Origin of the sequence: Paenibacillus castaneae, from assembly GCF_002884445.1 — a bacterium.
Lineage (GTDB): Bacteria > Bacillota > Bacilli > Paenibacillales > Paenibacillaceae > Pristimantibacillus > Pristimantibacillus castaneae.
In genome coordinates this window covers 2,615,360-2,673,030 of the sequence record NZ_KZ614144.1, presented here as the reverse complement: position 1 = coordinate 2,673,030, position 57,671 = coordinate 2,615,360, and the positions used below count along the sequence as shown (strand labels likewise).

The window sequence follows — 57,671 nt, the reverse complement described above, 5'->3', positions numbered from 1 at the left end:
TCGAGACCCATGCCCTCAGCCACTTCTTTTATATTAACGCCAAGCGGATCGCATAGTCTAGCTAACTCGTTCATATATGAAATTTTGGTTGCTAGAAATGCGTTGGAAGCGTATTTGATCATTTCTGCAGTCTTCGGTGTGGTTACGATAATAGGACACTTTACCGATTGATACAGAGTTTGGATCATATTCGTTGCTCGATCACTATTAGAACCGATGACAATACGGTCCGGATTCATGGCATCCTGTAAGGCTTTTCCTTCTCGCAAAAACTCAGGGTTGGAAGCTGTGTCGAAAGGATGTGATTTCAGCTGTGCAGCTTGTATCCAAGCGACAACCTGCTCCTGTGTTCCTACAGGAACAGTGCTCTTCGTTATGACTAACTTGTAACCATTCATTATTTGCCCTATATCTTCCGTCACCTGCTTAATATACTTCAAATCCGCGCTGCCATCGGCATGAGATGGTGTACCCACGCATATGAAAATGACGTCATTTTCTTGAATAGCTTTTACTTTGTCCGTCGTGAAACCCATTTGGTGCGATTGTAAATGTTTGTTCAGCAGCTCTTCTAAACCCGGTTCGTAGAAATACAATTTGCCCTGCTTAAGCTGATCAATCTTTTGAGCATCTGTATCAAGACCTGTCACATGCCATCCGAGCTCAGCGAATACGATAGCAGTGGTCGTTCCCACATATCCTGTGCCTATTACTAAAATATTCACTGGTCACTCCCCTCCCCATTTTCTTTAATGCCTGCCAGAACGGAATTAATGCCAATTATCGTATTTTTCAATAAATAAGAAATATGCTTTAAGTGAACGCCGCTCAGAAGGATGCTGTTTTCGATTTTGCAGTGATCAATGTACGAATCCGCGCTAATGGACACGTATGGGCCGATTACGCAATCTTTCAGCACGCATCCTTTGTCGATGGAAATCGGTTCAACAATTGTACAATTGTGCAAAATGGCAGATTCATGAATCATCTCATCGGATTCCAATTCGTCAAGCATCATTTGATTGGCTTCCAGCCATCTTTCCATAGTGCCTACATCCATATTTAATTTCTCAGTTATGTGATACGTGACGGCGCAGTTATGATCAATTAGCCATTGAATAGCATCCGTAATTTCATATTCTCCTCTAGCTGATGGCGCGATTGAGGAAATGGCCTCAAAGACCGTCGGTTTGAACGCATACGCTCCCAGCACTGCGAGATTTGAGATGGGATTCTGAGGCTTTTCTACTAATTCAACAATTCGGCCGTCCGATACCTTCGCTACTCCATAATCGCGAGGATTTGCAACCTCCGCTAGCAGAAGAGATGCGCAGCTCCCCCTCTCTTCAACATCCCTTTTCAATTCCGATAATGACTCAGAAATGAGATTATCACCAAGCAATAATAGAAATGCTTCCTCACCGATATAATCCCGTGCTTGCTTTGCCGCATCTGAAATGCCCTTCGCTTCCGTTTGATAAATATAAGTGAGGGTCGCCCCCCATGATTCTCCCGCTTCAAATTTAGCTTTAATTACGGTTTCTTGAGATGGATGAAGGACAATTCCAATTTCATAGATACCCTGCTCGATTAATTTCTCAATACAGGACTGCAAGATCGGAATGTTGGCTACTGGTATGAGGGTTTTGGGGTGATTGATTGTAATGGGATACAACCGTGTCCCTCTTCCTGCACAAAGAATAAGTCCTTTCAATTCATATCCCCCCTAAAATATCAATATTGTTTAATCTATTAAAATGATTCCATATTGGTGCGGGCTAACCAATCTATTATCTATTCATACAAATAAAAATAGAGCAAAAATGCCGTTCCACTATCCAAATCGTGTTCATATGTTAACAAGGAATTCCAATAGAAAGCTGCTAAAGGAGTGTTTTGCTTTGAGAATTGTACAGATATCTACCAATACGATACCCGTACCTCCACTCGACTATGGCGGTACACAGCGAGAAGTCTATTATTTGACCAAGGAATTAGTGCGACGTGGTCACAAGGTCTTTTTATTTGCGAAGAAAGGCTCCCGATCCGGTGCTACCAAAACGTTTGAATATACTACAAATAACCCTAAACAACAGCTAGCATTTATCCGAAAAAATATGCCTGGCAAAGTCGATATCATACATGATCATTACGGTATCGTGGCGAAGGCTAATCCGCCGATTCCAACCATTAGGAGTTCTCATTCAAAAGGCGTGACCGGCGTGCAAATCCCTGTATATGTAAGCAAATCCATCTTAAGAAAATACGGAAAAAGCAGAGGCTATTATGTGTATAACGGCATACGAGTCGAGGATTATATTTTCAGGAAAAAGAAAGACGGTTATCTTCTATTTCTGGGCAGAATTATCGAGCAAAAAGGCGTACATCTGGCGATAGAAGTTGCAAAAAAAACAGGCAAAAATCTCATTATTGCAGGCAATATTCAAGATATGAACTATTTCAATTCTAAGATTAAGCCTCATTTAAATAAACAGATTCGATATGTAGGACCGGTCGGTGGAAAGAGAAAATTAAATCTGCTTGCTAATGCAAGCTGCGTGCTCTTCACTTCGACTTGGGATGAGCCATTCGGTCTCGTATTGATTGAAGCATTGGCAAGCGGAACGCCTGTTCTTGGCTTCAAGAAAGGAGCTGTACCGGAGGTTTTGAAAGGTATGCCGCAGTTATTATGCAGAAATACGAAGGAAATGATAGCAAAAATTAAAACAAGAAAAAACTTTCCATCTGCCAATAGATGCCGTCAATACGTTAAAGCTAATTTTTCTGATCGTGTCCTGACAAATCGTTTTTTACAGCTGTACCGGAAAATAATAAAGGGAAAAAAATATAAAATCAAAAAAAATTCCAAATGGAATTTGAATAAGTCCTAAACGGACAAAGATGAGGAGGTCATTCGGATGGTAACCATTATCGCTTGTACGATGAGGCAAACTTATATGAATCAGGTATTCAATAATTTTGATAGGCAGACTTGGAAAAATAAAGAGATGATTATTATTTTGAATAAAAATGATATGGATATAAATATATGGAGAAAAAGAGCTAAAAAGTATCCCGGTGGAAAGGTACGAGTTTATAAGGTTCCAGAGTATTATAAACTAGGAAAATGCTTGAACTTTGCTATTGCCAAAGCAAAAGAAGGCATCATTACCAAATTCGATGATGACGACTATTATGGAGCTCATTACTTAAAGGAATCTATCAACGCGCTTAGAAGACGCAAAGCATCTATCGTTGGTAAAACTACTGCTTTCATCTATTTCGAAGAAACGAAGGCTCTCATGATATTTCGAGCAGGAGCTGAAAATAAGTACCGCCGATCCGTGAAAGGTGGAACCCTCCTTTTCAGAAAATCTTTATGGCGACGAGTGAAATTTTCTGAGAATCGGTTTGCAGGCAGCGATTCGGATTGGATTACGAGATGCGTCAGAAAAGGCGCTAAAGTTTATTCCGTTTCCAAAAAAAATTATGTGTGCATACGGAGAAAAAACGTCAACTCCCATACGCAAAAGAAAAGCACAAAAGTATATATGTCCAATTGCAAATTAGTTGCATATACAAAAAAATATAAACCGTATATTTCCTAACGCCTCACTCCTTGGCACACCTATTCTGATCATCATGATGGAGGTTTACATTAGATGTTAAACAATGCTGAAGTTGGCGTAACCATCATAACTTCGACCATTCGACCGAAGCTTGTTGAACAAGTTTTCAACAACTATGCCCGTCAGAAGTGGAAATCGAAGGAACTTATCATTATCATTAACAAGAATGACATTCAGATGAAGCGCTACGAGCAAAAGGCGAAGCAATATCAGAATGTTAGAATTTATCGCATGGATGAACAAAAAAATCTTGGCGAATGCCTAAACTTTGGTGTTTCTCAAGCCAAATACGATTACATTGCCAAATTCGACGATGATGATTATTATTCGCCTAATTATATACTTGAATCCATGCATCTATTTACTCATTCGAAAGCAGACGTCGTCGGCAAACGAACCTGTTATTTCTATTTTCCTCATCGATCCACCCTGCTGCTGCGCAGAACCTCCGTCCCTCCATACAGCCCTTGTGTCCGAATAGCGGGAGGAACAATTATGTTTCACAAAAGGGTATTTCACCACGTTCGGTTCTCGACTCAGGTCTATCAAGGCTCTGATGTCCGATTCGTTAATGCATGCCTCAAAAAAGGTTATCATGTATATACAACATCGTCCTATAATTTCGTTGGCATTAGAAGGGCAAACCGCAAATCGCATACTTGGAAAGTTTCTGATAAAAAATTGCTGTCTACAAAAAATGCGAAAATTATTCACACTACCAACTTCAAGAAGCATTGCAATCGATCACCGAAGCAACTAGCATTACTGAAAGGTTATTCTAAAAGTGGGGTTTAATGAGGAGTTGAACCCAATTTAGATGAGGGCTTGATATAAATAGATTGATGTAACTTATTTGCTGTAAGGCTTGGTGTGAGACTGTTTCATTACCTTAAATCAACGAAATGTTGAAACAGTCTCTTACACAAGCTATATTATCCTCGCAAGAGTGAAACTTCTTTTTTATTCCCGATCATAAATTGAACGAAAATTTGCACCATGACGATGACCGCAAGAACATAGAATGCTTGAGGAAAGCTGCCCGAGATGTCATGAATTCTGCCGAGTAGAAACGGTCCTGCCGCTCCCAGTATATAGCCCCCGGATTGGACCATCGCTGACCACGCGTTAGCCTCGCCCGCGTTTCTTGTCTCATCGATCGGCAGCATGAGTGCTATAGGAAATAATCCACCAGTTCCGATTCCAAGAGGAATGGCTGCAAGCCATGGGCTGACTGACATATTAAGCATAAATATGCCTGCCAATTCCATGATGGAGCATCCTATCAGCCACCATAATCTATTCTTAAAACGATGTACCCCTATCGGGATTAATAAGGTAGCCGGCAAAGAGATGAGTGTCAGCATCGTCTGAATGCTTGCCGCTGTTTCTTTCGAATAACCCAAGCTTACGACAGCAGGCGCGAACCATGTGGTCACGGAATAGAAAATAGCTGACATTAAGCCAAATGAAACCATCAGCACCCATGCTCTCGATTTTTTTAGAGGTATACGCTCAGAGTTAATTGCTGTAGTTACTCCAACATTTTTTTTCTTTAATTTCGAAGTTACGACCCACCATACAGGCAAGGCTGCCACTGCGAATAATGCCCACATGCTTAAGGAGTCATTCCACTTGCCATTCAGAAGCTTCTGCAAAGGTACAGACAGCCAGACGCTCAAGGTTGCTCCAACTACCATCGCAGTGGAATAAATGCCAACCATAGTCGAAGCGTGATTAGGAAAATGACGCTTGATAAAGCCGGACAGCAGCGGACCGACAATAGCTATGCCTGTACCAGCAAGAAAAGAGGTAATTAAAAGAGCGATTGTTGTAACTGCGAACAAACGAAGAGCCGTAGCTGCTCCAATAAGCAGTATTGCTAGCGTTATAGCGCCTTCCGTACCAAATCTTCGATTCAATTTGACTGCAAGCGGCGCAAATATCCCCATACATAAAACCGGTAATGAGGTCAACAAGCTTGCAACAGAACCGCTTATGCCCAAATGATCTTGAATCGTTCCTAGAAGCGGAGGTATTGAAGTTATAGCTGGACGTAAATTCAAGGATGCCAGGATAAGCGCAATCACTAAATAGATTTTTTTCATTGTGTTTCCTTTCTGAAGTCGAGGTACATGCTGAATACTACTTTAGTAGTATATAAGCTGAAGGATAATTGAACAATGCTATTATTTCTATTATAATGATTGAAAATTTCAATGATTGGGAAGTGCTTGCATGGAAATCCGACAATTAGAAAATTTTATAGTTGTATGTAAGGAGCTGCATTTCACAAGAGCGGCTGAAATAATCGGTATCGCACAGCCGACATTAAGCCAGCAAATTAGAGCACTGGAGAATGAATTGGATGTTCCGCTATTCGACAGAGTAGGCAAAAAAATTATGCTGACACAAGCTGGTGCGCTGCTGCTAGAGTACAGCATTAAGATGGTGAATCATCTGGAGAATGCACAAGATGCTATCGCAGAATTTCGCAGCGGACAACGGGGAACATTGGTTGTCAGCCTCTTGCCCTCCGATCTGGATTATCGGATTACGAAGCTTTTGGTCGATTTTCACGCTGAATTTCCAAAAGTTAAATTGAAAATGATCTCTTCCATCGACGTTCTGAAGCAGGTACTGGAGAACGAGGTGGACATTGGTATTGAACTGACTTCTACTCCCGACGAACGGCTCGTTCAAATTCCTTTATCCAGAGAAGAATACGTACTGGTCGTCTCGAAAGACCATATGTGGGCCGATCGTGAATCGATCTCAATTAGCGACTTGCAGCATATTCAAACCGTTATGTATCCAGAAGGCTTTACAGGAAGAAATTTAATCGATAATTGGTGCCGCAAGTACGGATTTACTTTAGACCCCATAATGGAAACCGCTTCAGCGACTTCCATTATCAGATTGGTAAAAGCGAATATCGGAGGAACCATACAGCCTTATGCGCTAATTGAAGCGATGAATGAACCATCCCTTCATTGTATCCGAATTGCAGACGATGCGCCTTTCAGAAGCTTTGAAATCGTTTATCGTGCAGACCGATTTCTTGGACATGCTGCCCAAGCATTCATTCGCCAAACGATTGATTATTTCAGCTGAGGCATCACCATAAAGTAATCATAATGTTGGCTGTTTATTATAACGCAATTCGGACTCTGCTATGCGATGATCGCTCCATATACTTTCATATAATGACCTCAATAGTTTCACCGGATGCCAGCTCAATTCGCTGCCATGTGATGGAGGCACATGATTCAAGCAAAGTAGAAGCTGCTTGCTCTTCATCCTCCGCCAACAGCTTAACCTTCGCTGGAAAAGAAGTTGGATTAGACACTTTCAATATGCGGATGCCTTCTTCCGTTACATTCATGCTGCACATCACTCCATCAATCACGCTTACTTGGTTTTTCGTCTTATTCACATAAATACCTGGGAGCTCCGCGTAAGACAGCATAAGTGAAACCTCGCACCAGCATGAATAGGGAATCACTTCCCCTACATACGCTTTGCCCTCCCAATCGCTCATATTGACACGCTCGCTCATGTATCCTGGCGGCATGTCATGACCGTCCCAGCCTCTAATCGGACGATCCTGTCGGGATAAATATTGCGGCAGATTACCAGCGATTTCCTGCAGGAGATCCATATAAAGTTTATTGCCTGTTGCCCGGTAGAGCTTGAATAACGAATCGCCAGACAATGTGCAAATACCAGGCGCGCTATGCTTATTCTGTACATTTGCGATAACGGACCCCTTCGTGCGGATTCCCAGCCTGTCAAAGGTCGAACCCGCTGGGAACCTAAAGTTATAGGAGACGCACCATGTCATAGCTTGTAGAGCTGCTTCCTCAGCCCTCTTGATCCACAGCCTGTCGCCGGTTGTTTCATAGAGAACAATATAGGACTCAAGCAGCGCGAACGCGGATTCGCTGTCTGGGCACTGTAGAATTTCCCCTGGTCCCCCAGTTGTTACTCCTTTCCGTGTAAATTGTTCATAATATTCGTTAGCGGATAGTTCAGCTGTTTTCTTATATATATCATCTTCGAAATAGCGCCCGCATAGGGCAAGTCCCGCAGGAGCTATGGCTGCACCCGCAGAGCCGCCGATAACAATTTCACCTGTCCTGCTATGAACCCATTGGCCGAATTGTCCATTCATGCGCCACAGCTTGACGAAGGCGTCTGCTAGTCGCTTTGTGCCTTCCAGCCATCGCTCAGGGATAGTAAATGTCGGACGAATGGTAACCAATGCAATTAGATGCTTCATTATAAAATACAAGGCATCCGCGCTTTTGCGTAAAATATGCCATTGCTCTGGATACAAACGGTCCGGATCGTCATTGAACTCGTCGCCGTACCATTTCCCCTTATAGCATACGCCGTGAAAAAAGCCTGATTCCGTTTGACTGCTAAATATGAAATGAAGGGTATCGATTGCTCTTGCAATCGACAATTCGCTTCCCTCAAGCAGCAGTGCATAGCTCGACATGCCGCCTCCCACCCAGCCAATCTGCCAATCCTGATGCTTCATATCTATTGTTCCGACCGCATAATAGCCAAGCTCATCGTTCCAATTCATAGCATTATATTTCATTTCTTGAATATCCCATGCCGCGGAGAAAGGCAAGCTCGATGCTGTACCTTCTTGTTTCTGTCCTTGTTGGCGCACGACTGCGAAGTGATCGTAAAGCTCTTGTATGCTCGCACAAGGAAAACGGTAGATGCGGCTTCTGATCCGTACCGAGTCTCCAGGCAAGAAATCATGTCCGTTGTCAGTACTGGGAACTCTAGTCGTAGCCATCTCATATTTAAAGTGCGGTCTAACTCCCGGTGCTTGGAAGGAAATTTGTGCGGAGCTTCTATCCACACTTTCTGCCATATGCATCGAGCTGTCGCCAAGCTCCGTCGACTGATCCGTGACAAACAGCCAACCCATTGCAGCCTGCTCATCTACGATTCCAATTGCAGGAGTTGACGCATCACCAGTTAATAAGTGAAAAGCGGAATGCAAATTCCGATCTACAGATAAACGCGGAACATCCGTAATAAGCGTTGGCACTTCAGGTACATGATCATTAAGCTTGCTCCAGCATGGAGCATAAGGCAGCTCGCGTACGCCGAATCGATTGCCTGCGTATACTGCGCCTGGTACGAGCACATAATTCCTCTCCGACCAGTTGTCGAGCTCGAATGATAACGCTGCAGTTGATTGCATCGAGCAGCCATCTGATCGGAAATCAACTATTAATTCCATCCCCTCTTCACTGTCTACAACCCCACTGCTAATCGCTTTCACAGTCCATCTAATTTCATTATCCAAGACTACGTGTCCTTCTGAGCTATCCTCATTCCAAATGACCTGACAGCTCTCAATAGGCTCTGCACCTTGGTACTTCTTAACGTAACCTTCAAGCCTGACTCCCGCTTCCTTTAACCATAATATTTGCTTAGACATACCTCCACTCTCTCCTCTCATGCTGAAATGTTTTCCCTTTTATCGCTTAACCGCAGAACTAACTCGACTCGTACAATACTAATCGAAGGTTACGTTAACATGGGAACAGCGGGCAGTCTACTGTGAAAAAAACGATTAAGTGTACTTTATTTGAAAGCACTTGCATCCCTCTAGAGATCAGTTTTATAACTATAATGTACAGTTTTCTGCTCATCGTAATTTAGAGGAGGTTTTCATCATGAATACGGTTTATTATGTTGCATCGAACGGGAGCGACCAAAATCATGGCAGTGAGCAAGCTCCGTTCCGTACACTTCATAGGGCACAACAAGAAGTACGCAAACAAATCGAGGCTGGCATGAGTCAAGATGTAAACGTATTTGTGCGCGGCGGCATTTACGAACTCGATTCCGCTCTGCGTTTCGACTATAGAGATTCTGGAAGAGACGGATTTCAAGTCCACTATAGCAGCTTCCCTGGCGAACATGCAGCTATCATAGGAGGAACGCGAATTACAAATTGGTCTCCATATAAAGGAAAGGTATGGAAAGCGAAGCTGAATGATAAATTGAAATTTCATACACTTTATGCGAATGGAACAAGAATTAAACAAGCTCGAATGCCTGCTACCGGCTACTATGAGACGGATGATCCTCATTCCAATCTGGAAGACAAGACCATGCAGCACGGAATCCACATTCGAGAGGAAAACTTTCCTCAGCATAGCAGCCTAACAGGTACACAGGTATTCGTTTGGCCGGGGAAAGGTGAATGGAATTGGTTCTCGGAGACGAAGCAAGTCGCCGCTGTCGATCCTGAGAAACGGTTTTTGCATTTCGAAAGCCCTTCCACATGGCCAATTGAAGCAGGGTCCCGTTTCTTTATGCAAGGCTCGCTCCACTTTCTCCAGTCTCCTGGTCAGTTCTATTTGGACACATTCGAAAGCATTGTCTATTATTGGCCTGCAGAAGAGTGCGTTAATCCAAATGATCAAATTATTATCGCACCTCAATTAGGTCGATTGCTGGATATTAACGGCTTGAACCCGCAACAGCCCGTACAAAACTTATGTATTTCGAACCTATCGCTTGCTTGTACCGATTTTTCGCGGGAATACCGGATGATGGAGGATAACGTTGAACAGGCCGAGCACCGTGAAGGCCTTATTTATATCAACCATGCAGCCCACATTCGAATAGAATCCTGTATGATTCAGCAATCTGGCAGCTGCGGCATCTACCTCGATCATTATGCCAAACATATTTCAATCGACAGCAATGATATTCGAAATTTCGGCTACATTGGCATCAGCTTGAACGGTTTCGCCCCTGGGGCAGGCCCATTCACAAATCCGGCTGCATCCTACACAAACTGCCATAATCGCATAATAAATAATCGCATCCAGCATGGAGGTGAATTGGTTGGCCACGGCTGCGGCATCTTGCTTTATCAGAGCGGGAACAACGAAATCTCTAACAATTGCATCGCAAATATGCCGCGCTACGGTATATCCTTGAAGGGATTGCGCCATAAGGCAATGCCTGAAGAACTCTATGGCATTCCTGTAACTTGGGATAACCATTGGGATTTCCTGCACAGCAGAAATAATCGGATAGCTTTTAACGATATCTCAGAGGTTATGACGGACAGTCAGGACGGAGGACTGATCGAGGCTTGGGGCGTCGGAAGGGGCAACGTTATTCATGGCAATGATCTACACGACAGCGGCATCCATTTCTCCTTCGGCTTCGGCATTTATTTGGATGATGCAGCCGATGATTTTACCGTTACGAGCAACATCATACGAAATTTATACAGCACGGGAGAAGGCGAGCTGTGGATGCTCATTTTCTCAAAGGGAATTGGCAACCGGATCAAAAACAATCTGCTTGTATCCAATCCCCATGCAATCGCAGCGATTGGCTCGCAGGAAATGGCGGACGAAGAGAATAAACATATCGATATTGCATGTAATATCATTTACAATTCAGGTTATCTATATTATTTTGTTAACTATAGCGATGAACGCTTTAGTGCTGCCGACAGCAATTTATATTGGAGAAACGGTGAGCCCTGCAAGGTTGCGGGACAACTCCCTCTAACTTCCAATGTTGAAGACCCGCTTGATAGACGCGAATACGACTGGGAGCAGTGGCGAATGCTTTTGAATGGCAAATACGATGGGAAAACGCTTCATGCGGACCCGTTATTCTTCCATGCTGAGGATGGAGATTACCGTCTTCAACCGGAATCGCCTGCTTACCGATTAGGCTGGATCGACATCGAATTCTCAAAGATCGGCCCGAAATAAACAGACATAAGAACGGGGGGCTTGGATCGGATGAAAGTATTCGGATTTTATAAATCCAAAAAATATTTGCAGCGAGTCATGTTCTCCATCATGGCTTCAATGGTGATTGTGCTTATCGCTTCTTCGGTATCAAATACTTATATTCTTGAGAGATCTGTTAAGAGCATCCAAGAGGAATCCAACCTTAAGGTACTCTCGCAAATTCAATACAATCTGTCCTATATGAATGATATCATCACAAGATTATCTAATTTCGTCTTTCGCGATCATTTTCTTATCCCTTTAATGTTTAATGATGATTTACCCAAAATGGATTTAATTCGCGGCCATCGGCAAATGTCTAATATTATGGAAAGCTCCTCCTTCCTGCACTCGATGGTTATCTATAATAAATCGCAATCCGAGCTGCATGGAACAAGCAGCAGCCTGCTGCTCGACGGCGGCGTTACGAAGGAGAAGATAAGAAGCGTACTGATGGATCCAAGCCACCCTCAGCCTACCAATCGCCTCATTCCGATGAGTCTTGAGGAGAACGACGGTCGTATCGATACGTTCGCCTTTATCGTAACAGATTCTTTGAAACCGTTTACAGGCAGCCAATCCGCTATTATTTTGTTCATCAAGTCTGATTGGGTATTCGACAGCTTAAGGAAAATGAACGTAGCCAGCAACCGAGATCAGGGCGAGATTTACATTCAAACGCAGAATGGTCAATTATTGTCCTCCAATCCGAACGCTCCTTATATGGCTGATCGTGATCAAGCCCATATTCAACAACTCGTCTCGGCCGATAAATCAGTAGACCAGCATACGTCCGGCTTCGTAATCGATCAACTATCCAGAGAGAAGGAAATGGTTACTTATATGGACGACGGGCTTGGTGCTTGGACCATCCTCTATATTCAGTCCTACGATAAGCTGATGGAAGAGATAACCCAAACGCGCAATCAATCACTGCTGCTCTCTGGTCTATTCCTGCTTCTTGCTGTTGGTGTATCCATTTGGTTGTCCTACAAGCTGTACAATCCGATAGAGATTATGCTTAAGCGGATCAGGCCGCATCTTTCCGATGATCGGCAAAATAATACTGGCTCTGTCGATGAGCTTGGCATCATGAGCGATACTTACATGAAGCTTTCAGAGAAACTTAACGAAATCAGCTCCGAGCAAATCGTAAGCAAATATTATATCCGAAGGTTTCTAACTGACAGCCAGCTTTTCTCGCATCTCGATATGCAGCATCTCATCGAGAAGCATGAACTGAATATATCTGTCAGAGATGAGCTGCTTGTCTGTGTCATGAAGATTGATAACTATGCTGCCTATGATAACAACATTACGGGCTCTTCCAAAAAGCTATACAATTTCGCAATCGTAAATATCTCTCAGGAGATTATGCGCAGACACTACCCTTGCGAGGTTGTGGAGATCAGGGGTGATCATATCGTGCTCATCCTGTCGCGAAATGCGTATGACCAGAACGGGCTGTTCGAGCAGGTTGCTCCGCTGCTTAGCGAGATTCAAGACACGATTGAGCGCTATTACAGCATTTCCCTCTCCTGCGGTATTAGCGATGTGATCTCACAGTACCCTTTCCTATCGACTGCATACACACAAGCGCTTCGCTTAAGCCAGTACATGATCGTGAAAGGACATAAAGCCATCATTAGGTCGGACGATATTAAAGAAAATTTAGCCAGCAAGCAAATGTCGCTGCCTGACTCCATTGAGCGGAAGCTTGTCGAAGCGCTCAAGAAAGGCCAGCTTACCAATGTCGGAACTGAATTGGAAAAGGCTTTCTCTCTTATAGCAGGCTTTAATTATGACGACATGATTCGTACGGTATCCAATTTGGCGTGGATTATTAAGAGTGCTGCGAGTGATATTAGCGAAAATCGAATAGTCGCCTTCACAGTTGATATCGATTATATTCATCAGATTGCTCAGGAGAAGGAAACACTGGAGGAGATGTACCTCTCTCTCTTGTCGCTTTGCGCCAAAATTTGCGAGGGACAGCGGCCGTCCAATATGGAACGGAATGAAATGATGCTGGAGACCGTCAAAGAGCTGATCGAGCAGAAATTCCCGGATATTAATCTCAGCCAGCAATCTATCGCGATGACCGTGAAGCTATCCTCTGCGTATATCGGCAAGCTGTTCAAAGAAAATTATAAAATGTCCATTACAGAATATATGAATGAAGTTAGACTGAATCATGCCCAAGCGCTGCTGGTGCAGGACAATTATACGATTGCAGAAATTATGGATAAATGCGGTTATGCTAACCAAAGCTACTTTTTCCGTTTATTCAAAGGAAAAGTGGGCAGCACACCCAAGGAATATCGTATGAAAAAATCGATATCTTAAGACTTCTTATAGTCCATTACAGGCCCTTCATTCACTGCTTTCAGTGAGTGAAGGGCTTCTCTTATGCCCCTCATTTGCAAATTTTCATAAAATCGAATATTTTACACTCGCAAATTACAGTGATTCGCAAAACCTATTCTATTCATCGCCATTGCTTCATGGCATGATGGGCATCAGAACAGGAACGCTTCAGATGGAGGAGATCATAAGTGGCCGAAACAGAACTCGATGCACCAGTCATGAAGGCGGAGAAACAGCCGCCAGCACCAAGATGGCTAAGCAAGGAATGGAAGCATTTGAACAAAAATCGAGAATTGCTGCTGCTCGCTATGCCAGGCATATTATTCAAATTCGTCATCGCCTACATCCCTATGATCGGGCTAATATTAGCTTACAAGTATTTCAGGTATGACCAAGGCATCTTCGGCAGCAAATGGGTCGGCTTTAACAACTTTGAATTTCTTTTCAAAGCGCAGGATGCCATCCGGATTATCCGCAATACTTTGCTTTACAATATTAGCTACATTGTACTTGGCACTGTCGCTGCCCTGCTGCTTGCACTCCTGCTCAATGAGCTGAACGGGCGATTAATTAAGATTTACCAAACAACGATGTTTTTGCCTTACTTTATCTCCTTTGTGCTTGTGGGCTATATTACGAACGCCTTCCTCGATCATAAGGGCGGGTACCTCAATACAATCATCGGTTGGTTCGGATTCGAGCCGCATAAGTGGTACCTGGAGACAACCCCGTGGATCTTTATCCTGCCGCTTGTCGCTTTATGGAAAGGAATTGGCTTCTCTACCCTCGTCTATTACGCAGGCATTACCGGGATCAACACGGATTATTATGAGGCTGCAAGGCTGGATGGCGCTTCCCGCATTCAAATGATGTGGCGCATTACACTTCCACTCCTAAAGCCGCTTGTCATTATTTTGTTCATTCTAGGACTCGGCAATATATTCAGGGGTGACTTCGGATTGCATTATTTTGTGCCGAACAATGTGGGACCAAACTTCCCGACGACGGACATTATCGATACGTATGTTTATCGTGCGCTGACGAAATTGGGTGACATTAATTCCGCGGCAGCAGTCGGTTTCCTTCAATCGGTGGTTGGGCTCATTACCGTTGTATCCGCTAACTTTCTTGTACGCAGAGCTGATAAGGATAATGCACTGTTTTAAAATGGAGGAGTTCTTTTATGCCAAATACAAAAGGGTTTAACCTCATGAACGGCTTCATCAACATTTTCTTAGCTGTCTTGTGCATCATGATCGCACTGCCATTCGTCCTCGTTGTCATTATTTCTCTGACCTCCGAGAACAGCCTTGTACAGAACGGCTATCAATTCATGCCAAAGGAATGGAGCTGGGAAGCCTACCGCATCGTATTCCAGAAGCCCGACCCGCTGCTTAAGGGTTATCTAGTAACTATACTTATCACTGTTGTCGGTACTGTCATATCACTTTTGCTGACCGCTATGACAGCCTATCCAATCTCTCGAAAGGACTTCCGCTATAACAGACCCATAACCTTCTATATTTTCTTCACCATGCTTTTTAACGGAGGGCTTATTCCGTTCTACATCATGATGACGCAATACTTGCATTTGAAAAACTCCCTAATCGCCATAATTATTCCGACGCTGCTCAGTCCCTTCAACATCATGATCATGAAAGGCTTCATGGACAAAATTTCGAAGGAAATCATTGAATCAGCAAAGGTAGACGGTGCGAAGGAATTCCGGATCTTCTTTGGCATTATTTTGCCGCTATCCACTCCCGCACTTGCCACACTTGGCTTATTCATCGCCTTTGGCTACTGGAATGAATGGTTCTATGCTCTGCTGTTTATCGACAATGACAAATACATCCCGCTTCAGCTTCTGCTTGTCCGCATCTTGTCCCAAATTGAGTTTCTGGCAAATTCCCCGCTTGCCCAAGTGGCTGATAAATTGGCGTATGCGAATTTTCCGACCTTGTCCGTTAGGATGGCGATGGCCATTCTTGCAGGCGGACCGATGCTGATTATATTTCCTTTCTTCCAGAAATATTTCGTGAAGGGTATTACAGTAGGTTCCTTGAAAGGTTAAGGAGCGACTATTGTGCCATATACAAAACAAATGATAAATGGAGGGTTCTAAATTGAAAAAAACAAAAGCATCCCTACTGGTCCAATGGTTTGCACTCGTTTTATGTTTTACGATCATCGCGGCATGCTCGAACAAAGGCAATACCCCTAACGCTACAGATGCGCCAAGCAATGCCGGCGAGAAAACGCCAGACACAGCTGCTACCGATGCACCTAAGCTGCCTGAAGTAAAGCTCACCTTCATCTATCCCGTTTCCTCTAATCCCGGACCGGATCAGAAGCTTGTCAACGAAGAGATCAACAAATACTTGAAAGAAAAAATTAATGCAACCGTCGAACTGAAACCGCTCACCTTCGACGAATACGAACCCAAGCTTAATGCTATGCTGGCCGCAGGCGAAAACTTTGACCTAGCTTGGAGCTCGAAGGGCTGGCTCGGTAATTATCAACCGTATATTGATAGAGGAGCTTATTTGGAAATTACAGATGACATGATCAGTAAGTATGCACCTGAGGCTCGCGCCAATATACCCGATAAATTTTGGCCGGATATGCTCGCGGTTGACGGCAAAGTGTACGGCTTTCCGATCTATCAGGTAGCTGCAAAAACGAAAAGTCTAGTCATTCAAAAGCGTTTCGTTGAAAAATATAATTTGGATATTAACACGATCCAATCCTACAAGGACATTGAGCCGTTCATGAAGACGCTGAAAGAAAATGAGCCAGACATCATTCCACTCGGTCTCGCACAAAACTCATGGGGCTTGTACACGGATCGTACGAAGGTTGGGGAAGGATTGGTCCTTAGCTACAAAAAGGATGATCCATCGCTTAAATATATTGGAAACCTGCAAATGCTAGACGAGAAAAAGGAATATTACGATACAATGCGCAGCTGGTACCAAGCCGGTTATATTAATGATGATGCTCCTATCATACAGAACATTAACGATCTGAAGAGCAAGGGCAATGTTGCAGTCGCATTGGAGTTTACATCCAAGCCCGGCGGAGAAGTAGGTGAAACAACGGTTAACGGCGGCAATGAAGTCGTGTATGCTCCAATATCCGACAGTTACTTCACAGGTATTGCAGGCGCAATGCACGTCATTAACAAAAGCTCCAAAAATCCGGAGCGCACTTTGATGCTGATCAATCTGCTCAACACAGACACCTATCTTTACAACTTGATCTGTAATGGTATTGAAGGAAAGCATTATAACAAAACCGACGATAAATTCATCGAGCCTATTAAAGATTCGGGTTATGCTCCGAACGGCGATTGGGTGTTTGGCAATCAGTTTAATGCTTATCTGAAGCCCGGCCAAGCTGCAGATACATGGGAAAGAACTATCGAGCTGAACGACAGCGCTATCGTCCCTGCTACAAGCGGCTTCGGTGTGAACGAAGAGAACATTAAAGCCGAGATTGCTAATATTACGGCAATAAACAACGAGTACCAAGTCGCTCTAGAGTCAGGCTCCGTTGATCCTGCCAAGGAGCTTCCGAAATATCGGGAAAAAATGGTCGCTTCCGGACAAGAGAAAATTGAGAAGGAAGTCGAGGCGCAGTGGGATAAGTTCAAGCAAGAGAAAGGTCTAGTGAAGTAACAGATGCTTTAACAATAAGGATGGGCTGTGCCTCAAGTGGATTTTTCTACTAGCGGCACAGCCTTTTATTGTTTTTAAATAACGAATTGTCAAGCTAAGTGCGACACCTCTTCCATGAAGGCTTCGTGAGCCGACCTCCACCCAAGGCATTTACGAGGACGGTTGTTAATCAAGCGAATGGCACCGGGAGTTACTCATCGGTAACGGAAGTGAAGTCATGCTCTTTCAATCTTGAGGCATGACCAGCCCTCGATGCAGCGTTTCTAGTTGTGCTCGTTCAATTATGTTAAGAAGGGAGTAGCTCATATTGGTTTCTCATGTACAAATGGGTGGTGTGGTAACTTCCATTTTACACGAAGCCTGCATGATCCCTTTTGTTTTTCTAGGTGTCGCACTTCATATTACAATTCGACTTATCAAAAAAAAAAACCATCCCGAAGGATGGTAAGCTGTTACATTTAAGATTTACTAGTTACTTTTCGAACTTGAGGAGCTACTTCAGAGGCTAACAGTTCAATGCCTTCCATTACTTTTTTAAATGGTAAACCGCCGATGTCAAGCTGGGCAATAAATCGTTTATGACCAAACATCTCGTGTTGGCTAACAATTTTCTCAACAATTTGCTGTGGGCTGCCAACAAACAAAGCCGTATCAGGACTTGTCATATGCTCAAATTCGGTAATCGATATTTTCCTGCTGCTCATTCCACGTTGACTATTCACATAAGACCAATAATTAGAATAATAAGGATAAAATTCATTTTTTGCTTGCTGCGTTGTTTTCGCGACATAAGTGTGCCCAGTTACACTAACGTTTAGATCATCCGAAGAATGACCTGCCTCAGCACCAGCCTTTCGATAAATATTAACCAAAGGCAAAAAACGTTTTGGATCGCCACCTAAAATAGCCAGTGCCATGCCAACTCCCATTTTTCCAGCGCGTGCTGCACTCTCTGGCGTGCCGCCAACGCCAACCCAGACAGGCAGCTCGCTTTGAATTGGACGAGGTGCAATCTCAGCATTTTTTATAGATGAGCGGAAACGGCCATTCCATGAGAGTGTCTCATTCACGTTTAATTGCAGGAGCAAATCTAGATGTTCAGAAAATAAAGCATCATAGTCATTAATGTCATAACCGAATAATGGGAAGGATTCTATGAAGGCCCCTCTACCCGCTATAATCTCAGCGCGTCCATCCGAAAGCAGATCCAAAGTCGCAAAATCCTCGAACAACCGAACCGGGTCAACTGTGCTTAACACCGTTGTTGCACTCGTTAGTTTAATTCTCTCTGTTTGCTGAGCAATCGCTGCTAGAATAACCGCAGGAGACGATACAGCATAGTCCAATCGGTGATGTTCACCAACTCCGAACACATCCAGTCCAGCTTCATCGGCGAATTTGGCTGCTTCAATAATTTCCTTTATGCGCTGCTTTGAACTAATCACCTGCCCCGTGTGCGGATCTTTACCTAGATCGGCAAGTGTGTAAATGCCAATTTCGATTCCTGTTTTTTCAGATTTCGCATCTAATTGCATGATATTTCATTCCCCTTTTCACAGCTGTTATAGCCCTCCAGCAGTCACAGACTTGATTAAACGTGAAGTTGAATCTGATTGCCTGAAGGATCCGCAGTGACATAGAAGCCGTTCTTCTCCTGAACGGTTGCACCGATATTTCTTAGCTGAGCAATAATACGACCTCTTGCTTCCTCATTAGGAAACACAAGTAGATATGATTCAAGCCCTACACTATTTGGAGCAGGAGGAGGGGCACCAATACCCGCCCATGTATTTAGACCGATATGATGGTGATATTTCCCGGTTGAGATGAATAGTGCTTGTGCTCCAAAACGGTTCACTACTTCAAAACCGAGTCCTTGTGTGTAAAATTGTTCGGCTTCATCCAACTGCGATACATGTAGATGGATATGACCCATAATCGTACCAGTCGGCAGTCCGTTCCACGTTTTTTCTTGCTCACTGGACAAAAGATTTCTGAAATCCAATGGATCAGTGGCCATTGCTACTTCGCCATCACTCCAACTCCAAACAGAAGGATTGCGGTCAATATAAATTTCAATTTCATTGCCATCCGGGTCCGCTAAATACAATGCTTCACTTACAAGATGGTCCGCAGATCCAATCCGCAATCCCAGTTGCACAAAGTGTCTCACAATACCCGCCAAATCAGAGCGTTCAGGCAGCAATAGTGCAAAATGATATATGCCTGTCGTACTTTTTTGCTTAGGTTTAACATGCTCGGGCTGCTCTATCGTAAGCAGTGTTTTTTTTCCATCTGCGGTTAGATCCGCTTTTGTTTCAGTTTGGCTCAGAATTTTAAATCCAATAACCTCTTGATAGAAAGAAAGTGATCGCTCCAAGTTCGAAACCTTGAGATTCACTTGGCTTACAAATGTGCTAGGCTCGCTATGAAAATTCATTTGAAATGCCTCCTCGTCCTGAAATTAATTGTCGTAAAATGTGTTTATTCAAAAAATAACCAGCTTCACGATCGCCTCAATCCTTTTTCACAATATTACTAATAACAATATATTTTATGTATCACTAATATAAAGCACTTCGATATAGCATGTCAACAAGAATATCGTTATTATTAATTTATATTTTGTATTACAAATATACCTTCGAGGTGAATTCTATATGAATATCGGCTCTACCATACGGACCATTCGTAAGCGTAAAAACATTACCATCACTCAAATATGCGAAGAAACCGGCTTATCACAAGGCTTCATGAGCCAAGTCGAAAATAACAAAACATCACCTTCTATCTCCACGTTGGAGAGCATTGCTAATGCTTTAAAGGTACCTTTGGCTTATTTGCTCCTGCGACAAGAAGAACGAATGAATATCGTCCGCAAGGAAGAACGACAGATCACGCAAAACGGGATTATGAATATAAAAGTAGAGCAATTAAGTTCTACAAAAAACGTACGTATGAGACTCGTCGAATTCCCTCCCGGCACTTCAACAGGAGATGTCCCGCATGCGCATGAGGGAGAAGAAGTTCATTTTGTTGTCAAGGGGAGAATCTACGCCGAACAGGGAGAAGATAAGGATGAATTTGGGGAAGGTGACTCTTACAGCTGGAATGCCTGCACGCCTCATTTAGTTAGAAATATAGGTGAGGACATTGCGATAGTTCTCATCTCCATTTACAACGATAGCGATCAAGGAAAGGATTTCCTGTGAATATTAAGTAATTAATATCCGGCATTTTTTTAAGGAATTCCATCGCATTCTATACCATAGTCGGCAATCAATGACCAGGTTGGAGTCTCATGTAATCATGCACTTTTTTTCTCGGGTGCCGCACTTCAAATTACATTCCATCCTAAGAAATAGATTAATACTTCAAATTAATATATATACATTGCACTATTCTAGCTATGATGATGTCTTCCATAATATGTTCCACCCGTTCTCCCGGTTAGCGCCCATCATAAGACACCTAAAAAAATCCAACCAGATAATTCTAGCTGCCCTAATAATACAAAAAAAAAGCCACCCCGAGGGGTGGCCAGCGCTCATGTTGAGGGCTAAGTTTTTGGATAGGAGTGGAGAGAAACCATACTGTACTTTTATTATATGTATACGCTTCCATTCTGTCAACAACTATTTTGTAACCGCTTTATTTTTCTCGTTGATAGCTGTTTGGTGACGTACACCCTATAGGTGTACGTCATAGCCGTTGGCTGTAAGCAGCACGATAGCTTTATCCAAATACTCTTGACTCCGGAAAGAAAGTCTCAGAATGCCGGGAACATCTTCCCTGCTCTCAATGATATGAATATTGCTTAAATTGATTAGACTATTGCCGAGCTCACTCGTAATTTTTCCAATAATGCCTGGATGATCCGGCACATCGACATAACAATCGAATGCAGATAGAATCATTCCCTTCCGGCGCTCAGGCATCCTTCCGCGGAATTGACCCGCTTCTTGGAATGCTTCCACGATGGCATCTCCGTCCGAATTCTCCAGCATCATAGCAAATCGATCAGTCTCTTTGCTCCAGTCACGCAGAAGCTTTAACAATACTGTTCGATTATTGATGAGGATATCTCGCCAAACGATAGGATCACTTGATGCGATTCTCGTTATATCCCTAAATCCTCCGGCAGCTAATGACTCGTATAGCTCATTTTGCTCATTATAGCCTCTTACTTGATTCACAAGCGAAACGGCAATCATGTGAGGAAGATGGCTTATAGCGCCTACGATCTCATCATGCTCCTTCGCATCCACTTTTACAATATTAGCCTTTGTGTGACTAATCAGTTGAATAAGTCGATCTACGGCTTCGGGAGGTGTGTTCTCTTCTGTAGTTAAAACGTAATAAGCGTTCTCATATAGATGCGAACTCGCCGCTTCAACGCCCGAACGCTCCGAGCCTGCCATTGGATGACCGCCGATAAACACAGCATCACCGAAATCCAGCTTGCTCGCACATGCCATTACAGAAGCTTTCGTACTGCCAGCATCGGTAATTATACAGCCGGGCTTTAAATTGTAGGTGCTCAGCTCCACTATATATTCCTCAATATTACCAACAGGTACGCATATAAAAATAAAATCGGCTTGCTCCGCAGCCTCTTTCTTCGATGTTGTTGCATAATCAACAACGCCGCGCTGCATATATTTCTCTACTTGAGATGGACGATTCGAATGCCCTATAACCTTCATATCCGGCTTCCCCTTCAAACAAAGAGCAATTGAGCCTCCGATCAATCCAACTCCAAAAATAGCTACTGTTGTCATAACGTTATCCTTGCACCATCGCTTCCTGCAATACGTCCTCTAAAGCAGCGATGAATTTTTCATTCTGCTCTTTTGTACCAATTGAAATCCGTATATATGTCGGGTAGTGCTTCCAGCGTGATCTCGAAATAATACCTCGACGAAGCAAAGCATCAAATACTTCAGGAGACGGCCGCTTGGCATCAAACATAATAAAGTTTCCATATGCAGGGTAATAGCTTAAGCCTAATCGATCAAACTGGGCAGTTAAATATTGTAATCCCTGTTTGTTTTGCTCGCGGCAGTAGGTAATAAACTCTTTATCTGCCAATGCTTCCTTCGCTGCTGCTTGCGCCGCTCGCGACGTATTGAAAGGCTCACGAACTTGGTTAATGAAACGGATAACGTCAGCATGTCCGACTCCATATCCAATCCGCAGCGCTGCAAGTCCATATATTTTGGAGAAGGTGCGCAGCACGACCAAATTGTTATGGTTGCTAAGCAATTGGATTCCGTCAGGAAAATTGGGATCAGAAATATATTCACAATAGGCTTCATCCAATACAACGAGCACATGGGATGGCACCTGTTCTAAGAAGGCCGATAATTCCGGTAAAGTGACAATTGTTCCAGTAGGATTATTTGGGTTGCAAATCCAAATGATCTTTGTACGCTCATTCACTTTAGACAGCATAGCTGGCAAATCATGCTTGCCTTCCTTTAAAGGAACTTCGATAATCGTAGCGTTCTCAACTTCTGCATTATGCTTGTATTGCGAGAAGGTTTCATCTGCCATAATGGTTTCGTCACCAGGGACAAGAAATGCTCTTGCAAGCATTAGAATGATATCACTGGAGCCTGTCCCAAAAATAATTTGATTCGTCTCCACCCCTAGCTCTGCTGCCAATGCTGCAGTTAGTTCTACGCTAGCTCCGTCTGGATAAATATTTGAATTTCCTATTTCTTGAATAGCAGCAGCTTTCGCTTTTTCTGAAAGTCCAAATGGATTTTCATTAGAAGCCAGCTTAATGATTTCGTTTAATCCGAGTTCCCTCTTAACATCTTCAACCGGCTTGCCTGGCTGATAGACCGGAAGGTGGACGATATTCGTTTTTGGCTGCATGAGCCGTTCACCTCTTTTTAGTTGACTGGTGTTATTGCTTGTCATTCATTGTCTCATATCTGTTTGCTGTTTTAAAGTGTTTTTCATGTGTCATGCGCAGCTCCAGTTGAAGAGACTCTTCCGCCTGCCACTTCAAACAAAAAAAAGCGACTAATTAGTCGGCTAATAAAGCGTTCAGTTACATCTAACGGACACAGGAAACGTTATTTGCTCGTATTATGTCCAATTAGGAATCGTATGTCCGTTAGCAACACACACAAATAAAATGGTGGCGCAAGATTCAATCTTGCTCCACCATTTCCGCAGTTGATCTAAATATGACTAACCTTTAAGTTCAGCGACAAAATCGCCAATTTTCTTTAATCCCGCTTCCCGATTACTTTCATCCTGAAGCAATGGAATGGCATCCTCAATCGTCCGAACGATCGCGCTGCCTACGATAACACCGTCGCACACCTTTCCGAATCGTTCAACCTGTTCATGATTCGAAATACCAAAGCCGATACAAATCGGTAAATCTGTCGCTTCACGAACCGTATTTAGAAATTCATCAATGCCTTTATGGAAATCAGCTCTCACACCTGTTACGCCAAGCGAGGAGACACAGTATACGAAGCCCTTTGCTTTGCTAGAAATTCGTGCGACACGCTCCTTCGAAGTTGGAGCAACGAGCGGAATGAGATGAATATTCGCCGCTTCAGCAAGCGCTCGAACCTCCTCGTCTTCCTCCATCGGCAAGTCAGGAATAATTAATCCACTAATCCCCTTGCGCTGGATAAGCTCGAAGAAAGCTTCCAAGCCGAATTGAAATACCGGATTGAAATAAGTAAATAAAATAAAAGGTATTTTGACGCCTGATGTACGTGCATCCTCAGCAATCTGAATACAGTCCACAATCGTAATTTGGTTATTGCTTAATGCGCGTTCCGAAGCCCGTTGAATGACGGGACCGTCCGCAAGCGGATCGGAATAAGGAACGCCAAGCTCGATCATGTCAGCCCCCGACTTCTCCAATGTCTGGATAATCGCAATGGATGTTTTTATATCCGGGTCTCCCATTGTCACGAAAGGCATAAGCGCTGTGCGGCCTGCCGCTTTAAGGTCTGCAAACGTCTTATCAATGAGATTCATGCTTTTCTACCCCCAAATAGCCCATAATCGCTTCTACATCTTTATCGCCGCGTCCAGACAAGCTAACCACGATTACTTTATCTTTATCCAGTGTCGGTGCAAGCTTCACGGTTTGTGCGATAGCATGCGCTGATTCCAGTGCAGGAATAATACCTTCCGTCCGGGAGAGCAATTGCAAGGCATCGAGCGCCTCTGCGTCCGTTATAGGCACATAATCTGCACGCCCGGTATCCTTCAAGTAAGAATGCTCCGGTCCAATACCCGGATAATCCAGCCCTGCCGAAATGGAATGCGCAGGCTGTACCTGACCATACTCGTCTTGAAGCACATAGCTTAGAGATCCTTGGAATATACCGTGGCGTCCCTTCGTCATCGTTGCCGCATGCTCAATCGTATCCAAACCGCGGCCAGCCGCTTCAACGCCAATGAATTTCACTCCGTCATCATTGACGAAAGGATAGAAAATACCCATCGCATTGCTTCCGCCGCCGACTGCCGCTACAACATAATCAGGTAATCTGCCTTCTTCTTTTAATATTTGCTCACGTGCTTCGTCACCGATAATACGTTGGAAGTCGCGCACAATCATCGGATAAGGATGCGGTCCTGTAACCGAGCCCAGAATGTAATAGGTATCGTCTACATTGCTTACCCAGTAACGCAATGTTTCGTTGCAAGCATCCTTAAGCGTTCTCGTGCCAGATAGAACCGGCACTACTTCTGAACCTAGAAGCTGCATACGGAATACGTTAAGCTGCTGGCGTTTCATATCCTCTTCACCCATGAATACTTTGCATTCTAGTCCGAGCAAGGCTGCAATAGTTGCTGAAGCAACACCATGCTGTCCTGCACCTGTTTCTGCAATAATTTTCGATTTCCCCATCCGCTTGGCGAGTACGCCTTGTCCAATTGTATTATTTATTTTGTGCGCGCCTGTATGGTTAAGGTCTTCACGCTTTAAGTATATTTTAGCCCCGCCCAGCTTCTCGCTAAGACGCTCTGCATAGTATAACGAGGTTGGCCGACCTGAATATTTATGCAATAAATAACGAACCTCGTCTTGAAATGCAGGGTCTTTTGAATAATGCGCATACGCTTCCTCTAGCTCTAACAATGCGGTCATCAGCGTCTCTGGTACATATCTTCCGCCGAATTTGCCGAAGCGTCCGTTCTGGTCTGGTACTTGTGTCATATCTCTATCACCTTTCTTACAAATAATCGGATTTTGTTAATATCTTTCTGCCCATCCGTTTCCACGCCGCTTGATACATCTATTCCGCCTGGTGAATACACTCTCAGCAGCTCTTCAATATTACCTTCATGCAGCCCGCCTGCAACATAAAGCGTTATGCCCAGCTCCTCAGCTGCTTTCTTATAGGCATTAATCGCTGCCCAATCGAAGGTTTGGCCGGTACCGCCGCCAGGTGCATCGATAAGAACTGCATTTACGGCATTCTTAAAGGGAGAAAGGCGATTCATTGCGGTATGAATATCATGAACATCGGTATTATGCTTCATGGAGAATACTTTCCAAACATCAACATGAAGCTCATCGCGAACAGCGCTGCAGAACTCAGCCGACTCGTTGCCATGCAATTGGACGACATCTAGCGGCGCCTCTTCCAGAATCGATTCCAAGCTCTCAAACGACTCATTTACGAACACGCCTACCGTCTTAGGACGAGCGCCTCCTGAAGCCTTCACACGATGCACAGCCGCAATCAGCTCTCTCGCTGTCCTCTTATCAACCTGCCGCTTGCTAGGCGCGAATATGAAGCCAATCTCGTGTATGGGCAATCCGTCCATCGCCTCAATCGTTTGAACATCCTTCAGCCCGCATATTTTGATACGCGGCAATGACTTCATCGATTTGTCACCGCACCCATTAGCTCATGAACGGCTTTGCCAACATTCTCATGTCGCATGAAATGCTCACCGATAAGTACGCCATGCGCTCCCACCGATTCCAAATAATCCATGTCCTGTTTGCCGGCAATTCCGCTTTCGCTAATAATGGTTACACCCTTCGGCATTAATCCAATGAGCGCTTCCGTTGTTTTCAGATTCGTTACAAATGATTTCAGGTCGCGATTATTAATCCCGATTAGTGTAGCTTTGTTAAGCTTTAATACACCTTCCAGCTCTTCTTGGTTATGCACCTCTACAAGCACATCCAAGCCGATTGATTTCGCAATATCATGAAATTCGCCAAGCTGCTCTGGCGTTAGTATAGCAGCGATCAACAATATCGCATCAGCACCGATTAAGCGTGCTTCATAAATCTGACGGATGTCAATCGTAAAGTCCTTCCTCAGAAGCGGAACTTTTACTGTTTCACTTACGCTCGTTAGAAAAGCATTGGACCCTTGGAAATAATCACGATCCGTCAATACGGAAATACAATCAGCACCTGCAGCCTCATAGGCTGCAGCAAGGGAAGCAGGATCAAAATCAGTACGTATTAATCCCTTCGACGGTGAGGCTTTCTTCACCTCGGCAATAAGTCCCATCCTGCGATTGCGGCCTGCAGCCGTCAATGCATATTCAAAGCCGCGGCAAGGGTCTAGCTTAGCGATTTGCTGCTCAGCCTCCGCAAGATTGAAATGCGCAGACAGCGCTTCTACCTCTGCTCGCTTCGTAGCTACAATTTTATCCAGAAACATGTGTCAACTCTCCCGTCGTTTGAATAAGACTTTCCAGCTTTTGCTGAGCTTTGCCTGAATCAATCATTTCTGCTGCAATCGCTGCGCCCTCGCGATGCGAATCCGCTGCTCCACCTACATAAATACAGGCGCCTGCATTCGCCAGCACGATATCTCGGTATGCTCCGCGCTGATCTCCAGCGAAGATGGCACGTATAAGAGAAGCATTAACCTCTGGCTCACCGCCAAGCACATCTTCAATCGCCCAGCGTGAGAGTCCAAGCTCCTCAGGTGTTATGTCGTAGGTCCGAACCTTGCCGCCTTGCAGCTCTGAAATTTGGGTCGGTGCAGAAATGCTAATCTCATCAAGCCCATCATGGCTGCTTACGACCATCGCCCGCTTCAAGCCAAGCTCCCCTAGCACCTCTGCTACCGTTGTTGTCTTAGCACGATCATACAAGCCCAGCAGCTGCCTGTCAGCGCCTGCAGGATTCGTGAGCGGACCCAACATATTGAATATGGTCCGAATGCCAAGCTCCTTGCGCGGTGCTGCAGCATGGCGCAAGGAAGGATGATACAGCTGTGCGAACATGAAACAAATCCCGATTTCGTTCAAGCATCTAGCTGCCTGCTCTGGGGAAATCGTAATTTGTACCCCAAGCGCTTCAAGTACATCGGCGCTTCCTGTCTTTCCTGACATCGCACGGTTTCCATGCTTAGCAACTCGAATGCCAGCAGCTGCGGCAATAATAGAGGAAGCTGTTGAAATATTGAATTTATGAATACCGGAGCCGCCCGTTCCGCATGTATCAAGCAAACCTTCCTGTTCCGTTTGCACAAGATTGGAATGAGCGCGCATCGCTTCCGCGAAGCCCGTAATTTCTTCCTTCGTCTCGCCCTTCATTCTCATCGCGGTTACTACGCCTGCAATTTGCACATCGGAAGCTTCCCCGCTCATGATAATGTTCATGACTTCTTTCGCTTGCTCTCTCGACAGGTCCGAGCCGGTAATAAGCTGACTAAGCGCTTGCTGCATCGTAATAGCAACTGTTGTTTGCATTATTGACCAAGCCCCTCTCCTACCGTTACATAATAATCGGAATTAATAGAATTGTACTTCTCTTTCGGCTTCGCGAAGATCGCTTCTGCTGCGCGAATGGCTTTGAGACTTCCTTTGGCCTTGTTCACAGTTTCCAAATATTCGCTTTCGGGAACCGAATCCCAGACGATGCCGGCTCCAGCTTGAACATAGGCTTTGCCTTGTTTGAAAATAATCGTCCGGATGGTAATGCATGTGTCCATTGAGCCGCCGAACCCTAAATAACCGATCGCGCCAGCATACGCGCCTCTCGCTTCATTTTCCAGCTCTGCAATGATTTCCATTGCTCTTAGCTTAGGGGCGCCTGATACGGTGCCAGCAGGCAGGCAGGAAACGAATGCGTCGAAGAAATCCTTATCCTTGTGTAGCTTGCCAGAGACGTTGGACACAATATGCATAACATGAGAGTATCGCTCAATTTCCATGAATGAGTCGCATTTCACTGTTCCGAATTCGGATACGCGGCCGATATCATTACGCCCTAGGTCAACTAGCATAAGATGCTCTGCTCTTTCCTTCTCGTCTGCAAGCAGTTCAAGCTCCAGCGCTTGATCCTCTTCCGGTGTTTTGCCGCGAGGCCTCGTGCCGGCGATAGGTCTTGTCTCGACGCGATCTCCATCAACCTTAACAAGTGCTTCCGGAGATGCTCCGACTATAACCTCTTCACCCATTTTCAAATAATACATATAAGGTGAAGGGTTCATCGTACGAAGTACCCGATATACATGCAGCGGATCGATATCCGTCTCGATACTGAAGCGTTGGGACAATACAACTTGGAAAATATCGCCGCCGCGGATGTACTGCTTCGCCTGCTCGATATTAGCAATGAATTGCTCCTTCGTAACATTGGACTGAATATCGCCCAGCTCATAATCAACAGCAGTAGATGCACCCGTAGTAACAGGGATTGACACCGGATGCTGAATACGCTCTATAGTCGCTTCTATTTTGGAAACGGCGGCTTCGTACGCATATGTAATATCTGCATCCGTAGCACCTTCAGCAATATGAACGTTTCCCACGATTTGGAGCTGTTGTTTGAAATGATCAAATACGATGACTTGATCACAGAACATAAATTGAATATCATTCATATTCAAGTCATCAATTCTATGAGCAGGAAGCTTCTCATAGTATTGCAGCAGATCGTAACCAAAGAAACCGACCGCACCGCCTGTAAATGGCGGTAATTCAGGAATAGACGGACTGCGGAAGGAACGCAGATGAGCTTTGAGCAGCTCGATTGGTTTATCGTTAAGCGAATGCTTCTGTCCATTGCGCTCCAGCACCATCTCGCCATTCTTGCCATAAAGCATCATGAATGGATCCGTTCCGATAAATGAATAACGCGCCCATTTGGCTCCGCCCTCAACGCTCTCTAGCAGGAAGGCATGCTTCTCCTTCGCAAAATGCTGAAATAGCCGAATTGGCGTTTCTGTATCAGCCATCATATAACGAATAATCGGTATTAAGTTATATTGATTTGCCATACGTTTGACCTGCTGCAGTTCATTGGTCATTCCGAACAACCTCCTTGTTTAATTACCATTTATGTCTAATGCAACAAAAAAAGCCCCTGCCTGAGCAGGAGCGTTGGTTTAGATGATGACGGAAGTGTGTAAGCGGAAAAAGATGTAATTCAAGATACGGTGAAATAGCACTTTTACCATCTCAAGCACACTTTCGTGCACATAAGATCGTTCAGCTCTTCCTAATAAGCCCGTATTTGCAACTACTCTACTCTGCTTTTCTCAACTAGTCTCGACTCATCTCAACTCAGCTCAATAACTGCTCAACTATTCTCACTTACGTTTTCAATATACAACACCAAACGGCCTTACGTCAATAAAGATGCTAATATAATAAGGGTTGGCTTATGACTTGGACAAATCAGGACGAAGCGCCTGCGCACCGTTTAAATAGATATGACGGATTTGAGCCTGCGTTTTGTCAGTATTGATTAGAACCATTAGCCTGATGCAGCGTTCAAGGCTGCCTTTGACAGGAACTTCTAGCGCACACATAAGCGGTACAAGCTCCCAGCCCGCCATTTGACGAATCGCACGCGCCGGAAAGCTTTCATCCAGATCACCCGTTACCGTCACGAACACGCTGCAAATGTCGTCAGGCACGATTTCATTCTCTGCAACAATTGTATTAAGCATTTCAATCGTTGCATTTAAAATTTGATGCTCTTCATTGGCTTCGACGGTAATTGCACCACGAATTCCTCTCACGCTCATCCCTGCTCGACCTCCTGCTTTAATTCCTCCACAATTTCCCGTATCCAATGCACGGAAACATCCGGTTTTATTTCAACTTTGCCAATAGCAGTCGGAACGACGAATATCATTGTCCCCTCGCTGAATTTCTTATCATGCATCATCGCATTCATAACCGCATCTACATCGAAATGCGCAGGCAGACGAGTCGGAAGCCCTGACTTAGCCAGTACTCTCTTCGTAGTCGTGTACACCTCTTCTGGCGCGCCATACCGCAGACCAAGCTTAGCTGAACCAATCATGCCGATTGAGATCGCTTCACCATGCAGCAGCTCATTATAGCCTGCTACTGCTTCCAAGGCGTGGCCGATTGTGTGTCCTAGATTCAAGATAGCTCTTAAATCATTCTCACGCTCATCCTTGGACACAACAGCCGCTTTCACACTGCAGCCTTTGTAAAGGGCATATCCGAGCGCTTCAGGATCAAGCGCCAGAAGCTCATCCGCATGCTCCTCACACCAGACTACGAAAGCTTCATCCCATATCAATCCATGCTTGACGACCTCAGATAATCCAGCTTTGACCTCTCTTGGAGGCAAAGTTTGAAGCGTGTGCAGATCATACAAGACCAGCTCTGGCTGATGAAAAGCACCGATAATATTTTTGGCCAGCGGGTGGTTGACCGCCACTTTGCCGCCGACACTGCTGTCATGCGCCAATATCGTCGTTGGAACCTGAACAAATTTAATGCCACGCATATACGAAGCAGCTGCAAAGCCAGCGAGATCGCCTACAACACCGCCGCCCAGTGCGACAATTGTAGATTTACGGTCAAGTCCTGCTTCTAATGCTTTCGTCACGATTGCCTCTAGCATTGCCAGCGACTTTGATTTCTCACCCGAAGGGACAATGAAGCTAACCGTGTGGAAGCCCCCAGCTGCCAGCTCGGCCTCAAGAGCTTGTAGATGAAACTCAGCGACATGAGTATCTGTAATAATCATGAGCGGTGATTTCGTACTAATGCCATGCTTCAAAAAATAGGAAGAAGCCTCCTGCAATAGGCCCTCCCCGATATAAATGGGATAAGAGCGATCGCCTAATTCGACTGTTAGCTCACGCATACTTAGTACCGGCCCAACTGCTCAATATAATTGTTCAGGTTAGCGCGAATTTCTTCAATCGAGTCTCCGCCGAATTTCTCAAGGAATGCTCTCGCTACTTCCCAAGCAACGACATGCTCCATCACTACGCTTGCTGCAGGCACAGCGCAGCTGTCAGAACGCTCAACTTGAGCTGTGAATGGCTCTTTCGTATCGATATCCACGCTCCGCAATGGCTTGTATAACGTTGGAATTGGCTTCATTACACCTCTTACGACAATTTGCTCACCGTTGGTCATACCGCCCTCGAAGCCGCCAAGACGGTTCGTTGCACGATGATAGCCGCGCTCCGCATCGTACATGATTTCGTCATGCACTTGCGACCCGCGAAGCTTAGCTGCTTCAAAGCCAATACCGATTTCACACCCTTTGAAAGCATTAATGGAGACAACTGCTTGGGCAATACGTCCATCCAGCTTGCGATCCCACTGTACATGGCTGCCAAGGCCGATCGGCACGCCTTCAATAATGCATTCCACGATACCGCCAATGGAGTCGCCCTCTGCCTTAATTTGATCAATGTAATCCGTCATCTTCTGCTCGGTTTCCTTGTCTACAACCCGAACCGAGGACTCTTCAGTGAGACGAATTAATTCGTCAACTGGCAACTGATTAGGCGGTGCTTCAATTTCTCCGATGCGAATAACTTGGCCTGCTACTTTAATTCCAAATTCAGCAAGCAATTGGCGAGCTACAGCGCCTACCGCGACGCGTGCTGCCGTCTCGCGGGCGCTTGAACGCTCCAACACGTTCCGCAGATCCTTTAAATCATATTTCAAACCACCGTTAAGATCAGCATGTCCCGGACGAGGACGATGAACACGGCGCTTTTCTTCATCACTGCCTTCAATTGGCTCAATATTCATAACGGAAGTCCAATGCTTCCAGTCATTGTTTTCTACAATAAGCGCTACTGGCGCACCAGTCGTTCTGCCATGGCGCACGCCGCCAACGATATTAGCTGTATCCTTCTCAATTTGCATGCGACGGCCACGACCATGACCCTTCTGGCGACGATGCAGCTGGAAATTCAATTCCTCGAAATCAATTGTCAAATTACTAGGCAAGCCTTCAATAATAGCCGTTAATTGGGGACCATGCGTTTCCCCTGCTGTCAAATATCTTAAACTCAACCCAAGCTCCTCCTTCAAGCAAGCCTATAAGCGCCTGCTATGCTTTACTGCACTAAACACCTTTGCTCATTATAGTACAGTGCATAAGGTTTGACAACAATTTGCAGAGCAGATTCGCCCTATCTGCCCCATAAAAAAGAAGCCGGCTCAGCTGTCTTCGATGAAGATAAGCTAAGCGGCTTCCGTTATGTGCAGCTAATTAACTATTCACTGATTTTTTCTTAAGCAGCGCACTTCCTTCAATCATGAACAGAGGGTCATTAACGAGTCTAGTCATTTGTCCGCTGTCAACGCCAATAATTTGCGCGCATTCTTGAATGGAAATAAAACCGTGCCTGTAGGCAGCAATTACTTTACGCTTATCCATTTGTTACTTCAGCCTCCAAGTCGTTTGCTTACAACTAGTATAGGAGAAGATAGAAATCCATATACATCAGATCTGGATTCGGCGGTAAAAGAATGTATCTGCGGTCTCAAACCCGTACTGGGCAGGGGAAAAAATCTGTTCCGTACTGCCAACGAACAAAAGTCCTCCAGGCTTCAACGCCTTAGCAAACTTATGGTAAAGCAAATGCTTGGCTTCTTCGGTAAAATATATCATAACATTGCGGCAAACAATTAAATCAAACGAGCTGTCAAAAGGATCATGCAATAAATTTTGCTGCTTAAACTGAATGAATTTTTTTAATGAATCAGATATGAGATAAGCGCCTTCTGCTTCTTTGAAATACTTTTGCCGACATGCCGGTGGGACATCGCGCAGCGATCGCTCCAAGTAGCTGCCAGTCATAGCCTTCTGAAGCACATTGATATCCAAATCGGTCGCTAACAATGAGGCTCGCTGCAGCGCGCCGAGCTCTGACAGAATCATGGCGAGTGTATAAGGCTCCTCTCCCGTAGAGCAAGCGGCGCTCCACACCTTAAGACGTGAGGATGAGCCAAGCATTTCTGGCAAAAACCGATTTTGAAGCACTTCCCAGCGAGATGGGTTTCTCCAAAACTCCGATACATTAATCGTCATACGATCCAAAAACTCATTCAGCAAGCTGCGGTTTTGTTCGATCGCTTTCCAGTACTGATCAAATGTCTGAAACCCATGTTTCATTCTCAGCGTTGTAAGCCTGCGCTTCATTTGAGCTTCTTTGTACTGAGACAGATCGATGTCAGTTTTTTGCTTTATTCGCACTATAAATTGTGCAAAATCACGATCCTCGGACATAGATTCCTCCAGCTTATTAGGGCGTTTTTGTTAAATCCACCGTTGAATGGTATGTTCGTAGTCGATAAGCTCGTTTGGCGAGAAGAAAATGCCAATTTCTCTTTCTGCATTAGCTGCCGAATCAGAGCCGTGAATTAAATTAAAATTAGTGTGGACAGCGAAGTCCGAACGAATGGTTCCCGGGAAAGCATCAATCGCATCCGTTTTTCCGATTAAGGCTCTTGACAACGCAATCGCATTATCCCCCTGCCATACCATGGCAAATACGGGACCAGAAGCAATGAATGTAAGAAGCGGCTCATAAAATACTTTGCCTTTATGCTCTGCATAGTGTGTTTCTGCAAGCTCTTGGCTTACAACCATAAACTTGGCTGCAGACAGCTGGAGTCCTTTTCTCTCAAACCTTGATACAATTTCGCCTATCAATCCACGCTGTACGCCATCCGGCTTAATCATTAGAAACGTTCTTTCCATCATCAATCATTCCTTCCTCATACTAAAATTAATAATTACGTTTTCCAACAAAATGCGCAATATCAATTAAATTTTTCTTCGCTGTCAAGTTCGGCAGTCCCTCTAATGCATGAAGCGCTTTTTGAATGTATCGATTGGCGAGCTGATCAGCCAGATCCCCGCCATTGCTCTTGCGGATAGCGTCAATAGCCCGGCTTGCATCCTTTTGTCCTCCGAATTCGCGAATGGAAGCAATTTCGTTCAGCAGCGAATCGCGGATTCGAGCATCCTTGAGCGCCAGAATGACCGGCAATGTAATATTTCCTTGACGCATATCTGATCCAGGCGGCTTGCCGATTTGTTTCTCTGTTCCATAAAGATCAAGCAAATCGTCTCGAATTTGATAAGCCATGCCCACGTTATAACCGTAACGATATAGTTGGTTCGCTGTTTTCTGGTCCGCATTTGCCGCAACAGCGCCAAGCTGGCAGCTAATTGCGATAAGGAGTGCTGTCTTTCGTCTTATCCGAAGCAGATAATTACGAATCGTTTGCTCCGTATTGAAAAAATCACGGATTTGCTCCATTTCACCAATACACATTTGTACAAGTGCATTTGATAAAATTTGATGAATTTGCGGATTAGGCAGCTGTGCTGCGATTGTCAATGCTTTACCATGAATATAGTCTCCTGTATACATGGCAATTCGGTTGTCCCATTTCGATTTGACTGTCAATTGACCACGTCTTGTCTCGGCATCGTCTATGACATCATCATGCACAAGTGAAGCCATATGTATGAGCTCAAGCGGTACGGCGATTCGCTTCATCACCTCAAGCTGATAGTCGCCAAACTTTCCAGCAAGCAATACGAATATGGGTCTAATCCGCTTCCCTCCTGCTTTGAGCAGGTGCAAGGAAGCCTCGCTTAACAGCAAATGGTCATCAGACACACTGCGCTCCAGCTCTTGCTCTATTTGATTTAGATCGCCTTTCATCTTTGCATACAAGTCAAGTAGTTTCATTCTTTCACCTATTGGGCAGATTGGTCTTCAAAAAAAGTTAGCTCCACATCATTTGAAAGCAGGTTCAGCTGCTTCGAATAGTCAAAATACAACTTAAGTCCTTCTTGCAGTTTGCTCCCAAAATCATATTGAAGCGATTGAAAATACTTCTGCCAGTATGTTGGTTCTCCACCAATCTGTGAACATGCGTTTTCAATTAACGGGCTCAAATGAGCTGTATTATATTGTTTGCTCGCAATCAGTGACTTATATACCGTTTGCAGCGCATCAGGAGCTGCTGCTGCAATCTCCTTGCGGGCAGCGACAACGGCATATGTCATTCCAAGACCAGTCCATTCATTCCACAATTGTCCTAAATCGATGACATGAAGCCCATGATTCCGCCATGATGCTTGAATCGCCGGGTCTCCTATAATAAGTGCCGCATCGGAAGTCTCGAGCATCTTGTCTAGTGCTGGCTCTGCACGAACATATTCCGGATTGCACTCGAAATGCATAGCCATAATAATTTTTAATAAATGAATAGAAGTAGCCGATGTCGTGGTGACCGCAATTTTGCGAGGCCGCTTAAGCTCAATCGGCTCTTTCATGAATAATAGGATGGATTTCACCTTACCGATGGAGCCTACCGACAACTGTGGCAGTAAAACATAATCATTCGCATTTTGTCCATATGAGAAGGACGAAATAGCTGAAACATCCAGCTCGCCTACTTGAAGCATTCGGTTTAATTCAGAAGGTACACGTGATATTACCTCATGGCTGTTAGCAGCCATTCGCTCTTCCAGCTCATGGAAGAGCGGCCATGCGTTCGCATAATCAATTCTGCCGATGGTGATCGGGCGATTCAGGCCCATTCTGTTCATCTCCCCATCTTCTGTATAAATCATGATCAATTTCCATACTATCAAGCACTTTCCCGACCATAAAGTCAACCATTTCATCCATTGATTGCGGCTTATAATAAAATGCCGGCATCGCTGGGATCATTCTCACACCCAAACGGGATAAACGCAGCATATTTTCCAAATGAATAGCATGCAGCGGTGTTTCTCTTGGTACAAGCAGCAGCTTCCTGTTTTCCTTCAACATAACGTCTGCTGCTCTTGTCATTAAATTATTGGAGCTGCCATGAGCGATCGAGGCGAGCGTTCCCATCGAGCAAGGAATGATTACCATTCCTTGAACACGGAAAGAGCCGCTCGCAATGCTGGCTCCTATATCTGCATTAGGATGAAAAATAAGCGTGCCGCTTGTCATTGCCTCTTCGAAGTGCTGTTCAAGCGCTGCTTGGCGACGAGCAGTCTCCCAGCCAAGCTCTTCCTTCAACACTCTCCAGCCAGCTTCTGTAATGACAAGATGAACGCAATACTCCATCCGAAGCAGTTCTTGGATGAGTCTAATACCATATATGGAACCGCTGGCGCCTGTTATCCCGACAACCCAACGGTTCGACCAGGCCACTCGGCTTACATCCACTTTTTCTTCTACCATTTGTGCAGCACCAACAGATCAGCAATTGTAAATAGAAACAGCACAACGCTTAGAGTGCCATTCATTCCGAAAAAAGCGGTTTGAACACGCGACAGATCATTCGGCTTAACAAGAAAGTGCTGATAGAACAAAAGTGCAATTGAAATTAATGTGCCGAGCAGATACATCCAACTAAGCTCAGTCAACCAGAATAGCGTAATAAATCCAATAGCAGTCACGACATGCAGCGAACGCGCAATCCAAAGCGCTCCTTCTATGCCAAAGCGTGCAGGAATGGAATGCAAGCCTGCATTGCGGTCATATTCGAAGTCTTGAGTCGCATAAATAATATCAAATCCAGCTATCCATAAGGCAACTGAAATGTACAGCAGCCAAGCTGACAGATCAAACCCTCCAGTTATAGCTACCCAGCCGCCAAGCGGTGACAAGGCAATCGTAAAGCCAAGCACAATATGGCAGAGCCAAGTAAAGCGCTTCGTATACGAGTACAATACAAGAAGCACTACAGCAATCGGCATCAGCTTAAGGGCAATTGGAGCCAGATTGATAGTAGCAACAAACAATAAAACAAAAGAAACAATAATAAAAATCAAAACCTCTGCGGATTTAAGCAATCCAGCTGGTAGCGCACGCTTCTCCGTTCGTGGATTGCGCAGATCAATTGCTTTGTCAATTAGACGATTAAGGCTCATTGCCGCACTGCGTGCACCAAACATGGCGAGCGTAATCCAACCGATCTCTGCCCATGTGGGAAGCCGCTGCTCCATGACAACTGCCCCAAGAATAGCTCCCATAAATGCAAATGGCAATGCAAATACAGTATGTTCAAACTTTATCATTTCAAAAATAATGCCAATTTTGCGAATCATTGCTGCTTCTGCTCCTTTGTCCCCATATGTAGCGCTGCAACGCCGCCAGTTAAAGGGTATGCGTTAACCTGCTCCAGCCCCGCCTGTTCGAACAGCTCTGCAAGCTGCTTTCGGCCTGGGAACATTTTGAGCGATTCTGGCAGCCACTTATATTCCTTGAAGCTCTTGGCTACGAGCTTGCCCATTAAAGGCAGTATACGCCCGAAATAAAAATTATACATGCCTTTGAACGGCTGCCACGTCGGCTTGGAAACCTCTAGGCAAACAACCTTGCCGCCAGGTTTAACAACGCGCCTCATTTCCTGTAAAACCTGTAGATAATCAGGCACATTACGAAGCCCAAACCCAATCGTAACATAGTCAAATGAATTATCCTGAAACGGCAGGCTCATCGCATTTCCTTGTACAAGCGAAATTTGATCATTCAATGCTAGCTTGTCTACTTTCGCAGCACCTATGTCAAGCATGTTTTGACTGAAATCAAGACCGATCACTTTCCCGGTCACGCTTGCCTCAGCTAATGCAATCGTCCAATCGCAGGTGCCGCAGCATAAGTCCAGTGCGGTTTGTCCAGGCAGCACATTCATCTTTTTCATTGTAAACTTGCGCCATGCTTTATGTCTGCGAAAGCTAATCAAATCGTTCATCAAGTCATATTTCGGCGCAATACGCTCAAATACGCTGTGGACATGACTTTTTGAGTTGGAATCCATCTTATATATCACCTCGTCTCGTTGAGTGCAGCTATGTAATCGGTTTGTTTGTTTAACAGAGCATCGACAATATGAGTCAATTCCATGCGCAAATGATCCGATTCCAGCATGCCTGCGGCTGTCATCACCGCATCAGCAGCATGCTTCAGCTTAACTGCAAGCTGATTGCGTACATCATACTTCTCCACCAAGTTGTTTATAAAAGCAGGCTCATAAGTGATCTGAGCAAGCCCCTCGCGTTCTAGTTCCGTGCCAACTTCCATGACATGCCAGTAAGCCCAGCTTTTATTAAACCGGGCAGAACTTTCACTGCGTTCCATCTCATCAAGCACAACCTCGCATCGACTAACATCATTTAGAACCTCTGGCCAAATCCGAGATAGAATCCCGTTCAATGTGGTAGCGAAAATCTGAAATAAGGTACTTTTCAGTTGGACTGCAGCACTTAAATAATCCTCTGCATTCACTCTCATCTGTCTCATTCGAACATAAAGATTCACCTTAAGCCTATTAACCTCGCTTACAGCATTGCTAATCTGCGAGACCATATCAATTTGACCGGCTTCTGAGAGGAGCTGATAAAATCTTGCGCTTAAATAATCGCCTGCCAGTACCTTGAGTTGTCTAGATCTCATTTGAGTCTCAAGGCGTTTCTCTTCATCCGTGTCGATAAGATCATGCGTATCCATGCCTAATTGAACAAGGGATATGACGAGGGTATAAAGCTCGCTATGCTTGGCCAAAGACTGCTGCTGACCAAGGAAAGCATACGCTAATCGAAGTCTGGGATTCGAGAGCTCCGGAAGCTCTGTATGCTTTTGAATCATGTCATATTCCACGTACTTTCGAGCTAATTCAGGTATACGGTAAGGTTTCATAGGGTAAGCCTCCGAACAGAGAAGCGCAAATCGCCGCTCAATAATCTAAACTATTATAGCACAACTTTTTCTAAAGAACATACGGTTCAGCTTCTTGTTCAACAAATTGCAATATCCATCTAATTAGAATTCCGAAATGGAGGAAGGCTTTACAGTATATCCCGATACTTTGCCAAATTGCTCTTCCCATGTTGAAGTAAAGCTGATCCGGAGTCTCTTCCGCCAAAGCTCATCATGAATAGCATCAGCGTGAGCGAGCAGATCCAATTCATTCGCAAGCCAGCTGTCCGTTTTCCTTACGTCCACTGCAGCCAGCAGCAAGAATTCACCTGACCGTTCCTCTACGATACGAATAAGCACACGTTTCACGTTGTCCAATTGAACGAAGGAAACTCGAACCAGCTTCTCCACATCATTAAACCAGATGGAGGGCCTGCCTTTCTCCGCGTTCACCTTAATGACAACAGACAAAATCCCGTTGCTCCACTCGGCTTTATTCACTCGCTCATTTAACTGAATGGCGACCAGCACGTCTACTAGATTATCATTCGTCAATCGAACGGCTGGAGTCGCACGAAACACTGCAACATCGCCTTTCTTGGACTTCTGCTGTGTTGCAACCTGCGGCAGCCAACTAAGCAATAATGTAACTGCAAGTACCGCTATGCATGCGGTTAGCAGCGGTTTTATAATCTTCACTCGGCACCTCCTACTAATTATTCATCCTGACGCAAGCTTTATAAGCTTCGACATCACAAAAAGAACTCATACACCATTGTACGAGCGCTGCTGGATGATTATTCGGATCGTAACCGGGCAAAAAAAAAGCAGGCAGCGCCTGCTTTGCATGTTCTCACTATTGATCCGTTTCCATCGTACCGTATTTCGTCATTACAACGGCTTTCCCGCGGATTTTGATCGCAGAAGTATGATCCGTAAATTGACAAATTAAGATTTCATTTTTGTCGAGCTTTTCAGTATGATGAAACTTCGTATCATGTCCGCGTGTTAAACCGATGACTTGCACACCTTGATCTTTAGCTTTTACGATAATATACTCGCCATGTGTAGGCTCCATCGTGATCCCTCCGCATCCAAAATTCCAACTATCCATGTGAATTATAGTGGATGTCACTGGTTTGTGCAACGTCTTCCCTTCTTTTTGTACAGTTGAAACTATCCGTTCTCCCCTAAACCAGTATCCCGTTACCAATAATCCACTATAGCTGAATATATAAAAACGAGGCTGTTCCACAAGTCATTAATGACTTGGGACAGCCTCTTTCAAAGATATGCTTAATTGGATACAAGGTCCTTAAGTGATTTTCCTGGTTTAAAGGCAGGCGTTTTGCTAGCTGCGATATCAATTGGGTCTCCAGTTTGCGGGTTGCGGCCTTTACGGGCTTGGCGTTCGCGAACTTCGAAGTTACCAAATCCAACCAATTGCACTTTATCTCCGCTTTGCAGCGCATCGGAAATGGCATCAAAAACGGCATCAACCGCTTTCGTCGCATCTTTCTTCGACAGATCAGTCAATTCAGCTACTTTAGTAATCAAATCAGTTTTGTTCATTGTTTCACCTCCTTAAAAGTTTTGCGTAGCAAAACTTGCTTCGTAAGCATTAGCTTAAAGTTTTGCGCAGCAAAACTTGCTTCGTAAGCATATAAAATCTCATCATATCCCTCTTATTAACGGAAAACTTCAAAAATATACCTTTGGCTGAACAAACCTATAGTAATACAGCCGTTTAGCAATTTCAAGTATAAACCTATAATTCCGCTAAAACAAATAAACCACTTCGGAAATCGAAGCGGTTTATTCGGTAAATTACCTATTCAAGAGCTAAAGAATGATCGCTATTAAACCGCCTGATCCTTCGTTGATAATGCGTCCCAGCGTCTCTTGCAGCTTGTAGCGCGCATTGTCCGGCATCATCGCAATTTTGCCTTGGATGCCTTCTCGAACAATGGAATGCAGCGAGCGTCCGAATATATCAGACTCCCAAATCTTAATAGGATCATTCTCGAAGTCCTGCATTAAGTATCGGACTAGCTCCTCACTTTGCTTCTCCGTGCCTATGATCGGAGCAAACTCCGATTCTACATCGACGCGAATCATATGGATAGATGGTGCTGTCGCTTTTAATCTTACACCGAAGCGCGAGCCTTGACGGATAAGCTCAGGCTCATCAAGCGCCATTTCCGCAAGAGATGGTGCCGCAATCCCATAGCCAGTCGTTTTAACCATTTCAAGCGCTTCCGCGAAGCGGTCATATTCCCTTTTGGCGTGAGAAAACTCTTGCATCAGCTGAAGCAGGTGATCCTTGCCTCGGATTTCGACTCCGACAACTTCCATAAGGATACGATCATAAAGTTCGTCAGGCGCGTACAAGTCGATTTCCGCAACGCCCTGCCCCATATTCATGCCGCTTAATCCTGCACGTGCGATGAAGTCGTATTCCATGAACTGAGTAACCACTCGATCCACATCACGAAGGCGACGGATATCCTTTACCGTATCGCGCACAGAGCTTTCGTAATTGCTGCGCAGCCAGTGATTGTCGTTCAGCACCATGACCCAGCTCGGCAGGTTTACATTAACCTCATGAACTGGGAACTCATACAGCACTTCACGCAGGACAGATACGACCTCTTCCTCGCCCATCGTCGCAACGCTAAGCGTCATTACCGGAATGTCGTATTTGGCTTGAAGTTCATTCCGCAGCTGCAGTGCTTCCTCGCCCTTCGGCCTTGTTGAGTTAATGATAAGCACAAACGGCTTGCCGACTTCCTTCAGCTCATTGATGACGCGCTCTTCGGCAACGACATAGGAGCTGCGCGGAATTTCGGCGATCGTTCCGTCCGTTGTGACAACAACACCTAAAGTTGAATGCTCTTGAATGACTTTACGGGTTCCAATCTCTGCTGCTTCCTGGAACGGAATCGGCTCGTCGAACCAAGGAGTCGTAATCATCCGCGGCCCGTTTTCATCCTCATAGCCTTTTGCGCCCTCTACGGCATATCCAACACAATCGACCAGCCTCACATTTACCTCAAGTCCATCGGTAACTTTCAGCTTCACCGCTTGATTAGGAACAAATTTAGGCTCAGTTGTCATAATCGTCTTGCCTGCGGCGCTTTGCGGAAGTTCGTCCACAGCTCTCACTCGGTCCGATTCATTTGAAATGTTCGGAAGTACTACCGTCTCCATAAACCGTTTAATAAACGTTGATTTACCCGTACGGACAGCCCCGACAACCCCGAGGTAAATATCCCCACCGGTTCGTTCGGCTATGTCCTTGAAAATGTCTACTTTCTCCACTGAATATCCCCTCCCAATTGATTTTCCGGTTCGCCGCCATCCACCGGTCAATAGGGCAGGCCAGCGACGCAACTCGTACATGCTTTTTGGACTAGTAACATCTTATGTGCAGGCTCTCCGATTATGACGATTCCTTCTACGAAATCTTTTTTTCTTCGTCGGTTGACTTCCCTTCCAAGATTGAATTATATGAACAATAGGACATAACTATGACAGTAACAAAAAAAAATCTCTCCGAGACAATGCGTCTCGAAGAGAAAAAGGTTCAGAGTATTGTGAGGCTATGCCCAATTACTTTACTGCTTGCGGTTCGTTGTTTACCCAGTGGTAGACTGGAGCTTTGACAGGCACATAATCCGAACCATCCACTAGCAGCGTTCGCAGATCCAGATCTGTATCCAAATCTGTTTTCCCGCTTTTTTGAACCAGCTGCATAATATCAATGCCATAATCACAGTATACAACTCCATTATCATCAACAAGAGCCTGGAGCGATTGTCCCGAGAACATGCTGCGGATTGTCGGTTCCGTACGACTCATACTTTTATAATCAAGTTGATAATATCCCGGATACATTTCCTCGCCTTTAGGAAGGTTGCCTTTGCTTTGCACATAGGCCGTTACCCAGCTTTGAATGTCGTTAATTCGTTGAAAGGTTACGATATCCATAAGCCTGATCCGCGGCTTGGTCTCTTCATCAATAATGAGAAAATAAAAGTTCCCGCCCTTCTCGAATGCAGCAGAAGGTGCCTCGCTCAAATAACCCATTCTTTGAAGCTTGGCAAAGTCGACATTGAATTTTTCATAAATCGGTGTTTCCGAAGCACTGTTTTTGATCGGCAGCATGCCTGTGTCACTCTGATATTGATCTATGGCGGCTTGCACATTGCGTACCGCTTCTTTGGACGCCACTTGATTTTGCTTCTTCTGGTCTTCTGGATACAAGCAGCCCGATAATGATAATGCCATCACCAGCAAAGCAACTAAAGCTGCTAATCGACGTGGCATTCGGCGCGCTGCTCCTATTTTAAATCGATTCATTTGATATCCTCCTAAAAGGTTTGTGAAGCAAACCTGCTTCGTAAGCGTATGCTTTTTTCGAAGAAAACTACTTCGTAAGCGTATTCCAAAAGCTTTCAAAGAAAACTGCTTCGTAAGACTTCGCTTACCATAATTCGTCTCTTTCCTCTGCCTGTCTGGCAAGCTGGCGCGCTATTGCAGCACGCAGCGGATCTAATGGGATGTCTACATGTACCTTGCCCGCTACCCTTGCTTGGCACGCAAGCCTAGTCAGATCCCCCTCTAAGCCTGACAGCTTTCTATGTTCGATATCAGAAATCGGCTGAAGCTCACTTCCAGGCCGCACAGAGACCTTGCACATAAAACATGCGGCATTGCCCCCGCATCGTGTGCTAATCGGCAGATTAGCGCGTCTGGCAGCGTCTAGAAGCGTTGTACCCGGCTTTACTTTAACCGTCCGGCCTGATGGCCAAAAAGTAACCTCTCCGTTCATCTTAGACCACCAGCCTCTCGTTCTCTGCCCATCCATTTGCTCAGACTACGCTTTGCTTCCGCAGTGAATGTATTGTTCCTTTCAATTGCACGAAGCGCCTCCTCATGCCGTTCAGGCGCTTCAGCGAATGCATTAATGATCAGTTCAACTCGATCCATCCGACCGCGCAATACATTGAACCAAAGTTCATGCGCAAGAGGAACTACAACTGCTGGATGAGAAATTGCTGCCCAAGTCAATTCCTCGCCATATAACATAAGCAGCTTTCGAACTTCGGTCTCATAGCGACAGCCCAGCGCCGACACCACAAAGCCGCCAACAAGCTCAACCTGCACATTTTCGATTACAAAATGACAGAGCCGGGAACGATATATGCCTGTAATACTAATTACAGGCTCATCTACTGCATATTCAATTAAAGCTTGATAAATCGATTGAACATCCTCGTCGTCACAGTAAATATCCAAATCACGCGGTTCTGCATCCATTGGAACTCCACGAAGCAGCAAGCCGGCGCTGCCGCCAACTATCCATTTCGAGGAGCTCGACTCCGTGGCTCGTATAATGACGGCCAGCGCTTTGTGTATGCGTTCCTTTTCTGTCATCGCCGGCACTTCCTCTTTTAGAAATACGTTTTATTAGCCGCTTTGATCTGAGCATCAGCTGTTTTCACTATTGCCTGACAGCCGAGCCGGTATCCTTCTTCGAATTCCTCAGGCTCTAGACGATCCCATTCCTCATCTGTTATGCCTTCAAGCTGATCTCCGCCTTCAGTCACTATGCATCTGCAGCGTGCACAGGTGCCTCTAGCACACGAAAAGCTCCAATCCACATCGTGCTTCAAAGCAAGATCAAGCAGGGACAAGCCTGCCTCAGCTTCAACAACAGCCGTTTTGGTTCTACCCTTTAATTCAATCATAATAGGCTAAATTCTCCCTTTGTGTTTGTTCATTCCCATGAAGTATGTATGTTCCATTAAATAATAGATATAATTCCGCAAATGAATCCTATAATCAAAACGATAAAAGCGACAAGTGAGATAATAAATTTTACGACACCTTTCGTCTTTAAACGCGCAAAAGTTATTAATAAAGCGGCAATCGCCATCATCCCTATGCCAAACAGCGAAACCCACATTTTCGTCATTGCATCCATAATAATTCCATTCTCCTAATCTATATCGTAATGAATTCTCATCCATTATAACATCGGATAGGCATGAAGGGCTATGCCGGGCATGTTTGCTTTCAAACAAAAGTGCTTCCAAAAAAAAGGACAAAAGCTGACAGAGCATTGCATCGAATTTAATCATTCGAGGCGTTCTCTCGCTTTTGCCGCTGAGCTTTATTTATTCATCATCATTTTCATGATCGCTTCCATACTGCCCGCATTCATTCCGCTTGCTTTGACGGCCTTTACGATTTCATTGACTGTTGAATCGGTAACCTTCACCTTAGCCATATCCGATACTTGCTTAATTAGCTTGCGCAGCTCAGCTTCGTCTTTCATCGTTTCTGATGTTACCCCGCTGGCAATCTTTTTAACTGCATTCTCGGAAATGCCTTTGCCGGTCTTTTTATTTATGGCATTCAGAATATCTTTAGAAAGGTCTTTCGCCATACCCCTACACCTCCAGGATGCGATAGAATCATACTCCATGCATCATATGAGGGGCGTAAAGGATTGGTGTAGGCGCTTGGCTTAGCCTATTTCTTCGATTTCATGCGTTTTTAGACGACCCATTAGGTTCTCGACAGCCGTACGCGGCGACTTGTTCTCAAATAGCACCTCATATAATTGAAACGTTATAGGCATCTCAACATTATACTGCTTTGCAAGCACTTGAGCGGCTCTAGTTGTACGAACACCTTCGACAACCATACCCATGCGGCTAAGCACCTCATCCAGCGGTGTTCCGTCAGCAAGCATAAAGCCAGCACGCCAATTGCGGCTGTGCTTACTGGTGCTAGTCACAATTAAATCACCCACGCCTGCCAGACCAGCGAATGTTAGCGGATTGGCACCCATAGCCGTCCCCAGCCGTCCGATCTCAGCTAGTCCGCGTGTTAGCAGAGCTGCTCTTGCGTTGTCGCCAAACTGGAGTCCATCTGTCAAGCCTGCACAAAGCGCAATAATATTTTTAACCGCGCCTGCAACCTCTACTCCAACAACATCCGGATTCGTATATACACGGAAATGCGTATTCATTAGCGCGTCCTGCGCTTGCTCTGCCGCATGAATGTTTGCCGATGCAACTACTACTGTCGTAGGCTGCTTGCGTATAACCTCTTCGGCGTGACTAGGTCCAGACAAGACAACAAGCTCCTCAACCGGACGATTGAGTTCCTCAGAGAGGACAGTCGTCATCCGCTTCAGCGTGTCTGCCTCAAAGCCCTTCGTTGCGTGAACGACAAGCGCATCCCGTGATAAGTAAGGCGCTGCTTGCTTAGCCACCTCACGCATAGCAGCTGACGGCGCAACAAATAAAGCAAGCTCTACGCCCTGCAAGGCTTGCTTTAAATCTGAAGTGGCATTTATAAGATCAGGCAGCTTTACACCCGGCAGAAATTTGCTGTTTTCACGATGCAGGTTAATATTTTGCGCTTGCTCTTCGCTTCTAGTCCAGAGACTAACTTCATAGCCGTTGTTCGCCAGTACGGAAGCTAAAGCAGTCCCCCAGCTTCCAGCAACGAGAACTGCCGCGCGTTTTGGTGCAGATTGATTACTACTTGCCATGCTAGGCTCACTATCCTTTCTTTGCGCCAAGCTTATTTTCCGTCCCTTGGAGCAGCTTCACAATATTTGTCCGATGACGCACAAATGCGAATATACAGATCAGAAGACTAGCGGACAATAAGGGCACTGAGAAATAAAAGATACAAATAAATAATGGCGTCAAAGCAGCAAACAATAATGAACCAAGTGAAACATATCTAGTTAATGCTATGACAGCAATTGCTACAGCACCAGCACAAAGTGCAGGAATAAAAGCAAGGGTAGCTATGACGCCGACCGTCGTAGCAATACCCTTCCCTCCTTTAAAGCGGAACCAAATAGGCCAGTTATGTCCAATAATTGCTGCAAGGCCGCAAAGCACTGGAATCCAGGCATTCTCTCCCAAGAAATGACCGATTCCAACTGCTGCGACACCTTTTGCGATATCAAGTAAAAACACGAGTAAACCCGGACCTTTGCCGAGCACTCGAAGTGTATTGGTCGCTCCCGCATTACCGCTGCCATGTTGGCGGATATCAATTCCTTTTACCCACTTGGCAATAACAATACTGAATGAAACGGATCCTAATAAATAGCTTAATACAACCGCGATTACCCCGTATAACAAGCTTCTTCTCCCCTAATCTTCTTCGGACTTCCGACGTGAGAATATTCTTATTGGTGTCCCTTCGAAATTGAATGCTGCACGTATTTTGTTTTCTAAATACCGCTCGTACGAGAAATGCATGATTTCTGGATCATTAACAAAAACAACAATCGTCGGCGGTTTAATTGCAACCTGCGTGACATAATTTATGCGCAGTCGCTTCCCTTTATCGGAAGGCGGAGGATTAATGGCTACCGCATCAGAAATGACGTCATTCAGCAAATGAGTTTGAATTCGCATAGCGTGCTGCTCTGATACATGATTGACGACTGGCAGCAGTTTTTGTAAGCGCTGTTTCGTCAACGCGGATAGGTATACGACAGGTGCATAGGACATGAACAAGAAGTGATCACGAATCGATTGCGTAAAGGTTTGCATCGTTTTCTCATTCTTCTCAACTACATCCCATTTGTTTACCACAAATATAGATGCTTTGCCGGCCTCGTGCGCATAGCCTGCAATATGCTTGTCCTGTTCAATAATTCCTTCTTCTCCGTTAATAAGTACAAGAACAACATCAGCGCGCTCGATTGCTTTCATTGCCCGCATAACACTGTATTTCTCTGTAGACTCATAAACCTTGCCGCGCTTACGCATACCCGCCGTATCAATCAGCACATAGCGCTGACCGTCACGTTCGAACGGCGTATCAATCGCATCGCGAGTTGTACCTGCTACATTGCTTACGATGACACGATCTTCACCGAGCAATGCGTTTACAAGAGAAGATTTGCCAACATTCGGACGACCTATTAAAGCAACACGAATAACATCTTCGTCATAGCCGTCATCGGTTTGTTCAGGCAGAAGCTCCACAACAGCATCTAGCAAATCGCCAATGCCAAGACCGTGTGATCCTGAAATCGGAATTACTTGACCAAATCCTAAACCATAAAATTCGTAAACCTCGTCCATACGACCTGCATTATCTACTTTATTTACGGCCAGTACAACTGGCTTGCGGGAACGGAACAGCATTTGAGCTACTTCATCATCAGCATGCGTCAAGCCTGTTTTAGCGTCGACCATAAAGATAATAACATCAGCTTCTTCAATAGCAAGCTCAGCCTGCATGCGAACAGACTTAAGAATTTCATCTTCACCATCAATTTCAATTCCGCCTGTATCAATAATGCTGAACGGTTTGCCATTCCACTCTCCGGTGCCATATAACCGGTCACGAGTTACACCCGGTTTATCCTCAACAATTGCTAGACGGTCGCCGATAATGCGATTAAATATGGTGGATTTACCCACGTTCGGACGGCCGACAATAGCTATAACGGGTCTTGCCATAATTGTTTTTCCACTCCTTCAAAAATACTCACGTTAACCATCATAGCAAAAAAGAACGCTCTTGGCTAACATTTCATATTAACGATGCTTAACAAGTATAATTGTTCCGTTTTTTAAATCATGCGCACTTGCATCTAAAATTTTCTCTAGAAGGAATGAAGTTTCCTCAAGCTTTTTCTCATTTTCAACAATAAAAATAGGCGCACCACCTCCTATTTCCCCTCTATTTAGAGAAACAATCGCCTTAATTTCAGCCATGATTACCCGCCCCTTCCTCATTCACAGACGCTTCCGTAGGCATTCGAACGGCAGATTCCAATATCGGGACACGCAAAATAACTTCTTTTCCTTTATTCTCATCCTTCTCTTGAGGCAGCAGGAACACTCCTAATCTTCCATTGCCCATATCGAGCTTAGCCATAGGTATCAATGCAGGCTCGCCATCATCTCGATATACGCCAAGAATCGTTGCCAGGTCATAGAGAATAGCTTGCCGCTGTCCTAAATTGCTTAATGTAACCTTTGCGTTAGAATTGTATGGAGTTAGAACAAAGCCCATGCCTCGTTCCTCGATTATTTGCTGATTTGCCTTTAAACCAACATTCATAATATAAATATTTTCGACAAATAAATCGGGTCCATCCACACGAACCTTAGCAGGTTCGACAGAGGCAATATGTGAAATGGATTTTCCAGATTTAAGCTTTTCGACAAGCAATAAGGTTAGAATACCTGCTACAATACCGATCCAGAAATTCACGATAATGGCGAACATACTTGTTAGCAGCGCAGACATAATAACTAAATAGTTACGTCCTTCGAAAACCATCGCGATCCCTTCTATGTAGGTTGCACCACGACTGACAAGCTCCAAACTATCTATTTTCGTCAAGGTATCTCTTTCCATCTTCCGCACATCACGAAATTGCTGCGCTGCGAGCGTCAGGAAAGTAATGGCTGTATAATCTTTATGGTAGAGAGCAGGAACAGCCACCGCCCCAAGTGCAGAGGCAATAACGCCTAATGCAATGTGAATGATTCTGCCGTGCGGGTATGTCGGATACTGTCGATAGTCCGTCCGAAGCATAAGCAAGCGAGAAATAATTCCGAATATCATACCAAGAAGCACGCCAATCAACAATTTATTTTGCACAAGGAAATGATGCATTAAGATGAACGTCCTCCTCTCAAGTACCATAGTAATCCATAAAGCTTAGAAAAACTGATTCGCGCTAGCTTGACAATTAAACTGAACATTCGTGCTGTTGCAAAAGCAATCCAAAAGCTGTCCCACCACGATAAGGAACCAATCAACGCGGTATAATTATTCGGCTGTAGTGCTGCATGGAGCACTTCTCCCAATACTGCACTCCAAACAATCATTCCGAATTGATGCTTAGCTTGAAAGGTAAAAGCGCCGCATAGCACACCGGCAAGCAATGGGGCATCCCAGGCCGGATCAATCCAATAAAAAACAGGATCTAAGCTGTACATTTTTCGAATAAATCCCCAAATAGCGGCAATCATGAAGGTACATAAAACCAAATAGCCCTTATAGCTCAACTCCTCATCGCCCTTATAGGTCAACAAGCTGGCTAGCAAAAGCAAGCTTACGCTCACATGCAGTTCAAAATGTACATCATACGATGTCTGGGACCACCAAAGCGATACAGGCAGAAGAGCAGCTATGACTATGCCCAGAATGGTCATTGTTCTTCTGTTCATATCTGGAGCAAAGGAAGGCTTCCAACCCGTAGCCATCAAAATGAGAAAAACAATAATAATCCATAATGACATATATCCAGGATTCAAGTGATATCACCTCTCGTAACCCCTATTATGCACACAAAAAAAAGGAGCTATTCCTGCGATTATTCGCAGCAATAGCTCCTTCGTATAAATTTAATATTTATTTCAAGTTTTTCAACTTATCGCCAAAACGCTCTGCAAGTGAGTAGCTCATGCTCTCATTGCTCAAGCTAACGTTGGGGTTGTCGATTTTCTCGATCTTCGGTGAGCGAGGAGCACGATCAGGTCTAGCGCTAGGAGCTGCTTGCTCAGGCGCTTCTTCTGTTTCCTTAATGCTCAAGCTAACGCGTTTCTCAGCAGGGTTAAAGTCCAGAACTTTCGCTTGAACTTCTTGGCCTTCTGTAAGAACTTCGTTAGGAGTTGCAATGTGACGGTGTGCAATTTGGGAAATATGCACAAGTCCTTCTACGCCTGGAGCAATTTCAACGAAAGCTCCAAAAGGAACAATACGGCGTACAGTACCTGTTACGATATTGCCAATTGCAAATTGAGCACCTGCAGTATCCCAAGGACCTGGTTGCGCAGCTTTCAAGCTAAGGCTGATTTTGCCTGCAGCAGGATCAACTTTAAGTACTTTCACACGAACAGATTGGCCTTCAGCAACTACATCCTTCGGATGCGCTACATGCTGCCATGAAAGCTCGGATACGTGTACAAGACCATCAATGCCGCCGATATCAACGAAAGCACCGAATGGAGTCAAGCGTTGAACCGTACCTTCAAGCTCTTGGCCCACTTCTAATGAAGCCATAACTTGTTTTTTGCTTTGTTCGAATTCGCTGTCAAGCACTTCTTTCTGGGAAAGAATTACTTTGTTGTTCTCACGATCGATTTCTTTAACCTTTACGCGAAGCGTACGGCCTTTGTAATCGGAGAAATCTTCAACGAAATGACGCTCAACCATAGATGCCGGAATAAATCCGCGTACGCCTACGTCAGCAACCAGTCCGCCTTTTACAACATCAGCGACAGCTACTTCGAATACTTCGCCGCTTTCAAAGCGTTGCTCAAGCACATCCCATGCTTTCTCGCCGTCAACTTGACGTTTTGAAAGAACAAGCTTTTCTTTCTCATCATCAATACTGACAACTTTAAGCTCGACCTCTTGACCGACTTGAACGGCTTCCCCAGCGTTTTCAATCTGCACCGCAGAAAGCTCACGAATAGGAATAACACCGTCATATTTATATCCAAGGCTTACATACGCTTGGTTATCCTCGATTTTGACGATCGTACCTTTAACGGAATCGCCTTTTTTCAAAGACACGAAATTATCCAAAGCATCTTGGCTTACTTCTTCCGCTACGGATTCTTGCACATTAGTTTCTTCTGACATTGAAATAACCTCCTCAGTTCATACCCTAACTTTATTTAAATCTGCCAGCGCCTAGGGCGAAAGCAGCATTTAAAACTTCAATTAACGATTTTTAGCAGCAAGCTCGCGAATACGAGTCATAATGGCATCTGTTACTTGTTCAAGCATATCAGGTGCTGCTTCTTCAATGAGTTCCGTCAAATCTACTGGTTCACCATAACAAACAATGACTTTACTAAAAGGACGATATTTGCCGATGATAGCCACTGGAACAACCACTGCACCGCTTCGAACAGCAATCATAGCCGCGCCTTTCTTAGCCATCCCTGTTTGATTATTGCGTGAGCCCTCTGGGAAAATGCCCATTACATTGCCTTCCTTAAGAAGCGAAATAGCAGATTTAATGGCATCCTTGCTGACTCCGCCGCGTTTGACAGGAAAAGCGCCATATGAGCGGATAAGCGGCCCGAAAACAGGAACTTTAAATAATTCTTCTTTCGCCATAAAATGCACTTTCCGCATGACTTTGACACCGACAGTAGGCGGATCAAAGTTGCTTATGTGATTAGATGCGAGTACTACTGGGCCAGATGCTGGAATATTGTCCACGCCTCTTGCCTCTAAGCGGAATAAACACGTGTAAATAACACGCAGAAGAAAACGAGAAATAAGATATAACATAGTTTACTTCGCCTCCGCCAATTTGGTTCGGCTTAATTTCACAATTGCTTCAATTACTTCATCAATTGTCATGCTTGTGCTGTCCAGAACAACAGCATCAGAAGCACATATTAGCGGCGAAATATCACGTTGCTCGTCCAAGTAATCACGATCGGCAATTTCTTTTTCCAACTGCTCAAGCGTAATAGCCTGACTGTCTGCTATTTCACGGAAACGACGCAATGCTCGTTCCTGAACGGAAGCGGTTAGAAAAATTTTGAGTTCTGCATTCGGCAGCACATGTGAACCGATATCTCGGCCATCCATGACAACTCCCTTGCGTTCCGCAAGATTCCGTTGCATGGTTCCAAGCACTTCGCGCACGGTCTCATTAGCCGCAAAATGTGATACTTGTAGCGTTACCTCGCGTGAACGAATCAGCGATGTTACGTTTTCTCCATTAATAAAAATGGATTGTCCTTGCTCGCTAGGCTCTAATTCAATAATTAGTGATCTTGCTAATTGTGCTAGCTTTGGCAGCTGTTCTACCGTTACTCCAGCGCGTTGTGCGCTGAGTGTAACAGCACGATACATAGCTCCCGTATCGATGTACACATACCCAAGCTGCTCGGCAACCTTTCGCGCAACCGTGCTCTTGCCCGCACCTGCTGGTCCGTCAATTGCAATGTTTATGCGATCGCTGTCACCTTCGTGATCAATCACGTACGGTCAACCTCCTTTTAGTAGAGATGGTTGGCCGAATGAAAGTGAGAATGCGACACAAACCTCTCAAGAAAAAAGCAGGCTTTGCCTGCGAACGTGAAAATTATACCACACTATAAACATAGATGCAAAAGCCGGGCGTTAGTTCAAGTGGGTACCTTCCCACTCGTCCACCCCCGTCACCCAGTGCCTAACCGTATTAAATTGCAGCAAAGCTTGCGAACAAAGGAGTAAAATAAGCAAGATTGTTATGATTTTTCGCAAGAGTTTGCTGATTTGCTCTGTTTGCTGGAGCAGTTGTTTGCGGTTTTTGTATTTTTTAGAGGATATGCGCGTCACTTGGCTCCACCCTTTCCTAATTCAGGGTAGTTTACCAAAAAACGCGCTAACTTATTCAGCGATTGCGATATTCCAGCTGCTTCTCAAAGCAATAACGTATCACCTTTTGACGCTCGAAATCTACAATGCTCACATATTTGATCATCGCTTGTTTTCTGCCCGATTCCAGCTCAACAACTCTTACGATTTCCGCTTTAAAAGGGACATGCTCAAGCGTTCCATTGCGGAATGGAACCAACAACCAGCAATCCAGTACTTGCTCTGCGCTTAATGGCCATTTCCCATCGCACAAGAATGAAATGCCGCCGCCGCCTATATCGTCGGTCAAACATACAAATCGAGCTTGGTTCGGCAATTTAATCGCGATTTCAAGCTCAGCTGGGACACGCAGAAAACTGCGCCTTTGAACCTTTGTAATTCGCTCTGGATCAGGCTTGCGAATTTTTACTAATTTGATTCCATCCTCCTTAAAGCCGGTTACATGGGAATCGAAATAATTTTTAATGCCATCATCTGTAATAAAATAAACAGAAAGCTCGTCACCTAAAAACAGTCGTTTGTAACGCCCATTTTTATCATTAATCGGAACCTCAATAAGCAATCCGTCCTCTAAATCATCAGCAATTCTGGACTTGTATTCAATCGCAGCCTCTTCTTCGTCTGAGGAAGCGATTTGATAATAAAGCATTTGGTTTAATTTAGGCAACAAATTGGCTCCCCTCCCATTTACATGTCATTATAACACGTCGATTTGAGGGGAGCCACAGCGTTATTTGTCAGAAGCTGCCTTTTTGTCGTATGGTGACATTTCTTCGATCGATTCTTCTATGCCTGTCTCAGCATTGATGTAGATGCGATACAGAGATCCATTTATTTTTCCAGAGAACTCGTAACATAGCACTTCTTCTCCAAGGTCATTCTTGATTAATGCTAGCTGTTCGCTAGTTACTTTCATTTCTGGATTCAATGCCTTAGCGGCCTCGACTCTGGTAAGCGTAGGGCTTGGAAGCTTTCTTGTATGATGCTCGTATACATATTCGTTTGCCTGTAGACCAACGACATCGCCTCTGTCCAGCGCTACCTTGACCGACAGCTTGTCTGGATAGATCAGTACGCCATCTTGCTCGCTGACATACGTGAATGCTCCTGTTTTATCATGCGGATCGTAGCTGATCGCTTTCATACCCTCGAATCCATGCTTATTCAAAAAGGAGTCGGCCGCTGCTTTCGCTTTATTCATATCTACCTTCTTCGCACCAATATCACGCGAATTCATAAACAGAATTAGCTGCCCGCCTTTCTGGGTGAAATCCATTTGCAGCTTATTGTCTTTATTTGACTCGTAAACAGTTGCTGTAAAAGATGCATACTCCGTACCTTGGGCGTTTTCGACCACTTTAATATCTTCAGGACGTGCATCCGTAAAAGTGGCTGCTTTCTGCTTAATTTCCTCAGCAGTAACCATATTTCCGCCAAGAGTTTTGAAGCTCCGCTTCTGATACATGCTGGAAACAGAAGGCCCCCAATTAATTTCTGGATACTTACCGACCTTATCATCTACAGATTTAAAACCATCGATAATCGAATTGCCGCTATTCTCTTGTGTTGATGCTAATGTAGTTTCAACATCCATCCAACGCAGTCGATTGTTAAGAACATCCTTCTGCATACTTGTCAGCTGTTTGGAGATATCCTCCGAATTGGTGTACAGAGTCTGCAGTGTTTTAAATTCATCCGTCGTGAGGGGGTGCTTCGTTAAATCGCGCACTGATGTTTTGTAAGAGAAATTTGCAATACGCGATAAGAAATCATCGGCCTTGCTAATTGGGATCAGCGATACAGGAAGCTGACTTATTTCATTTTGCGCTTGGCTAGTTAAGCGCCATACATTGACCAGCCCTTTGCGATGATAGCCTTGCGATTTCGAGTTAACCGCAAGCGTAGTTCCTAATTGCTGATGCAGCTGCTCCACATTATACGTTAAATTATGGAAAGCCCGCTGGTATTGATTCTCCGCTTTAATCAGTATTGAGTTTTTCTCTTGCTGCTCCTGATAGCCCCAATATACTGCTCCGATAAAAAGCAAGGTCATAAATGGAAATAGGATTGAGCTGAGTCGACGGTACATAATACAAAAGCTCCTTTCTTGTGCAAAACCTGGTTTTAGTTTGGTTTGCTTAAGGGAGCTTTATACATCATTCTATTCAATTGTAATAGCGTTGTATCATTTCGTTCATAAAACGCTGTGTTCTTCAATTTCAAGATCATTCGAATTACTGCAAATACACTGCTTAAAGCCAGTTTCAATAGATCCTTTGTCTCTGCTGCCGCGCAGTACAAACTTTTCTCCGCAGACGTTGCAGCGTATCGTTACCTTTACTCTTAAAGCCTCCATAGGTCCCTCCAAATCATTATTCGAATGCCATCTTTGCAGGCATATCTATATGAAATAAGTATGGACGATTCCTCTAAAGTTTAATCTCATCCTCACGTACAAGGAAACGAAAAGGAGAGCGAGAATTGGCATGATTCATCTTTCTTAAACCCCATATCCACAGTACAATCATGAATGGGATAATAAACCACATCCAATTGGTACGAACCGTAATCATGATCCAATCATAAGTTCCATGCAAGAGCACTGGAAGCGCTAAGGATATGGCAAGGAAATAAAAGCTTTGTTTCTTTGGCGCGAATTTCGCTTTGCCTAAATAATAGCCCATCATAATGCCAAACAACGCATGTCCAGAAACAGGCAGTAAGGCGCGCATCAGCATCGTGCCGAATGTAGCAGGTGAATAAATGGCGTACAGCACATTCTCAAGCGTTGCAAAGCCTAGAGAAATGGACGATGCATATACAATGCCGTCGTACGGCTCGTCAAATTCTGTATGATTATATATAACATGATATAAAATAAACCACTTTAGAAACTCTTCTACTCCAGCGGATTCGACATATGCGAACAACACCGAATGATCGCCTAATGAAATCTCTAATCCGCGCTGTATAACCATTATCGGCACAACAACAAGTATTCCAAGCACAAACATTCTAGCTACCATATATATGGGCTCCGCGTCGTAGCGATCTCTCAGATACAAATAAGTAAGCAGCGCTATGCCTGGCGCAATAGCCGCAGTCAATATAGAAAACAACAGCATGTAGTCCCAACTTTCTTACACCCGGCTGCGATCATCAGCAGCCGCCAGCGAATGCCAGCCCTATTAGCGGTAAACCGCTTATCAGCCTAACGGGTGCGGTCTATTTCGTATATATACATTATACATCGCTAAGACCACATCCGATATACCTAATCCGATCCAAATACAAACAAGAAAAGCACCATGCAGAGTGGATATGCCTGCATGGTGCTTTCTCATGATTTCAAACTAAAATTGAAAATGATTACATACTTCCCGTATTGCAAATTCAGGCATGATTACTTTACCGTATTCTTCCAGAACTGCATAAGTAACTGACGTCGCTTCTCCATATTCTGCAAGCAAAGCAATAACAGCATTATGCCTAGATACATCAATCAATGCGGGCTCTAACGCCAGTATATACTTGCCGTTGTAGAAAAATAAACGTCCATCCTCGGTTAATGAGGAAGCTTGTAATTGCTTACATACTGAAATGACATCCTCAAACTCGCGGAAGGCGTACATGACTACATCGCTTTGTTCAAGTGTAACTTCCATTTCATATATTTCGTCATCCGTGTCTTCGTCTTCTGCAACACGATCGCCTTCATGAGCATTCATCTTACCACGGGTGACAATTACTACCATTCCTTGGGCAGGGAGGGCAAATACTTCGACCGCTAGGGGGCCGCTGGCATCGAATCCAAGTTCACTATATGCTTGATCCATCATTTCACTGAATAGTTCGTGTACTTTTGGGATTTCGCGC

Annotated in this window: 60 protein-coding genes and 1 pseudogene (2 of these 61 running past the window's edge); 10 read left to right on the top strand and 51 right to left on the bottom strand. The window is 44.6% G+C overall.

Annotation, left to right across the window (positions count from 1 at the left end):
- Together CEF13_RS11610 and CEF13_RS11605 are read right to left on the bottom strand one after the other, a co-directional pair.
- Positions 1-725, bottom strand: partial view of a UDP-glucose dehydrogenase family protein gene (locus CEF13_RS11610; RefSeq protein WP_102710830.1) — the 5' portion only. It extends 568 nt beyond the left edge of the window; only the first 725 of its 1,293 coding nucleotides appear in the window; the start codon lies at positions 723-725; the stop codon falls past the left edge of the window.
- Positions 722-1,714, bottom strand: coding sequence for a sugar phosphate nucleotidyltransferase (locus CEF13_RS11605; protein ID WP_102710829.1), 993 nt, complete (start codon positions 1,712-1,714; stop codon positions 722-724). The genes CEF13_RS11610 and CEF13_RS11605 overlap by 4 nt, the downstream gene beginning before the upstream one ends.
- 187 nt (positions 1,715-1,901) lie before the next feature.
- Between CEF13_RS11605 and CEF13_RS11600 the strand changes: the two genes are divergently transcribed.
- The 3 genes from CEF13_RS11600 to CEF13_RS11590 are packed head-to-tail and all read left to right on the top strand — an operon-like array spanning position 1,902 to position 4,424.
- On the top strand, positions 1,902-2,891 hold the full coding sequence (locus tag CEF13_RS11600; RefSeq protein ID WP_166742834.1) for a glycosyltransferase family 4 protein: 990 nt from the start codon (positions 1,902-1,904) through the stop codon (positions 2,889-2,891).
- Positions 2,892-2,918: 27 nt separating this feature from the next.
- Positions 2,919-3,608, top strand: coding sequence for a glycosyltransferase family 2 protein (locus CEF13_RS11595; RefSeq protein WP_102710827.1), 690 nt, complete (start codon positions 2,919-2,921; stop codon positions 3,606-3,608).
- Positions 3,609-3,662: 54 nt separating this feature from the next.
- Entirely contained in the window at positions 3,663-4,424 is a 762-nt protein-coding gene (locus CEF13_RS11590; RefSeq protein ID WP_102710826.1) for a glycosyltransferase family 2 protein, read from the top strand.
- A gap of 137 nt (positions 4,425-4,561) precedes the next feature.
- Here the strand turns inward: CEF13_RS11590 and CEF13_RS11585 are convergent, their stop codons facing one another.
- On the bottom strand, positions 4,562-5,734 hold the full coding sequence (locus CEF13_RS11585) for an MFS transporter (protein ID WP_102710825.1): 1,173 nt from the start codon (positions 5,732-5,734) through the stop codon (positions 4,562-4,564).
- Between the two features lie 130 nt (positions 5,735-5,864).
- Here CEF13_RS11585 and CEF13_RS11580 point away from each other — a divergent pair, with 130 nt between their 5' ends.
- Positions 5,865-6,740: a LysR family transcriptional regulator gene (locus CEF13_RS11580; RefSeq protein WP_102710824.1), complete on the top strand. Its 876-nt coding sequence runs from the start codon at positions 5,865-5,867 to the stop codon at positions 6,738-6,740.
- A gap of 85 nt (positions 6,741-6,825) precedes the next feature.
- Here the strand turns inward: CEF13_RS11580 and CEF13_RS11575 are convergent, their stop codons facing one another.
- On the bottom strand, positions 6,826-9,096 hold the full coding sequence (locus CEF13_RS11575; protein ID WP_102710823.1) for a hypothetical protein: 2,271 nt from the start codon (positions 9,094-9,096) through the stop codon (positions 6,826-6,828).
- Positions 9,097-9,334: 238 nt separating this feature from the next.
- On the opposite strand from CEF13_RS11575, the gene CEF13_RS11570 reads away from it, so the two are divergent.
- From CEF13_RS11570 to CEF13_RS11550, 5 genes are all read left to right on the top strand, one after another.
- Positions 9,335-11,407, top strand: coding sequence for a right-handed parallel beta-helix repeat-containing protein (locus tag CEF13_RS11570; RefSeq protein ID WP_102710822.1), 2,073 nt, complete (start codon positions 9,335-9,337; stop codon positions 11,405-11,407).
- Positions 11,408-11,437: 30 nt separating this feature from the next.
- Entirely contained in the window at positions 11,438-13,774 is a 2,337-nt protein-coding gene (locus CEF13_RS11565; RefSeq protein WP_102710821.1) for a helix-turn-helix domain-containing protein, read from the top strand.
- A 209-nt stretch (positions 13,775-13,983) separates the two neighbouring features.
- The gene (locus CEF13_RS11560; protein ID WP_244917071.1) at positions 13,984-14,961 is read left to right on the top strand and encodes an ABC transporter permease; all 978 of its coding nucleotides are present in this window, start codon (positions 13,984-13,986) and stop codon (positions 14,959-14,961) included.
- Between the two features lie 17 nt (positions 14,962-14,978).
- Positions 14,979-15,869: a carbohydrate ABC transporter permease gene (locus CEF13_RS11555; protein WP_102710820.1), complete on the top strand. Its 891-nt coding sequence runs from the start codon at positions 14,979-14,981 to the stop codon at positions 15,867-15,869.
- Between the two features lie 52 nt (positions 15,870-15,921).
- A complete protein-coding gene (locus CEF13_RS11550; RefSeq protein WP_166742833.1) occupies positions 15,922-17,475 on the top strand; it encodes an ABC transporter substrate-binding protein in 1,554 nt (517 codons plus the stop codon).
- Between the two features lie 89 nt (positions 17,476-17,564).
- On the opposite strand, the pseudogene CEF13_RS29180 reads toward CEF13_RS11550, so the two are convergent.
- The 3 genes and pseudogenes from CEF13_RS29180 to CEF13_RS11535 all read right to left on the bottom strand — a co-directional run.
- Positions 17,565-17,701 (bottom strand): annotated as a pseudogene (locus tag CEF13_RS29180) (IS30 family transposase); the annotation flags it as partial.
- A 232-nt stretch (positions 17,702-17,933) separates the two neighbouring features.
- Positions 17,934-19,010 (bottom strand): LLM class flavin-dependent oxidoreductase, encoded by a 1,077-nt coding sequence (locus CEF13_RS11540; protein WP_102710818.1) that lies wholly within the window; start codon positions 19,008-19,010, stop codon positions 17,934-17,936.
- 56 nt (positions 19,011-19,066) lie between these two features.
- On the bottom strand, positions 19,067-19,915 hold the full coding sequence (locus tag CEF13_RS11535) for a VOC family protein (protein WP_102710817.1): 849 nt from the start codon (positions 19,913-19,915) through the stop codon (positions 19,067-19,069).
- A gap of 220 nt (positions 19,916-20,135) precedes the next feature.
- Between CEF13_RS11535 and CEF13_RS11530 the strand changes: the two genes are divergently transcribed.
- Positions 20,136-20,687 carry a helix-turn-helix domain-containing protein gene (locus tag CEF13_RS11530; RefSeq protein ID WP_102710816.1) on the top strand — a complete coding sequence of 184 codons (552 nt, stop codon included), beginning with the start codon at positions 20,136-20,138 and terminating at the stop codon, positions 20,685-20,687.
- A 477-nt stretch (positions 20,688-21,164) separates the two neighbouring features.
- On the opposite strand, the gene CEF13_RS11525 is transcribed toward CEF13_RS11530, so the two are convergent.
- The 44 genes from CEF13_RS11525 to CEF13_RS11315 form a co-directional block, all read right to left on the bottom strand.
- Positions 21,165-22,256: a prephenate dehydrogenase gene (locus CEF13_RS11525; RefSeq protein ID WP_102710815.1), complete on the bottom strand. Its 1,092-nt coding sequence runs from the start codon at positions 22,254-22,256 to the stop codon at positions 21,165-21,167.
- 4 nt (positions 22,257-22,260) lie between these two features.
- Complete coding sequence (gene hisC / locus CEF13_RS11520) at positions 22,261-23,358, bottom strand: histidinol-phosphate transaminase (protein ID WP_102710814.1); 1,098 nt, start codon at positions 23,356-23,358, stop codon at positions 22,261-22,263.
- Between the two features lie 321 nt (positions 23,359-23,679).
- A complete protein-coding gene (gene trpA / locus CEF13_RS11515; RefSeq protein WP_102710813.1) occupies positions 23,680-24,489 on the bottom strand; it encodes a tryptophan synthase subunit alpha in 810 nt (269 codons plus the stop codon).
- Positions 24,476-25,681 carry a tryptophan synthase subunit beta gene (trpB, locus tag CEF13_RS11510; protein WP_102710812.1) on the bottom strand — a complete coding sequence of 402 codons (1,206 nt, stop codon included), beginning with the start codon at positions 25,679-25,681 and terminating at the stop codon, positions 24,476-24,478. Before trpB ends, trpA begins: the two co-directional genes overlap by 14 nt.
- Positions 25,678-26,355 carry a phosphoribosylanthranilate isomerase gene (locus CEF13_RS11505; protein ID WP_208414544.1) on the bottom strand — a complete coding sequence of 226 codons (678 nt, stop codon included), beginning with the start codon at positions 26,353-26,355 and terminating at the stop codon, positions 25,678-25,680. The genes trpB and CEF13_RS11505 overlap by 4 nt, the downstream gene beginning before the upstream one ends.
- Positions 26,352-27,152, bottom strand: a complete 801-nt coding sequence (gene trpC, locus CEF13_RS11500) for an indole-3-glycerol phosphate synthase TrpC (protein ID WP_102710811.1) — start codon at positions 27,150-27,152, stop codon at positions 26,352-26,354. The genes CEF13_RS11505 and trpC overlap by 4 nt, the downstream gene beginning before the upstream one ends.
- Positions 27,139-28,191 carry an anthranilate phosphoribosyltransferase gene (gene trpD / locus CEF13_RS11495; RefSeq protein WP_102710810.1) on the bottom strand — a complete coding sequence of 351 codons (1,053 nt, stop codon included), beginning with the start codon at positions 28,189-28,191 and terminating at the stop codon, positions 27,139-27,141. Before trpD ends, trpC begins: the two co-directional genes overlap by 14 nt.
- A complete protein-coding gene (gene trpE / locus CEF13_RS11490; RefSeq protein ID WP_102710809.1) occupies positions 28,191-29,753 on the bottom strand; it encodes an anthranilate synthase component I in 1,563 nt (520 codons plus the stop codon). Before trpE ends, trpD begins: the two co-directional genes overlap by 1 nt.
- Before the next feature lie 354 nt (positions 29,754-30,107).
- A complete protein-coding gene (aroH, locus tag CEF13_RS11485) occupies positions 30,108-30,476 on the bottom strand; it encodes a chorismate mutase (RefSeq protein ID WP_102710808.1) in 369 nt (122 codons plus the stop codon).
- The gene (aroB, locus tag CEF13_RS11480; protein ID WP_102710807.1) at positions 30,473-31,576 is read right to left on the bottom strand and encodes a 3-dehydroquinate synthase; all 1,104 of its coding nucleotides are present in this window, start codon (positions 31,574-31,576) and stop codon (positions 30,473-30,475) included. Before aroB ends, aroH begins: the two co-directional genes overlap by 4 nt.
- A gap of 2 nt (positions 31,577-31,578) precedes the next feature.
- The gene (aroC, locus tag CEF13_RS11475; protein ID WP_102710806.1) at positions 31,579-32,748 is read right to left on the bottom strand and encodes a chorismate synthase; all 1,170 of its coding nucleotides are present in this window, start codon (positions 32,746-32,748) and stop codon (positions 31,579-31,581) included.
- A gap of 199 nt (positions 32,749-32,947) precedes the next feature.
- Entirely contained in the window at positions 32,948-33,115 is a 168-nt protein-coding gene (locus CEF13_RS28770; protein ID WP_166742832.1) for a hypothetical protein, read from the bottom strand.
- 66 nt (positions 33,116-33,181) lie between these two features.
- A complete protein-coding gene (locus CEF13_RS11470; RefSeq protein WP_102710805.1) occupies positions 33,182-33,967 on the bottom strand; it encodes a CheR family methyltransferase in 786 nt (261 codons plus the stop codon).
- Between the two features lie 30 nt (positions 33,968-33,997).
- Positions 33,998-34,441 (bottom strand): nucleoside-diphosphate kinase, encoded by a 444-nt coding sequence (gene ndk / locus CEF13_RS11465; protein ID WP_102716345.1) that lies wholly within the window; start codon positions 34,439-34,441, stop codon positions 33,998-34,000.
- Between the two features lie 28 nt (positions 34,442-34,469).
- Positions 34,470-35,444 carry a polyprenyl synthetase family protein gene (locus CEF13_RS11460; protein ID WP_102710804.1) on the bottom strand — a complete coding sequence of 325 codons (975 nt, stop codon included), beginning with the start codon at positions 35,442-35,444 and terminating at the stop codon, positions 34,470-34,472.
- A gap of 8 nt (positions 35,445-35,452) precedes the next feature.
- Positions 35,453-36,301 (bottom strand): menaquinone biosynthetic enzyme MqnA/MqnD family protein, encoded by an 849-nt coding sequence (locus CEF13_RS11455; protein ID WP_102710803.1) that lies wholly within the window; start codon positions 36,299-36,301, stop codon positions 35,453-35,455.
- The gene (locus tag CEF13_RS11450) at positions 36,264-36,938 is read right to left on the bottom strand and encodes a UbiX family flavin prenyltransferase (RefSeq protein WP_102710802.1); all 675 of its coding nucleotides are present in this window, start codon (positions 36,936-36,938) and stop codon (positions 36,264-36,266) included. Before CEF13_RS11450 ends, CEF13_RS11455 begins: the two co-directional genes overlap by 38 nt.
- A complete protein-coding gene (locus CEF13_RS11445; RefSeq protein ID WP_102710801.1) occupies positions 36,932-37,807 on the bottom strand; it encodes a UbiA-like polyprenyltransferase in 876 nt (291 codons plus the stop codon). The genes CEF13_RS11450 and CEF13_RS11445 overlap by 7 nt, the downstream gene beginning before the upstream one ends.
- Positions 37,804-38,520: a demethylmenaquinone methyltransferase gene (locus CEF13_RS11440; RefSeq protein WP_102710800.1), complete on the bottom strand. Its 717-nt coding sequence runs from the start codon at positions 38,518-38,520 to the stop codon at positions 37,804-37,806. Before CEF13_RS11440 ends, CEF13_RS11445 begins: the two co-directional genes overlap by 4 nt.
- Positions 38,521-38,528: 8 nt before the next feature.
- Complete coding sequence (locus CEF13_RS11435; RefSeq protein WP_102710799.1) at positions 38,529-39,398, bottom strand: heptaprenyl diphosphate synthase component 1; 870 nt, start codon at positions 39,396-39,398, stop codon at positions 38,529-38,531.
- A 123-nt stretch (positions 39,399-39,521) separates the two neighbouring features.
- Positions 39,522-40,097 carry a hypothetical protein gene (locus tag CEF13_RS11430; protein WP_102710798.1) on the bottom strand — a complete coding sequence of 192 codons (576 nt, stop codon included), beginning with the start codon at positions 40,095-40,097 and terminating at the stop codon, positions 39,522-39,524.
- A gap of 157 nt (positions 40,098-40,254) precedes the next feature.
- Positions 40,255-40,476: a trp RNA-binding attenuation protein MtrB gene (gene mtrB, locus CEF13_RS11425; protein WP_102710797.1), complete on the bottom strand. Its 222-nt coding sequence runs from the start codon at positions 40,474-40,476 to the stop codon at positions 40,255-40,257.
- A gap of 218 nt (positions 40,477-40,694) precedes the next feature.
- A complete protein-coding gene (locus CEF13_RS11420; protein ID WP_076336385.1) occupies positions 40,695-40,970 on the bottom strand; it encodes an HU family DNA-binding protein in 276 nt (91 codons plus the stop codon).
- Between the two features lie 270 nt (positions 40,971-41,240).
- On the bottom strand, positions 41,241-42,719 hold the full coding sequence (gene spoIVA / locus CEF13_RS11415) for a stage IV sporulation protein A (protein WP_102710796.1): 1,479 nt from the start codon (positions 42,717-42,719) through the stop codon (positions 41,241-41,243).
- Between the two features lie 291 nt (positions 42,720-43,010).
- Positions 43,011-43,760, bottom strand: coding sequence for a DUF3939 domain-containing protein (locus CEF13_RS11410; protein WP_102710795.1), 750 nt, complete (start codon positions 43,758-43,760; stop codon positions 43,011-43,013).
- Positions 43,761-43,884: 124 nt separating this feature from the next.
- Positions 43,885-44,232, bottom strand: coding sequence for a 2Fe-2S iron-sulfur cluster-binding protein (locus CEF13_RS11405; RefSeq protein WP_102710794.1), 348 nt, complete (start codon positions 44,230-44,232; stop codon positions 43,885-43,887).
- Positions 44,229-44,837, bottom strand: coding sequence for a nucleotidyltransferase family protein (locus tag CEF13_RS11400; protein WP_102710793.1), 609 nt, complete (start codon positions 44,835-44,837; stop codon positions 44,229-44,231). The genes CEF13_RS11405 and CEF13_RS11400 overlap by 4 nt, the downstream gene beginning before the upstream one ends.
- Before the next feature lie 17 nt (positions 44,838-44,854).
- Positions 44,855-45,151 (bottom strand): 2Fe-2S iron-sulfur cluster-binding protein, encoded by a 297-nt coding sequence (locus CEF13_RS11395; RefSeq protein WP_102710792.1) that lies wholly within the window; start codon positions 45,149-45,151, stop codon positions 44,855-44,857.
- 56 nt (positions 45,152-45,207) lie between these two features.
- Entirely contained in the window at positions 45,208-45,387 is a 180-nt protein-coding gene (locus tag CEF13_RS11390) for a DUF2768 family protein (protein WP_102710791.1), read from the bottom strand.
- A 189-nt stretch (positions 45,388-45,576) separates the two neighbouring features.
- Complete coding sequence (locus tag CEF13_RS11385; RefSeq protein ID WP_102710790.1) at positions 45,577-45,852, bottom strand: stage VI sporulation protein F; 276 nt, start codon at positions 45,850-45,852, stop codon at positions 45,577-45,579.
- Between the two features lie 81 nt (positions 45,853-45,933).
- Entirely contained in the window at positions 45,934-46,968 is a 1,035-nt protein-coding gene (locus tag CEF13_RS11380) for an NAD(P)H-dependent glycerol-3-phosphate dehydrogenase (protein ID WP_102710789.1), read from the bottom strand.
- Between the two features lie 10 nt (positions 46,969-46,978).
- Entirely contained in the window at positions 46,979-47,575 is a 597-nt protein-coding gene (gene plsY, locus CEF13_RS11375) for a glycerol-3-phosphate 1-O-acyltransferase PlsY (protein WP_102710788.1), read from the bottom strand.
- Positions 47,576-47,587: 12 nt separating this feature from the next.
- Positions 47,588-48,910, bottom strand: a complete 1,323-nt coding sequence (gene der / locus CEF13_RS11370; RefSeq protein WP_102710787.1) for a ribosome biogenesis GTPase Der — start codon at positions 48,908-48,910, stop codon at positions 47,588-47,590.
- A gap of 78 nt (positions 48,911-48,988) precedes the next feature.
- On the bottom strand, positions 48,989-49,168 hold the full coding sequence (locus tag CEF13_RS11365) for a capping complex subunit for YIEGIA (RefSeq protein WP_102710786.1): 180 nt from the start codon (positions 49,166-49,168) through the stop codon (positions 48,989-48,991).
- Positions 49,161-50,078: a YIEGIA family protein gene (locus CEF13_RS11360; RefSeq protein WP_102710785.1), complete on the bottom strand. Its 918-nt coding sequence runs from the start codon at positions 50,076-50,078 to the stop codon at positions 49,161-49,163. The genes CEF13_RS11365 and CEF13_RS11360 overlap by 8 nt, the downstream gene beginning before the upstream one ends.
- A complete protein-coding gene (locus CEF13_RS11355) occupies positions 50,078-50,722 on the bottom strand; it encodes a YphA family membrane protein (RefSeq protein WP_102710784.1) in 645 nt (214 codons plus the stop codon). The genes CEF13_RS11360 and CEF13_RS11355 overlap by 1 nt, the downstream gene beginning before the upstream one ends.
- Positions 50,723-50,819: 97 nt before the next feature.
- The gene (rpsA, locus tag CEF13_RS11350) at positions 50,820-52,055 is read right to left on the bottom strand and encodes a 30S ribosomal protein S1 (protein ID WP_102710783.1); all 1,236 of its coding nucleotides are present in this window, start codon (positions 52,053-52,055) and stop codon (positions 50,820-50,822) included.
- 81 nt (positions 52,056-52,136) lie between these two features.
- The gene (locus CEF13_RS11345; protein ID WP_102710782.1) at positions 52,137-52,715 is read right to left on the bottom strand and encodes a lysophospholipid acyltransferase family protein; all 579 of its coding nucleotides are present in this window, start codon (positions 52,713-52,715) and stop codon (positions 52,137-52,139) included.
- Between the two features lie 3 nt (positions 52,716-52,718).
- Entirely contained in the window at positions 52,719-53,417 is a 699-nt protein-coding gene (cmk, locus tag CEF13_RS11340; protein WP_102710781.1) for a (d)CMP kinase, read from the bottom strand.
- A 394-nt stretch (positions 53,418-53,811) separates the two neighbouring features.
- Positions 53,812-54,465, bottom strand: a complete 654-nt coding sequence (locus tag CEF13_RS11330; protein WP_102710779.1) for a flagellar brake protein — start codon at positions 54,463-54,465, stop codon at positions 53,812-53,814.
- A 60-nt stretch (positions 54,466-54,525) separates the two neighbouring features.
- Positions 54,526-55,884, bottom strand: a complete 1,359-nt coding sequence (gene ypeB / locus CEF13_RS11325; protein WP_102710778.1) for a germination protein YpeB — start codon at positions 55,882-55,884, stop codon at positions 54,526-54,528.
- 105 nt (positions 55,885-55,989) lie between these two features.
- The gene (locus tag CEF13_RS28765; protein ID WP_166742831.1) at positions 55,990-56,151 is read right to left on the bottom strand and encodes a hypothetical protein; all 162 of its coding nucleotides are present in this window, start codon (positions 56,149-56,151) and stop codon (positions 55,990-55,992) included.
- A gap of 73 nt (positions 56,152-56,224) precedes the next feature.
- On the bottom strand, positions 56,225-56,920 hold the full coding sequence (prsW, locus tag CEF13_RS11320) for a glutamic-type intramembrane protease PrsW (protein ID WP_102710777.1): 696 nt from the start codon (positions 56,918-56,920) through the stop codon (positions 56,225-56,227).
- 228 nt (positions 56,921-57,148) lie between these two features.
- Positions 57,149-57,671, bottom strand: the 3' portion of a protein-coding gene (locus CEF13_RS11315; protein WP_102710776.1) for a genetic competence negative regulator. The gene runs 92 nt beyond the window's last position; 523 of the gene's 615 nt are visible here — the last part of the coding sequence; the start codon falls outside the window, past its right edge; its stop codon occupies positions 57,149-57,151.

What these genes read in the sequence shown, in the direction of transcription:
- CEF13_RS11595 (WP_102710827.1), top strand. Translation starts at nt 2,919, where the DNA reads ATGGTAACCATTATCGCTTGTACGATGAGGCAAACTTATATGAATCAG.
- CEF13_RS11590 (WP_102710826.1), top strand. Translation starts at nt 3,663, where the DNA reads ATGTTAAACAATGCTGAAGTTGGCGTAACCATCATAACTTCGACCATT.
- CEF13_RS11585 (WP_102710825.1), bottom strand. Translation starts at nt 5,734, where the DNA reads ATGAAAAAAATCTATTTAGTGATTGCGCTTATCCTGGCATCCTTGAAT.
- CEF13_RS11580 (WP_102710824.1), top strand. Translation starts at nt 5,865, where the DNA reads ATGGAAATCCGACAATTAGAAAATTTTATAGTTGTATGTAAGGAGCTG.
- CEF13_RS11575 (WP_102710823.1), bottom strand. Translation starts at nt 9,096, where the DNA reads ATGTCTAAGCAAATATTATGGTTAAAGGAAGCGGGAGTCAGGCTTGAA.
- CEF13_RS11570 (WP_102710822.1), top strand. Translation starts at nt 9,335, where the DNA reads ATGAATACGGTTTATTATGTTGCATCGAACGGGAGCGACCAAAATCAT.
- CEF13_RS11565 (WP_102710821.1), top strand. Translation starts at nt 11,438, where the DNA reads ATGAAAGTATTCGGATTTTATAAATCCAAAAAATATTTGCAGCGAGTC.
- CEF13_RS11555 (WP_102710820.1), top strand. Translation starts at nt 14,979, where the DNA reads ATGCCAAATACAAAAGGGTTTAACCTCATGAACGGCTTCATCAACATT.
- CEF13_RS11540 (WP_102710818.1), bottom strand. Translation starts at nt 19,010, where the DNA reads ATGCAATTAGATGCGAAATCTGAAAAAACAGGAATCGAAATTGGCATT.
- CEF13_RS11535 (WP_102710817.1), bottom strand. Translation starts at nt 19,915, where the DNA reads ATGAATTTTCATAGCGAGCCTAGCACATTTGTAAGCCAAGTGAATCTC.
- CEF13_RS11530 (WP_102710816.1), top strand. Translation starts at nt 20,136, where the DNA reads ATGAATATCGGCTCTACCATACGGACCATTCGTAAGCGTAAAAACATT.
- CEF13_RS11525 (WP_102710815.1), bottom strand. Translation starts at nt 22,256, where the DNA reads ATGACAACAGTAGCTATTTTTGGAGTTGGATTGATCGGAGGCTCAATT.
- hisC (WP_102710814.1), bottom strand. Translation starts at nt 23,358, where the DNA reads ATGCAGCCAAAAACGAATATCGTCCACCTTCCGGTCTATCAGCCAGGC.
- trpA (WP_102710813.1), bottom strand. Translation starts at nt 24,489, where the DNA reads ATGAATCTCATTGATAAGACGTTTGCAGACCTTAAAGCGGCAGGCCGC.
- trpB (WP_102710812.1), bottom strand. Translation starts at nt 25,681, where the DNA reads ATGACACAAGTACCAGACCAGAACGGACGCTTCGGCAAATTCGGCGGA.
- CEF13_RS11505 (WP_208414544.1), bottom strand. Translation starts at nt 26,355, where the DNA reads ATGAAGTCATTGCCGCGTATCAAAATATGCGGGCTGAAGGATGTTCAA.
- trpC (WP_102710811.1), bottom strand. Translation starts at nt 27,152, where the DNA reads ATGTTTCTGGATAAAATTGTAGCTACGAAGCGAGCAGAGGTAGAAGCG.
- trpD (WP_102710810.1), bottom strand. Translation starts at nt 28,191, where the DNA reads ATGCAAACAACAGTTGCTATTACGATGCAGCAAGCGCTTAGTCAGCTT.
- trpE (WP_102710809.1), bottom strand. Translation starts at nt 29,753, where the DNA reads ATGACCAATGAACTGCAGCAGGTCAAACGTATGGCAAATCAATATAAC.
- aroH (WP_102710808.1), bottom strand. Translation starts at nt 30,476, where the DNA reads ATGAGCGTGAGAGGAATTCGTGGTGCAATTACCGTCGAAGCCAATGAA.
- aroB (WP_102710807.1), bottom strand. Translation starts at nt 31,576, where the DNA reads ATGCGTGAGCTAACAGTCGAATTAGGCGATCGCTCTTATCCCATTTAT.
- CEF13_RS28770 (WP_166742832.1), bottom strand. Translation starts at nt 33,115, where the DNA reads ATGGATAAGCGTAAAGTAATTGCTGCCTACAGGCACGGTTTTATTTCC.
- CEF13_RS11470 (WP_102710805.1), bottom strand. Translation starts at nt 33,967, where the DNA reads ATGTCCGAGGATCGTGATTTTGCACAATTTATAGTGCGAATAAAGCAA.
- ndk (WP_102716345.1), bottom strand. Translation starts at nt 34,441, where the DNA reads ATGGAAAGAACGTTTCTAATGATTAAGCCGGATGGCGTACAGCGTGGA.
- CEF13_RS11460 (WP_102710804.1), bottom strand. Translation starts at nt 35,444, where the DNA reads ATGAAACTACTTGACTTGTATGCAAAGATGAAAGGCGATCTAAATCAA.
- CEF13_RS11455 (WP_102710803.1), bottom strand. Translation starts at nt 36,301, where the DNA reads ATGGGCCTGAATCGCCCGATCACCATCGGCAGAATTGATTATGCGAAC.
- CEF13_RS11450 (WP_102710802.1), bottom strand. Translation starts at nt 36,938, where the DNA reads ATGGTAGAAGAAAAAGTGGATGTAAGCCGAGTGGCCTGGTCGAACCGT.
- CEF13_RS11445 (WP_102710801.1), bottom strand. Translation starts at nt 37,807, where the DNA reads ATGATTCGCAAAATTGGCATTATTTTTGAAATGATAAAGTTTGAACAT.
- CEF13_RS11440 (WP_102710800.1), bottom strand. Translation starts at nt 38,520, where the DNA reads ATGGATTCCAACTCAAAAAGTCATGTCCACAGCGTATTTGAGCGTATT.
- CEF13_RS11435 (WP_102710799.1), bottom strand. Translation starts at nt 39,398, where the DNA reads ATGAAACCTTACCGTATACCTGAATTAGCTCGAAAGTACGTGGAATAT.
- mtrB (WP_102710797.1), bottom strand. Translation starts at nt 40,476, where the DNA reads ATGGAGCCTACACATGGCGAGTATATTATCGTAAAAGCTAAAGATCAA.
- CEF13_RS11420 (WP_076336385.1), bottom strand. Translation starts at nt 40,970, where the DNA reads ATGAACAAAACTGATTTGATTACTAAAGTAGCTGAATTGACTGATCTG.
- CEF13_RS11410 (WP_102710795.1), bottom strand. Translation starts at nt 43,760, where the DNA reads ATGAATCGATTTAAAATAGGAGCAGCGCGCCGAATGCCACGTCGATTA.
- CEF13_RS11405 (WP_102710794.1), bottom strand. Translation starts at nt 44,232, where the DNA reads ATGAACGGAGAGGTTACTTTTTGGCCATCAGGCCGGACGGTTAAAGTA.
- CEF13_RS11400 (WP_102710793.1), bottom strand. Translation starts at nt 44,837, where the DNA reads ATGACAGAAAAGGAACGCATACACAAAGCGCTGGCCGTCATTATACGA.
- CEF13_RS11395 (WP_102710792.1), bottom strand. Translation starts at nt 45,151, where the DNA reads ATGATTGAATTAAAGGGTAGAACCAAAACGGCTGTTGTTGAAGCTGAG.
- CEF13_RS11390 (WP_102710791.1), bottom strand. Translation starts at nt 45,387, where the DNA reads ATGGATGCAATGACGAAAATGTGGGTTTCGCTGTTTGGCATAGGGATG.
- CEF13_RS11385 (WP_102710790.1), bottom strand. Translation starts at nt 45,852, where the DNA reads ATGGCGAAAGACCTTTCTAAAGATATTCTGAATGCCATAAATAAAAAG.
- CEF13_RS11380 (WP_102710789.1), bottom strand. Translation starts at nt 46,968, where the DNA reads ATGGCAAGTAGTAATCAATCTGCACCAAAACGCGCGGCAGTTCTCGTT.
- der (WP_102710787.1), bottom strand. Translation starts at nt 48,910, where the DNA reads ATGGCAAGACCCGTTATAGCTATTGTCGGCCGTCCGAACGTGGGTAAA.
- CEF13_RS11365 (WP_102710786.1), bottom strand. Translation starts at nt 49,168, where the DNA reads ATGGCTGAAATTAAGGCGATTGTTTCTCTAAATAGAGGGGAAATAGGA.
- CEF13_RS11360 (WP_102710785.1), bottom strand. Translation starts at nt 50,078, where the DNA reads ATGCATCATTTCCTTGTGCAAAATAAATTGTTGATTGGCGTGCTTCTT.
- rpsA (WP_102710783.1), bottom strand. Translation starts at nt 52,055, where the DNA reads ATGTCAGAAGAAACTAATGTGCAAGAATCCGTAGCGGAAGAAGTAAGC.
- CEF13_RS11345 (WP_102710782.1), bottom strand. Translation starts at nt 52,715, where the DNA reads ATGTTATATCTTATTTCTCGTTTTCTTCTGCGTGTTATTTACACGTGT.
- ypeB (WP_102710778.1), bottom strand. Translation starts at nt 55,884, where the DNA reads ATGTACCGTCGACTCAGCTCAATCCTATTTCCATTTATGACCTTGCTT.
- CEF13_RS28765 (WP_166742831.1), bottom strand. Translation starts at nt 56,151, where the DNA reads ATGGAGGCTTTAAGAGTAAAGGTAACGATACGCTGCAACGTCTGCGGA.
- prsW (WP_102710777.1), bottom strand. Translation starts at nt 56,920, where the DNA reads ATGCTGTTGTTTTCTATATTGACTGCGGCTATTGCGCCAGGCATAGCG.